The 57,671-nt window shown below is 65.8% G+C and carries 40 protein-coding genes (2 of these 40 running past the window's edge); 21 read left to right on the plus strand and 19 right to left on the minus strand.

Annotation, left to right across the window (positions count from 1 at the left end; genetic code table 11):
- Positions 1 to 1,876 carry the 3' portion of a CheR family methyltransferase gene (locus tag ASE59_RS12995; RefSeq protein ID WP_268795283.1) on the plus strand. 1,559 nt of this gene lie to the left of the window's left edge, so 1,876 of the gene's 3,435 nt are visible here — the last part of the coding sequence; the start codon falls outside the window, past its left edge; it ends in the stop codon at positions 1,874 to 1,876.
- Complete coding sequence (locus ASE59_RS13000; protein WP_056456837.1) at positions 1,869 to 2,261, plus strand: response regulator; 393 nt, start codon at positions 1,869 to 1,871, stop codon at positions 2,259 to 2,261. Before ASE59_RS12995 ends, ASE59_RS13000 begins: the two co-directional genes overlap by 8 nt.
- Positions 2,262 to 2,599: 338 nt before the next feature.
- On the opposite strand, the gene ASE59_RS13005 is transcribed toward ASE59_RS13000, so the two are convergent.
- The 3 genes from ASE59_RS13005 to ASE59_RS13015 all read right to left on the minus strand — a co-directional run bounded on the left by ASE59_RS13005 (position 2,600) and on the right by ASE59_RS13015 (position 6,036).
- A complete protein-coding gene (locus tag ASE59_RS13005; RefSeq protein WP_056456840.1) occupies positions 2,600 to 3,601 on the minus strand; it encodes a glycoside hydrolase family 5 protein in 1,002 nt (333 codons plus the stop codon).
- A gap of 31 nt (positions 3,602 to 3,632) precedes the next feature.
- The gene (locus ASE59_RS13010; RefSeq protein WP_056456843.1) at positions 3,633 to 5,129 is read right to left on the minus strand and encodes a lipopolysaccharide biosynthesis protein; all 1,497 of its coding nucleotides are present in this window, start codon (positions 5,127 to 5,129) and stop codon (positions 3,633 to 3,635) included.
- A gap of 67 nt (positions 5,130 to 5,196) precedes the next feature.
- The gene (locus ASE59_RS13015) at positions 5,197 to 6,036 is read right to left on the minus strand and encodes a glycosyltransferase family 2 protein (RefSeq protein ID WP_082458399.1); all 840 of its coding nucleotides are present in this window, start codon (positions 6,034 to 6,036) and stop codon (positions 5,197 to 5,199) included.
- A 344-nt stretch (positions 6,037 to 6,380) separates the two neighbouring features.
- On the opposite strand from ASE59_RS13015, the gene ASE59_RS13020 reads away from it, so the two are divergent.
- Positions 6,381 to 7,586: a glycosyltransferase gene (locus ASE59_RS13020; RefSeq protein WP_056456849.1), complete on the plus strand. Its 1,206-nt coding sequence runs from the start codon at positions 6,381 to 6,383 to the stop codon at positions 7,584 to 7,586.
- Between the two features lies 1 nt (position 7,587).
- On the opposite strand, the gene ASE59_RS13025 is transcribed toward ASE59_RS13020, so the two are convergent.
- From ASE59_RS13025 to ASE59_RS13035, 3 genes are all read right to left on the minus strand, one after another.
- Complete coding sequence (locus ASE59_RS13025; protein WP_056456852.1) at positions 7,588 to 9,045, minus strand: tryptophan halogenase family protein; 1,458 nt, start codon at positions 9,043 to 9,045, stop codon at positions 7,588 to 7,590.
- Complete coding sequence (locus tag ASE59_RS13030; RefSeq protein WP_056456855.1) at positions 9,042 to 10,538, minus strand: tryptophan halogenase family protein; 1,497 nt, start codon at positions 10,536 to 10,538, stop codon at positions 9,042 to 9,044. Before ASE59_RS13030 ends, ASE59_RS13025 begins: the two co-directional genes overlap by 4 nt.
- 231 nt (positions 10,539 to 10,769) lie before the next feature.
- Positions 10,770 to 13,661: a TonB-dependent receptor gene (locus ASE59_RS13035; RefSeq protein ID WP_162235317.1), complete on the minus strand. Its 2,892-nt coding sequence runs from the start codon at positions 13,659 to 13,661 to the stop codon at positions 10,770 to 10,772.
- A 271-nt stretch (positions 13,662 to 13,932) separates the two neighbouring features.
- On the opposite strand from ASE59_RS13035, the gene ASE59_RS13040 reads away from it, so the two are divergent.
- The 4 genes from ASE59_RS13040 to ASE59_RS13055 all read left to right on the plus strand — a co-directional run bounded on the left by ASE59_RS13040 (position 13,933) and on the right by ASE59_RS13055 (position 21,007).
- Positions 13,933 to 15,576, plus strand: coding sequence for an alpha-glucosidase (locus ASE59_RS13040; protein WP_162235318.1), 1,644 nt, complete (start codon positions 13,933 to 13,935; stop codon positions 15,574 to 15,576).
- A 52-nt stretch (positions 15,577 to 15,628) separates the two neighbouring features.
- Complete coding sequence (locus ASE59_RS13045) at positions 15,629 to 16,717, plus strand: SPL family radical SAM protein (RefSeq protein WP_056456864.1); 1,089 nt, start codon at positions 15,629 to 15,631, stop codon at positions 16,715 to 16,717.
- Positions 16,714 to 17,208, plus strand: coding sequence for a metallophosphoesterase family protein (locus tag ASE59_RS13050; protein WP_056456867.1), 495 nt, complete (start codon positions 16,714 to 16,716; stop codon positions 17,206 to 17,208). Before ASE59_RS13045 ends, ASE59_RS13050 begins: the two co-directional genes overlap by 4 nt.
- Before the next feature lie 838 nt (positions 17,209 to 18,046).
- The gene (locus ASE59_RS13055; protein WP_056456870.1) at positions 18,047 to 21,007 is read left to right on the plus strand and encodes a TonB-dependent receptor plug domain-containing protein; all 2,961 of its coding nucleotides are present in this window, start codon (positions 18,047 to 18,049) and stop codon (positions 21,005 to 21,007) included.
- Positions 21,008 to 21,046: 39 nt separating this feature from the next.
- Here ASE59_RS13055 and ASE59_RS13060 read toward each other — a convergent pair whose 3' ends face one another.
- Together ASE59_RS13060 and ASE59_RS13065 are read right to left on the minus strand one after the other, a co-directional pair.
- On the minus strand, positions 21,047 to 21,937 hold the full coding sequence (locus tag ASE59_RS13060; RefSeq protein ID WP_156360073.1) for a hypothetical protein: 891 nt from the start codon (positions 21,935 to 21,937) through the stop codon (positions 21,047 to 21,049).
- A 58-nt stretch (positions 21,938 to 21,995) separates the two neighbouring features.
- Positions 21,996 to 23,027 (minus strand): LacI family DNA-binding transcriptional regulator, encoded by a 1,032-nt coding sequence (locus ASE59_RS13065; protein ID WP_082458408.1) that lies wholly within the window; start codon positions 23,025 to 23,027, stop codon positions 21,996 to 21,998.
- 185 nt (positions 23,028 to 23,212) lie between these two features.
- Between ASE59_RS13065 and ASE59_RS13070 the strand changes: the two genes are divergently transcribed.
- The 5 genes from ASE59_RS13070 to ASE59_RS13090 all read left to right on the plus strand — a co-directional run bounded on the left by ASE59_RS13070 (position 23,213) and on the right by ASE59_RS13090 (position 29,327).
- Entirely contained in the window at positions 23,213 to 24,454 is a 1,242-nt protein-coding gene (locus tag ASE59_RS13070) for an MFS transporter (RefSeq protein ID WP_056456873.1), read from the plus strand.
- Complete coding sequence (locus ASE59_RS13075; protein WP_056456876.1) at positions 24,451 to 26,058, plus strand: glycoside hydrolase family 43 protein; 1,608 nt, start codon at positions 24,451 to 24,453, stop codon at positions 26,056 to 26,058. Before ASE59_RS13070 ends, ASE59_RS13075 begins: the two co-directional genes overlap by 4 nt.
- Positions 26,059 to 26,175: 117 nt before the next feature.
- Complete coding sequence (locus ASE59_RS13080; protein WP_056456879.1) at positions 26,176 to 26,787, plus strand: TetR/AcrR family transcriptional regulator; 612 nt, start codon at positions 26,176 to 26,178, stop codon at positions 26,785 to 26,787.
- A gap of 335 nt (positions 26,788 to 27,122) precedes the next feature.
- Positions 27,123 to 27,521 carry a hypothetical protein gene (locus ASE59_RS13085; RefSeq protein WP_056456880.1) on the plus strand — a complete coding sequence of 133 codons (399 nt, stop codon included), beginning with the start codon at positions 27,123 to 27,125 and terminating at the stop codon, positions 27,519 to 27,521.
- A gap of 120 nt (positions 27,522 to 27,641) precedes the next feature.
- The gene (locus tag ASE59_RS13090) at positions 27,642 to 29,327 is read left to right on the plus strand and encodes a GH39 family glycosyl hydrolase (protein WP_056456883.1); all 1,686 of its coding nucleotides are present in this window, start codon (positions 27,642 to 27,644) and stop codon (positions 29,325 to 29,327) included.
- A gap of 271 nt (positions 29,328 to 29,598) precedes the next feature.
- Here the strand turns inward: ASE59_RS13090 and ASE59_RS13095 are convergent, their stop codons facing one another.
- Both ASE59_RS13095 and ASE59_RS13100 read right to left on the minus strand, forming a co-directional pair.
- A complete protein-coding gene (locus ASE59_RS13095; RefSeq protein ID WP_056456885.1) occupies positions 29,599 to 33,243 on the minus strand; it encodes a glycosyl hydrolase in 3,645 nt (1,214 codons plus the stop codon).
- On the minus strand, positions 33,243 to 35,510 hold the full coding sequence (locus tag ASE59_RS13100; RefSeq protein ID WP_235515760.1) for a glycoside hydrolase family 3 N-terminal domain-containing protein: 2,268 nt from the start codon (positions 35,508 to 35,510) through the stop codon (positions 33,243 to 33,245). The genes ASE59_RS13095 and ASE59_RS13100 overlap by 1 nt, the downstream gene beginning before the upstream one ends.
- Positions 35,511 to 35,852: 342 nt before the next feature.
- On the opposite strand from ASE59_RS13100, the gene ASE59_RS13105 reads away from it, so the two are divergent.
- A complete protein-coding gene (locus ASE59_RS13105; RefSeq protein ID WP_056456888.1) occupies positions 35,853 to 38,090 on the plus strand; it encodes a TonB-dependent receptor in 2,238 nt (745 codons plus the stop codon).
- Between the two features lie 529 nt (positions 38,091 to 38,619).
- On the opposite strand, the gene ASE59_RS13110 is transcribed toward ASE59_RS13105, so the two are convergent.
- Both ASE59_RS13110 and ASE59_RS13115 read right to left on the minus strand, forming a co-directional pair.
- On the minus strand, positions 38,620 to 39,840 hold the full coding sequence (locus ASE59_RS13110; RefSeq protein ID WP_056456891.1) for an MFS transporter: 1,221 nt from the start codon (positions 39,838 to 39,840) through the stop codon (positions 38,620 to 38,622).
- Positions 39,841 to 39,919: 79 nt separating this feature from the next.
- Positions 39,920 to 40,588, minus strand: a complete 669-nt coding sequence (locus tag ASE59_RS13115) for a TetR/AcrR family transcriptional regulator (protein ID WP_056456894.1) — start codon at positions 40,586 to 40,588, stop codon at positions 39,920 to 39,922.
- A 128-nt stretch (positions 40,589 to 40,716) separates the two neighbouring features.
- On the opposite strand from ASE59_RS13115, the gene ASE59_RS13120 reads away from it, so the two are divergent.
- Genes ASE59_RS13120 through ASE59_RS13155 form a run of 8 tightly spaced genes read left to right on the plus strand, consistent with a single transcriptional unit; the run spans position 40,717 to position 50,249 of the window.
- The gene (locus ASE59_RS13120) at positions 40,717 to 41,820 is read left to right on the plus strand and encodes an LLM class flavin-dependent oxidoreductase (protein WP_056456897.1); all 1,104 of its coding nucleotides are present in this window, start codon (positions 40,717 to 40,719) and stop codon (positions 41,818 to 41,820) included.
- Between the two features lie 3 nt (positions 41,821 to 41,823).
- Entirely contained in the window at positions 41,824 to 42,390 is a 567-nt protein-coding gene (locus tag ASE59_RS13125) for an NADPH-dependent FMN reductase (RefSeq protein ID WP_056456899.1), read from the plus strand.
- Entirely contained in the window at positions 42,390 to 44,753 is a 2,364-nt protein-coding gene (locus ASE59_RS13130; protein ID WP_056456903.1) for a glycoside hydrolase family 3 protein, read from the plus strand. The genes ASE59_RS13125 and ASE59_RS13130 overlap by 1 nt, the downstream gene beginning before the upstream one ends.
- 10 nt (positions 44,754 to 44,763) lie before the next feature.
- Positions 44,764 to 45,666: a VOC family protein gene (locus ASE59_RS13135; protein WP_056456906.1), complete on the plus strand. Its 903-nt coding sequence runs from the start codon at positions 44,764 to 44,766 to the stop codon at positions 45,664 to 45,666.
- Between the two features lie 5 nt (positions 45,667 to 45,671).
- Entirely contained in the window at positions 45,672 to 46,829 is a 1,158-nt protein-coding gene (locus ASE59_RS13140; protein ID WP_056457018.1) for an alpha/beta hydrolase family protein, read from the plus strand.
- On the plus strand, positions 46,826 to 47,611 hold the full coding sequence (locus tag ASE59_RS13145) for a cyclase family protein (RefSeq protein WP_056456909.1): 786 nt from the start codon (positions 46,826 to 46,828) through the stop codon (positions 47,609 to 47,611). The genes ASE59_RS13140 and ASE59_RS13145 overlap by 4 nt, the downstream gene beginning before the upstream one ends.
- A complete protein-coding gene (locus ASE59_RS13150; RefSeq protein WP_056456912.1) occupies positions 47,608 to 48,555 on the plus strand; it encodes a fumarylacetoacetate hydrolase family protein in 948 nt (315 codons plus the stop codon). The genes ASE59_RS13145 and ASE59_RS13150 overlap by 4 nt, the downstream gene beginning before the upstream one ends.
- A gap of 59 nt (positions 48,556 to 48,614) precedes the next feature.
- Complete coding sequence (locus tag ASE59_RS13155) at positions 48,615 to 50,249, plus strand: family 43 glycosylhydrolase (RefSeq protein WP_082458412.1); 1,635 nt, start codon at positions 48,615 to 48,617, stop codon at positions 50,247 to 50,249.
- Positions 50,250 to 50,290: 41 nt separating this feature from the next.
- On the opposite strand, the gene ASE59_RS13160 is transcribed toward ASE59_RS13155, so the two are convergent.
- The 7 genes from ASE59_RS13160 to ASE59_RS13190 all read right to left on the minus strand — a co-directional run.
- Positions 50,291 to 52,648 carry a TonB-dependent receptor gene (locus ASE59_RS13160; RefSeq protein WP_056456915.1) on the minus strand — a complete coding sequence of 786 codons (2,358 nt, stop codon included), beginning with the start codon at positions 52,646 to 52,648 and terminating at the stop codon, positions 50,291 to 50,293.
- 62 nt (positions 52,649 to 52,710) lie between these two features.
- Entirely contained in the window at positions 52,711 to 53,715 is a 1,005-nt protein-coding gene (locus ASE59_RS13165; protein ID WP_156360074.1) for a FecR family protein, read from the minus strand.
- 88 nt (positions 53,716 to 53,803) lie between these two features.
- Complete coding sequence (locus ASE59_RS13170; RefSeq protein WP_056456920.1) at positions 53,804 to 54,322, minus strand: RNA polymerase sigma factor; 519 nt, start codon at positions 54,320 to 54,322, stop codon at positions 53,804 to 53,806.
- 142 nt (positions 54,323 to 54,464) lie between these two features.
- On the minus strand, positions 54,465 to 55,220 hold the full coding sequence (locus tag ASE59_RS13175; protein ID WP_056456923.1) for a polysaccharide deacetylase family protein: 756 nt from the start codon (positions 55,218 to 55,220) through the stop codon (positions 54,465 to 54,467).
- Complete coding sequence (locus ASE59_RS13180; RefSeq protein WP_056456926.1) at positions 55,217 to 56,371, minus strand: glycosyltransferase; 1,155 nt, start codon at positions 56,369 to 56,371, stop codon at positions 55,217 to 55,219. Before ASE59_RS13180 ends, ASE59_RS13175 begins: the two co-directional genes overlap by 4 nt.
- Positions 56,371 to 57,327 carry a hypothetical protein gene (locus tag ASE59_RS13185; protein ID WP_056456929.1) on the minus strand — a complete coding sequence of 319 codons (957 nt, stop codon included), beginning with the start codon at positions 57,325 to 57,327 and terminating at the stop codon, positions 56,371 to 56,373. The genes ASE59_RS13180 and ASE59_RS13185 overlap by 1 nt, the downstream gene beginning before the upstream one ends.
- Positions 57,324 to 57,671 carry the 3' end of a ChbG/HpnK family deacetylase gene (locus ASE59_RS13190; RefSeq protein ID WP_056456932.1) on the minus strand. The gene runs 471 nt beyond the window's last position, so 348 of the gene's 819 nt are visible here — the last part of the coding sequence; the start codon falls outside the window, past its right edge; it ends in the stop codon at positions 57,324 to 57,326. The genes ASE59_RS13185 and ASE59_RS13190 overlap by 4 nt, the downstream gene beginning before the upstream one ends.

A 57,671-nucleotide genomic window follows, 5' to 3' on the forward strand; every position in this document is an offset into this window, starting at 1 on the left:
ACGCTATGCCCCGCCCAGCCTGATCGTCGATCAGGACGGCGGGATCGTGTCGGCCTATGGCAAGCTCGGCCGTTATTTCGAATTTCCGGTGACGCGCACCGGCGGCAGCAGCGCGGTCAATCTGGCGCGGCCGGGCCTGCGCACCGTGATCGGCCCGTTGCTGCGCCAGGCGCGCGACGAACGGCGCCGGACGATCGCCCGCGACGTGATCGTGCAGACCGATTACGGCAACCAGCCGATCGAGGTGATCTGCGACCCGCTGGGCGACGGCACGTTGCTGTTCGTGTTCCGCGAGACCGGCGCGTTCCGTCCCGCCGACGACGACGATATGCGCGATCTGGAGGCCGGGCATGATCATATGGAGGCGCTGGAGGACGATCTGCGCCTGACCCGCCATCGCCTGCGCTCGGCGATCGAGGAACTGGAGACGGCGAACGAGGAGCTGAAAAGCTCCAACGAAGAAATGATGTCGATGAACGAGGAGCTTCAATCGACGAACGAGGAACTGTCGACCGTCAATGATGAGCTGAAGAGCAAGGTCGACCAGCTCACCGTCGCCAATTCCGACCTGCGCAATTTCTACGAATCGACCGAACTGGCGGTCGTCGTGCTCGATGCCGACATGAAGGTTCGCAGCTATACCGATGCGGCGACGACTATCTTCCCGCTCAAGCCCGCCGATCGCGGTCGTCCGCTGACCGACGTCGCCAACCGGTTGCAGGGAGCCGATCACCTCGACGATGCCCGTGCGGTCGTCGGCGGCGCGGCGCCGCGCCAGCGTAGGGTGCGCACGCTCGACGGTCAGCGTATCTTTTCGATGCGTGCCTTGCCCTATCGCAAGCAGAGCGGCGACGTCGACGGCGCGACGCTGGTGCTGACCGACATTACCGACGCGCTCGACCTCGAACGGCAACTGGCCGCCGAGCGCGAGCGGCTCGACATCGCCATCAAGGCGGCGGGCATCGGCGTTTGGGAATATGCGCCCGAAACCGGCGAACTGGTGCTCGATCCGGTCGAGCGCGAACTCTTCTCGCTCCAGAAGCAAGATGCCGACGATATCGCCGCGCTGCTCGACCGGATCGATGCGGCCGACCGCAGCAATGTCGAAACGGCGCTGCGCCGCGCGGTCGAAGGCAGCGGCGATTTCGAGGCGACGTTCCGCGTCCATCGTCCCGACGGACAGACGCGTTGGATCAAGGGATTCGGACGGATCGTGGCGGGCAGTGCGCCGAAACGGCTGGTCGGGGTGTCGATCGACGTGACCCCCGAATATGCCGTCGCCGAAACGCGCGAACTGATGCTGCGCGAAATGAACCACCGCGTGAAGAACCTGTTCGCGGTGATCGCCGGCATGATCACCATCGCGTCGCGCAGCCACAGCGACGTGCCGGGCTTTGCCGACGACATCCGCCGCCGCATCGCCGCACTGGGCGCGGCACATTCGCTGGCTTCCCCGGCCGGGCAGCCGCAGGCGATCGGGCTGGACGATATCGTCGAAACGACGCTTGCGCCGTATCGCGATCATGCACGGATCGAAATCGATGGTCCGGTCGTTGCACTCAACCGAAACTGCCTGTCGCCGCTGGCGCTCGTTCTCCACGAATGGGCAACCAATTCGGTGAAATATGGGGCGCTGGGCAGCAACGGGCAACGCGGCCTGTGCGTCCGGTGGCAGGCCGGGGACGGGGGAATAGAACTGACATGGACCGAGGAAGCGGACGGGATTCAGCAGCCGGTATCCGACAAGCGCGGCTTCGGTTCGGTGCTGGTCGAGACCAGCGTGCGGCAGTTGCGCGGCACGATGCAGAATATGGTGGAGGACGGGGTGTTCCGCCTGGCGATCTGGCTGCCGACTGCCGTGTTGCTGCGTGACTGATCCGGTCCTGCTCGTCGAGGACGAGCTGTTCATCGCGCTGGACGTACAAGCGACGATCGAAGCGGCGGGTTTCGCGGTCGAGGGGCCGTGCATGACGCTGGTCGAGGCGCAGGAGGCGGTCGACCGCTACGATGCCGCTTTTGCTGCGGCGGTGCTCGATGTGCGGTTGGCTGATGGTAATGTGTTCGAGGCGGCCGACCGGCTCCACGCCGCGGGCGTGCCGCTGATCTTTCACTCGGGCCATGCCGACGATGCCGATCTTCGGCGGCGCTATCCGCAGGCGATGGTATGTCCAAAGCCGAGCGCCCCCGACACACTGGCTTCGGCGATCCGCCGCGCGGCGATGCGCGACGCCGATCCATCGCGGCGCTCGGCCAACGGCTGACCGTCCCGAAACGGGAACGTAGCTGCCGGCAACGGAGTTCGGTGCCGGTCCGTCTTCATCGAACCAGACGTCATCCCGGCGCAGGTCGGAATCTTCTGGTGATTGCACGGGACGACGGCCGCACAAGGCCCCAGCCTTCGCTGGGGCGACGCTTCCGGCCGGCTGGATCAGACGCTAGCGCATGATGACATGAATTAGACCAGTTCGTCCTGAGTAGCCATTGAGCTTGTCGAAATGGCGTATCGAAGGACTGTTGGCGACAGGTTGCTTTGATACGGGTCTTCGACTTCGCTCAGCCCCTACTTAGCACGAACGGATCTACCTGTTGTTATCACGCGCTAGTTCGCCCAGAGCGAGCGGATCAGCCGGCCATTCTCGGTATCCCAGCTCTTGTCGCGCTCACCGACGCTCTCGCCGCGAAACAGATAGTTCCCGGACCAGCGCGGACCCCAACCCCAGGCCGCACCGCCCACCACCTCGGGCGTGTTGCGGAAGAATGCGACTATATCGTCGGCCATCGCCTTGCAGGTCGGTGGCACCGACTTGGCTCGGCCGAATGCGAACTCGCCGACATACAGCCGCATGCCGAGCTTTTGCGCCGCCTTCACCGAATTGCCGAGCGGACCGGTCGCCGGATAGGGGCGGCATTCGGGCGTCGCCCCCGATCCGCCCTTGTTGAAATAGCGATGCGGCGACAACCAGGTGCGTTTCAGCGGATCGAGATCGGCCAGCGTGAAGATGCCGGCGCGGTTCAGGCTGCACAGCGCGCTCTCGCACGCCTTTTTCGGATGCTCGCCGCGATCGGCACGACCGAAACCGGACCAGCCCCGCCATTCGAGAATCAACTGGTTATCGATCCCGGCCTTGCGCAGCGCGTGGATCAGGTCGCGCGCGTCCGGTCCCCAACTGACCCAGGTCCCGCCCTTCGGTTCGTTCTGAAGATCGAAGGCGACGAGCGGTTGCCTGCGATAGCGCCGACCCATTCGCAGCCAGAAGTCGCGAATGTCGGGATCGCCGATATTGCCATAGCTGTGTTCGTCGATGACCATCAGCATCCCGCGCGCCGTCCCGCGCCGGATCAGCGCATCGAGCGCGGCGAGTTTGTCGGGTGTCTGGAGCCGGGCGCGCTTGACGGGCAGGCGGATGCTCTTCGCCCCGGCATCTGCATAGAAATCGATGTCCCGCGGCTTGATCGGCAGTTCGTCCTTGAACTCCATGCCGCTGACATTCACGCCCCACCAGCGACCCTGTTCGAGGAACGCGTGACGGTCCCTGGCACGCGCGGCGGTGGCCGGGATAGCGGTTACCGCCAATGCGAGAAGGAGCGGGGCAAGCTTCATGGTCCGGTTCCTCGAAAGCCGGTGGTGGTTCCTACTTCACCGCGAACCGCCGCAGTCGGGTAAGCGTCACGACCTTCGCCAGTCCGATCGCATCGAACAGATCGATCAGCGCGATGCGCGTCGGGCGCACGATCAGGCCGAAGGTCAGCGCCAACAGGCCGCCGAGCGTTAGTCCGAAAATGGACGTCAGCGCATCGGACAACTGCAGATGCTGCGACAGCATCACGGCGGTCCCGGCACCGATTCCGGCAACGATACCGAGCATCAGCCCGGGAATGCCCGCGCGAAGCTGATCGCGCGCACCCACCGGTCCCTTCCGGCCCGACGCAAAGACGCGGGCAAACGCCATCAGGATCGATGCCATGCTGAACGCGGCGACCGCGCCCAGAATACCGAACTGCACCCCGATCAGGATCGCGACGACCCGCATGATCATGTCGACGAGGCCCAGCGTGCGCAGTTCGCCCGACCGGTTCTGCGACACGAACAGGTCGCCCGCCGCATAGGCGAAGGCCACTGCCGATAGGGAAGGGGCAAGTAGGGTGAGCGCCATGCCGGCGTCGTGCCACCGGTCGCCCAGCAACGTCCGCACCAACGGCACGGCGACGATGCACAACGCCGCCGATCCGGGCATAAGGAACGTCGACAGCCGCCGGACCAGGCCGAGATAGGCGACACGATATTCCTCGGGATGTGGCCGCATCCGGGCAAGGAACGGCAGGGTCGCCTGCGCGATCGGCTGGACGACGTTCAGCGACGGTATCTGGAACAGCGCCTGTGCCCGGTTGAACTGGCCCAGCGGGGCCGCCCCGAGCACCCGGCCGATGATGATCGGCGCGGCGTTGTTCGCGACGAACTGCGCCAGCGAGTAGATCGAGGTATTGGCGCCGAACGACAGCAACTCGCGCAGATTGTCGGGCTTGGCCGGGCGATCCGGTTTCCATCGATTGCTGCTGACGTACATGATCGAGGCGCAGATCAACTGTGCGACGTTGCCGAACACGATCGCCCAGACGTTCCGGTACAGATAGGCCAGCACCAGCGTGGTCAGAAACCCGGAGAACAGTGCCGCCGCCTCGATCGTGGCAAGGCGCTTGAATTCCAGGTTGCGCGACAACATCGCCTTGTACTGCGACGCGATCCCGCTGAACAGGAAGCCGACCAGCGAAACCAGGATGGTCCAGACGATGATCGGCTGGCGGTAGAAATCGGCGATCCACGGCGATGCGATCGCGATGACGGTGGTCAGCAGCACGGTCGTCGTCGAATTGAACCAGAAGACGAAACTCATTTCCGCCTGGCTGATGCTGCCCTTGCGCATCAGGGCGTTGGTCATGCCGAAATCGCGCAACGTCACCGCGAAGGCGAGCATGATCATCGACATGTTCGCCAGACCATAGTCGCGGGGCGACACCAGCCGGGCGATGGTGAACGTCGATGTCAGCGAAATCACCAGCGTGAACGCGCGACCCGCCAGCAAGGCTTTCGGACCGACCTGCGCCCGGCGCTTTGCTTCAGCGATGTCCACCTGTCTGTCTCACTTTCATCGTAATCTTGCGCAGTGTCCGCGCAGGCCGGACCCGCGCCCGGCGGCGTCAGCGGTTCAGGATGCGCTTGAAATAGCGTACCGGCCCGTGCGCACGGATCAATTGCGCGCTGAGCGTCAGCTTTTCGAACCGGTTGGTCGTATGGATACGACGGATGCCCAGCATCGTCGTTTCCAGATCACGCCAGACCTGTTTCGACATCCGCTTGCCATGGCGGTTCAGGAAAAACCCGATGCCGTTCGCGCGGCGCAGCGACGGTGTGGCGATCCGGTCCCCCGGATGAAAGCGCCATTCCGCCAACGGTTCGGGATCGACGGCATAGGCCACCCCGGCGTCGAGCAGGCGCACGAAAAAGTCCCAGTCGTTGAAGACCGTGACCGCAGGGTCGAACCCGCCGACCCGGAAATAGGCCGCGCGATCGATCACGAAGTTGCTGCCGGTCATCGATCCGTTCTGCAGCAGAGCGGTGGCCGGCGTCAGGTCGGTGAGCTGCGAGCGCGCCTTGACCGACTGTTCGTCCTCGTGATGCAGGAGGCCCGCGATGATCAGGCCGACCCGCTTGCGCTCGCCCAGTTCGACCAGCCGTTCGAGAAAGGGCGGATGCCAGAGATCGTCGTCGTCGAGGAAGCCGACCCATTTGCCCGTCGCCGCCTCTGCCCCCTTGTTCCGCGAATGGCAGACGCCGCCGGATTCGTTCCGGATATACCGCACTGCAAAAGGAAGCCGGGCGTCAGCCTCTTCCACGACGGCACGGGTCGCCGGGTCGTTCGCATCGTCGACGACGAGCAGTTCGACGGGTTGCAAGGTTTGCGCCGCAACGCTCGCGATCGATTCGCGCAAGAGATGGGAACGCAAGTGCGTAGGTATCACGACGGAGACGGCTTGCATCTTTTTCGCCTAGCCTACCGCGATGTTTGGCGAAAGGGGCCTTGCCGCGCGTAACCGCAATAGTGTCGCGACCGGCTCAACGATATCGGGACGCTCAAGCCTATCGCGACACACTGTTTGTCGGTACGACGGCGTCGTTCGAACCGGCTTGGCATCCGGCCGCACATCCGCCATGCGTTCGCATGTGCAGCATGGCGATCCGTCGAACGGGTTGCATGCTCGGGAACCATGTGGTCGGGAAAGGGAAGGCCGTTGGTGAAGATGGTTGCAACGGACGAAGGGCGTGCGCGCCGCCTATCGGTACATCTGCCGCGGTCATTCGTCAGGTAAGGAAATTCCGTTCGATGCGTATCGCCTTTTTCCTCGCTGCCTATCCGGTGCTGTCGGAAACCTTCGTGATTCGGCAGATTCGCGGGATGATCGATCTTGGCCATGACGTCACCGTCGTGACCGGTAAATATCATCCCGAAGTGGCGGACCCGTTGGCGGGCAAGGTCCGGTTGCGCGCGATCCGCACCGCCTGCGATCCGCATCGCTCGATCCCGTCGCGCGTCGCGCACGGCGCGGCGGCGCTCCTAGGCAGCCGGTTCCGCGGCACGCTGCTGCGCGCGATCAAGGCGGCGAAGGGCGGCTATAACGCACCGCTCGCCGATCTGGCCGGCACGATGGGCCGGCATCTGGGCAGCTATGACGCGATCATCGCCCATTTCGGTCCGCCGGGCGTTCGTGCCGAATTTTTGCGCTCGGCCGGGGTCATCGACGGCCCGATCGCGACGATCTTCCACGGGCTGGACATTACCGAGATCGCGCTCATCGAGCAGATGAAGCCATTCTACCAGCAATTGTTCGCGCGGACCGAACGGCTGCTGCCGATCAGTAATCTCTGGCGCGAGCGGCTGATGGGCTGGGGTGCCGAGGACCGCAAGATCACCGTGCTGCGCATGGGCGTCGATATCGACGAAGCGGCGGTGCCGGCGTTCGATGCGCCGATCCAGTCGCCGCTGCGGGTGCTGAGCGTCGCACGACTGGTCGAGAAAAAGGGCATCGCCTATGCGATCGACGGCGTTGCCAAGGCAAAGAGCGATATCCGCTATCAGGTGATCGGCACCGGGCCGCTCGAACAGGAATTGCATGCCGCGGCGCAGCCGTCGGACGATGCGATCGCGTTCCTGGGGCCGCAGCCGCACGGGCGGGTGTTCGCCGAGCTGGGCCAGTCCGACGTGTTCCTGCTCCCATCGGTCACCGCCGCCAATGGCGATATGGAGGGCATTCCGGTGTCGTTGATGGAGGCGATGGCGAACGGCGTCCTCGTCCTCGCTACCCGGCACAGCGGCATCCCCGAACTGATCGAGGATGGCGTGTGCGGGCTGCTGGTCGACGAGCGCTACGGTGACGGCATCGCCGCGGCGCTCGACCGGATCGCGGCGGGCGCGGTCGATGTGGTCAAGCTGCGTCAGGCTGCGTTCGAGAAGGTCGTCGGCGAATATAACAACCGCAAGCTCGACCGGCAGCTCGAAGCGGTCGTTGCCGAAATGAAGGCGGGGCGCTGAGTCAGGCGGGCGAAAAGTTCAGGGCGCATCCGTCGAGAAACGCGCCGACCCGCCGCGCTGCGTAGAAGTCCATGTCGTCGCGGGCCGCCTCGCTGACCGGCGGAAAGGCGCCATAGCCTGCGAGCAGGCAGTGCCATGACAGGTTGCCGAAATGGCTGCGCTGTCCCTGTCGCGCCAGTTCCTCCGCCACGTCGGCGCGCCGGAACCAGCGGTCGAGAATATGGAGCAGCGGATCGGACAGCGCCTCGTTCGCGGCGTTGGCGCGCCAATAGTCGGTGTCGGTGCGGGTGTTCAGCTTGTAATGCGCGACGATATAGTCGCGCACGCCGTCCATCCGCTCGGCGGCGACGGTGTTGAAGGCGGCACGGTGCCGGTCGGTGCAGCCGCCCTCACGATAATGGCGGATGAATTGTTCGACGGTCCCGAGCACCAGATGCAGCGCGGTCGCCTCCAGCGGTTCGATGAACCCCTGTGACAGCCCGACCGCGATGCAGTTCCGCTCCCAATGGCGCGCGACCTGTCCGACGCGGAAGGTGAGGTGGCGTGCCTCGACCGCGTCGCCGACGCCCAGCGTCTGGCGCAGTTCGGTTTCGGCGGCGTCGGGCGACTGGAAATCGCGGGCATAGACATAGCCGTTGCCGAAGCGATGCTGGAGCGGGATCGACCAGCGCCAGCCGTTGGACAGGGCGGTGGCGACCGTCTCGACCGGCGGGCGACCGGTCATTTCGGTCGGCAGTACGACGGCAGCATCGTTGAACAGATTGTCGCTGAAGCTGTGGAACGGCACACCCAGCGTCCGTTCGATCAGCAGGCCGTTGAAGCCGCTGCAATCGAAAAAGATATCGCCGGCGATGCTCTCGCCCCGGTCGGTGACCAATGCCGTGATGTCACCATTCTCGGCACGCTCGACGCCCGTCACCTTCGCCGGGCGGTGCACGACCCCGCGCGCGACCGCCAGTTCGCGCAGATACTGGCCGATCAGCCCGGCATCGAAATGATAGCCATATTCGATACGGAACGGGAAGTTCGGCGGCGCGACCGGCACCAGTCCCTTCGCCGACAGCACGCCGTTCAGCAGGAAATCGTCGGGCCTGACCGGTACGTCATGGCCGAGCCGCCGGTTGCGGCAATTGAGGACGAACGCTTCCTCGGTATGCACGTCGATCTGCGTCGTGAACGGGTGGCGATAGTCGCGCCACGGCGCGGCGGCGCTCCAGTCGACGAAACGTATGCCGGCCTTGTACGTCGCGCCACAGCGCGGCATCCATTCGGCCTCGTCTGCGCCGATAATCTCGAAGAAGCGTTTGAGCGATGGTGTCGACCCTTCGCCGACGCCGATCGTGCCGATCTCTAGCGATTCGACGACGGTGATGCTTGCCTCGGGCCAGGCGCGTTCGAGCAGATGCGCGGTGATCCAGCCTGCCGTGCCGCCACCCAATATGACGAAGCGCTGGTTCACGCCGCCGTCCCGCCGAACCCGCGCAGCCAGCGATCATGCATCGGCATGTTGGGCACCGGCTCGCGCTTCATCGCCGCCAGTTGCCGCAGCTGTTCGGCCAGTTCGGCATCGCTCGGGCCGTCGGCCAGCGGATGATAATCGCGCGGCTCGATCCCTTGTCCCATCAACACCTGCACCCAAGACGGCTCCATGAAGATGTCGAGCGGGTCCTGCGTCAGCGTGCCGGTGGCACGGAACAGCGCGATCTTGTCGGCAAGCCGGTCGGGCAGGGACATGGTGCGGACATGCCGCCAGAAGTCGGAATCGTCGCGGCTGGTCGCATGGTAGTGCAGGATGATGAAGTCGCGCACCGTTTCGAATTCGATCCGCGACTGGCGGTTATATTCGGCGATCTGCCGCGCGTCGAACCCGGCATGCGGAAACAGGTGCAGCAGCCGGACGATCGCCGACTGGATCAGATAGATGCTGGTCGATTCCAGCGGTTCGAGGAACCCGCTCGACAGGCCGATTGCGACGACATTGTGGTCCCATTGCCGTCGGGCGCGACCGGTGCGGAACGGGATGATGCGGGGATCGGCCAATACCTCGCCATCGAGATTGCCGAGCAGCAACTCCGCCGCCCGATCGTCGCTCAGATGCCGGCTGCTATAGACCAGTCCGTTGCCGACCCGGTGTTGCAACGGGATGCGCCATTGCCACCCGGCGCTGCGCGCGGTCGATCGGGTATAGGGCGGCGTGTCGTCGTGGCGCGCGGTCGGCACCGCCATGGCGCGGTCGCACGGCAGCCAGTGCCCCCAATCCTCATAGCCGACATTCAATTGCCGCTGGATCAGCAGGCCGCGTGCGCCCGAACAGTCAATGAACAGGTCGCCCGAAACCTCGCGCCCGCCGCGCAGGGTCAGCGACGTGACATGGCCACTCTCCCCATCGCGCGCGACCTGTTCGACCAGACCCTCGATCCGTTCGACGCCGCGCGCTTCGCCGTAGCGGCGCAGATACTGGCCATAGAGCGCGGAATCGAAATGATAGGCATAGGGCAGGTGCCACAGCGGATCGTCGACCTGGATTTTGGCGAACCTGCCCTCGCGCGCGCACAGATAGTTGAGGTCATAGTCCCAATAGTCTGCGGCGATGCCGGCGCGCTTCGCCCGGTTCCAATAATGGTGGAACGAGCAGAAGGCGGTGTTGCGACCCGCCGCGCCGAACGTGTGGTAATAGGATTGGCCGATCGCGCCCCAATCGTCGAAGCGGATGGCCAGTTTGATGCTGCCGCGGGTCTCGCGCAGGAACTCTGCTTCGTCGATGCCCAGCACGGCGTTGACGTGCTGGATCGGCGGGATGGTCGCTTCGCCGACGCCGATGATGCCGATTTCGTCGGATTCGATCAACGCGATCTTGACCTGCGGACCGATGACCTTCGCGATCAGCGCCGCCGCCATCCAGCCCGCCGTCCCGCCACCGACGATGACGACCCTGTTGATCGCAGCGGTCATGCGCCTCTCCCTTTCGTGCCGGCACGACCTATCCCCGCCGGCCGCTGCCGGCGAGGATATTTCGACTTGCGCTGACGTCTATCGGAATCTGACCGACCCGTTCGTCCTGAGTAGCCGCTGAGCCTGTCGAAGCGGCGTATCGAAGGACCGTTGGTGGCAGGTGCTTCGATACGGGTTTTCGACAAGCTGAACCCCTACTCAGCACGAACGGGCAGGGTTCACATCGGGCCTTTAAAAGATGGCGTAGGTCAGGTTCGCCATGAAGTTGCGGCCGAACTGTTCGTTGCGCAGGAACAGCCCCGTCTGCGAGTCGCGATAGGTGTCGCGTTCGTTGGTCAGGTTCATCGCCTGCAACGAGATGCGCAGCCCTTCGAGATAGCGGATGCCCGATCCGGCGAAGTCATAGCCGATCTGCGCATCGATCAGCGTCTGTCCGGCACGGTTGAGCGGAGCGATGGTGTTGCTGCCGCCGCGATCCTCCGACAGCCAGCTCGACCGGTTGTTGGCCGAGACGCGGGTCGAGAAGCCGTATTTCTCGAAATAGGCCGTGCCCTGGAACACCCGTGCCGACAGCCCGGGAATGTCGCTGCCATTGTCGAGCTTCCCGTCGGTCAGCGCCGCCGAGCCGGTGATGCCGAACCCGTCGAGCGCGCCGGTCAGCAATCGCAGCGGGACCGATGCCTGTAGCTCGACGCCCTTCACATCGCCCTTCAGTCCGCCGGTATAGGTCGTATCCACGCCGAGGAAGGTGGCGGGGGTGAAGACCGTCTGACCGTCGCTGCTGACCGCGCGGTGATAACCGGGGATGTAGAATTCGGTGTAGTCGCGGATCGTGCTGTTCTGCACGTTCCAGTTGGTCAGCTTCTTGTAGAAGGTCGATGCCGACACGAAGCCGTCGCTGGCGAAATAATATTCGTAGGACAGGTCAGCCTGATTGGCTTCGTACGGGCGCAGCCGCGCATTGCCGCCGGTCGACAGCCACGGTCCGCGTTCGGGATCGGTGCTGGTCACTTCGGCGACGTTGTTGCGGAATTTGACCGACGATCCGGGGTTCAGGAAGTCGATGCGCGGCCGGCTGACCACCTTCGACGCGGCGAAGCGGACGGTGTGGCCGTTACCCAGGTCGAAGTTGACGTTCATGCTCGGCAGGATGCGGGTATATTTTGCGCCGTCGGAGATCGGCGTCGCCTGCACGCGCAGGTTGGAGGCGATCAGCGAGGTGAAGCCGGTACCGCGCTGGTCGGTGATCAGGCCCTGCACACCGACGTTACCGAACACGCGGGCGAAGTCGGTCTGGACTTCGAAATCGGCCTTGATCGAGGGCTGCCAGACCTTCTCCCGGATCGAATAGGTGTCGCCCAGACGATCGGGTTCCAGCGAACCGGCATCCCAGCGACGATAGAAGCTGCTGTTGATGAGGCCGAGCGCGTCATAGGCGACGACATTGCCGAGACCGGCCCAGCTGAGGTCGGCGACGCCGCGACGGGCATCTTCGGGGATCGGGCCGTCGGACGGATAGGTCTCGGCGGTCAGGAAGAAGCCCTGATTGGTCTTCGACTTTTCATGATCCGAATAGCGCAACGCGACGTTGATCGACTTCAGGAAGCTGTCGTCGAAGCGATAGGTCGCCTCGATCCGGGCCGAGTTCAGATATTCGTCGAACAGCGCCGAGTTGACGAAGCCGTCCTGAGCCTGCGCGAAGCCGATCCCTGCCGCACGCGCGGCCGGGGTGTCGAGTTCGGTGATCGGCGCAAGGCTGCCACCCCATGACTGCGGTCCGGCCAGCTTCACCGCCGCATAGTTGTCGAACGATTGGCTGTTGTTCGCGAACATCAGGCCGCGGTCGGTATAGGTCCATTCGCGGATCGTGTTCGGCCCCTGCGTGCTCAGACCGGCGCGGCCGAGACCCGAATAGCTTTCGCCACGGGTATCGTTCTTGCTGCTGGTCGAGCGCGAAACGTCGAGCTTCAGGTCGAGATTGTCGGTCGCGGCATATTCGAAATTTCCGCCGAGCACGAACAATTCGCCCTGCTTGTCGAGCGGATCGCTGCGCAGGACCGAATTGAAGCCGGTGGTGCGGGCCGAAGTGACCAAATCGCCATCGGCGCTCAGCACGCCGCTGCCGTTGGGTGCGACCGCCAACTGCTCGATGAAGCCGCGCGAAATGCCGGTGTCGGCAAAGTCGATGTAGAGCGCGTCGAGCGTCGCGGTGAACTTATCGTCCGGGCGCCACTGCACGACGCCCGCCACCGTATTGCGCTTCAGGACGCGCGAGCGCGCCGCCGCTTCGTAACCCGACACGACCTGCTTGCCGGCGTTCGGGCCGGACGTGATCGCGCCGTCGTCATAGCCCCAGACGCTGGAGAATTCGTTCTGCACCGGCGACGAGGTGGTCGCGGCGGTCAGCGCAACACCGATCGTGTCGTTGGCGAACTTGTCGCTGTACGACAAAGCGAAGCGATAGCCACGGTTGCTGAAATCGGGGTTGCGCGACGGCTGGCCATTCTGTTCGAAGCTGCCGTTCGCGATCAGCGCGCGCTTGCGCTCCAGCGGGCGGACGGTGCGGATATCGACGGTACCGCCGACGCCCATCGCGGTCAGCGCGGCGTCGGGCGTCTTGTAGACGACGGCGGCGCTGACGATTTCGGCGGGGTAGAGGTCGTATTCGACGCCGCGATTGTCGCCGATGCCGATCAGTTCGCGACCGTTCAGCGTCGTGCCGACAAAGTCTTCGCGGAAACCACGGACCGAGATGCCGCTGATGCGGCCCGACCGGCGCTCGCCCGCCAGACCGGCGAGACGGCCGAGCGAGTCGGCGACGCTCGACTGCGGCAGCTTGCCGATATCCTCCGCCGAGATCGCTTCGACGACAGACGTATTGTTGCGCTTGAGCGACTGGGCGCGTTCGAGGCTAGCGCGCAGGCCGGTGACGACGATGTCCTCGGAAGGAGCTTCCTCGGTCGCGGGCGCGGTGTCGCTCTGGTCACCGACCGGGGGCTGCGTCACCGGGGCGGCTGGGTCGACGGGCGGGACGACGGTCGTACCAGCGGTCTGCGCGTATGCCGGCATGGCGATTAGCGCGAGGACGGCGGTCGAGCAGGCGAGCATGTGCCGTGAGTTCATCGAAATTCCCCTCCTGAAATCGTTCTTTTGCGGTCTTGTGCCGTCAGCGACTTCCCGCGTTACCGATCGGATATGCAATACCACAATCGTTTGCAAGCGCGAGTTTACGCATACGTATTCGTGATCTTCGGCGGCTGTTGCAAACCGGTAACAAGAAAAACGACGATTGCGGCAATCGATTGCATCTACTACGATTGTCGTAAAGAGGAGAGGAATTGCTATGCGTAATAGCATAAACATTGCTGCGTTGCTTGCGGCGACCGTTCTGCCGATGACAGAAGTGCCCGCCCAGCAACCACCGGCCGCACCCGCTGCAACAGCCCCGGTCGCCGAGCCATGGTGGAAGCACGCGACGATCTATGAAATCTACCCGCGCAGTTTCCAGGACAGCAATGGCGACGGCATCGGCGACCTGCGCGGCATTACCTCGCGGCTCGACTATCTCCAGTCGCTCGGCCTCGACGCGATCTGGATCACGCCGTTCTTCAAATCGCCCAACGCCGATTTCGGCTATGACGTGTCCGATTACACCGCGATCGACCCGCAATATGGCACCATGGCCGATTGGGACAATCTGGTCGCCGAGGCACGCAAGCGCGGCATCCGCGTGCTGGTCGATCTGGTCGTCAACCACAGCTCGGCCGAACATTCGTGGTTCAAGGAATCGCGCAGCTCGCGCACCAATGCGAAGGCCGACTGGTATGTCTGGCGCGACGGCACGCCGGACAAGCCGCCGACCAACTGGAAATCGATCTTCGGCGGACCCAGCTGGACATGGGACCCGACCCGCAAGCAATGGTATTACCATATCTTCCTGTCGCAGCAGCCCGATCTGAACTGGGCCAATCCGCAGCTGAAGCAGGCGATGTTCGATGTCGTGCGCTTCTGGCTGGACCATGGCGCATCGGGTTTCCGCCTCGACGCGACCCCCTATCTGTTCGAGGACAGCAACTGGCCGCAGGACCCGAATCCCGATGCCGATCCGGTCTGGCTGAAGCCGTATAATTCGCAACTGCCCGGCACCAATCAGGTGCTGCGCGAGATGCGCAAGGTCGTCGATTCCTATCCCGGCAATCCGATTCTGCTGGGCGAATCCTCGACCCGCTCGATCGAACAGCTCCGCGCGGTGTACGGCAAGGACAAGGACGAGATCCACCTGCCGATGAACTTCCTGGTCGGCAACATCACCAAGCTGGACGCGGCCGAACTGAAGCGCCGCTATGACGAGGCGGCAACGAAGCTCGACGGGCTGACCCCGGTCGAATTCTTCAGCAACCACGACCAGTCGCGCCAGTGGAGCGAGTTCGGCGACGGCGTGAACAACGATCGCATCGCCAAGCTGTCGGCGGCGCTGACCCTGCTCAACCCCGGTGTCGCCCTGCTCTATTATGGCGAGGAAATCGGCATGGGCGACGCCGACAAGGCGACGCTGGCGCAGGTGCCGATCGGTCCGAAGCGCCCGCGCACCGACGATCGCGACCGCGCGCGCACGCCGATGCAGTGGAATGCCGGTCCGCAAGCTGGCTTCACCACCGGTGCGCCGTGGCTGCCGGTCGCGCAGGGGTATCGCACCCAGAACGTCGCGGCAGAGGAGCGCGATCCGAATTCGCTGCTCAACTGGTATCGCACCCTGGCAAAACTGCGCCGGACCGATCCGACGTTCCGCACCGGCAGCTATGTTCCGCTCGACAGCGGCGACCCGGCGGTCTTCGCCTTCGCGCGGACCAATCCCGACGGCAGCGGCGCGCTGGTGCTGACCAATATCGGCGCGACGCCGCGCACCGCCGCTCCGACCGGCTGGACCGGCGGCACCCCGCAATTCGGCGAGCGCATCTGTGCGTCGGGCGCGGGGCAGGGCGGCATGGCGCTCGCCCCATGGGATAGCTGCATCGTCCGCTTCCGCATCGGTCGATAGGGGGAGCGGCGGGCGGACCGGACCGTCTGCGGATGTGGATCGTTGGAGGGCGATGCCGACCCTTCCCGATACCACATCGCAGGCGAGACCCGACTGGCGCCCGCGCCGGCTGCTGGTCACCCGTGCATCGATGGCGTTCGCCCATGGCCGCGCCATCGCCGAGCGCGCCGCCGCACAGGGGGTCGAGGTCGTGCTGCTGCCCGGCGACCGCCTCGCGCTCGACCTGCCCGACGATCCGCGCCGCGCCTATGCCTCGGCCAAGGCGACGCTGGCGGTGGTCGTCGCGCCGCCGTCGAAGCGCCGGCTGCAACCGATCGCGCCCAGCGCCGACTGGCGTGTCGATCTGGCCGAGGGATGCCCGGCCCATTGCGGCTATTGCTATCTCGCCGGCTCGTTGAAAGGGCCGCCCATTACCCGCGTCTACGCCAATCTCGATGAGATACTGGACGGGCTGCCCGCCTATCTGGGGGAGGGCAGCGTCACCTCGCGCAATCGCGACCGCATGGGCGAGGGCACGACGTTCGAGGCATCCTGCTACACCGATCCGCTCGCGCTCGAACCGATTACCGGTGCGCTGTCGGCGACGATCGCGTGGTTCGGCCGGTGGGACGCGCCGGTGCAGTTGCGCTTCACGACCAAGTTCGCCGGGGTCGAACCGCTGCTCATCCTCGATCATCAGCGGCGCACCCGAATGCGCGCGTCGATCAACCCGCGCGCCTTCGCCCGGTTCGAAGGGGGCACCGATCCCGTCGCCGCCCGGCTGGCGGCGTTGGCGGAAATGGCGACGGCGGGCTATCCGGTCGGGCTTACCATCGCGCCGATCATCGCAGCGGAGGGTTGGCGCGACGCCTATGGAGCGCTGCTCGCCGATGCCGCATCGGCGCTCGCGGCGGTGCCGGGAATCGACCTGACGATCGAACTCATCACCCACCGCTTCACGGCGGGGTCGAAGGCGGTGCTGGACAGCTGGTATCCCGGATCGTCGCTCGACATGGGGACGGCGAATCGGACCACCAAGCGTACCAAGTTCGGTACCGAGAAACAGGTCTATGACGCGGCGACGATGCGGTCGTTGCGCGACTTCTTCGCAGAACGGATCGCGGTCCTGCTGCCGCAGGCGCGGGTGCTCTACTGGACATGACGGTGTTCTTCACCGCCGACACGCATTTCGGTGACCATCGCACCATCAATATCCACAAACGGCCCTTCGCGACCGTGGCCGACATGGACGCGCTGCTGATCGAGCGCTGGAATGCGACGGTCGGGCCGGACGATATCGTCTGGCATCTGGGCGATGTCGCACGCCGCGCGGCCGACATACCCGCGCTGCTCGACCGGTTGCACGGTACCAAGCATCTGCTGCGCGGCAACAACGATCCCGACGCGACCCTGTCCGCAACCGGCTGGGCCAGCACCGGTGATTATGCCGAGATCGATCTTGACGGCCACCGCCTCGTGCTATGCCATTATCCGTTCCGAAGCTGGAACGGGCAGCACAAGCGCGCGATTAACCTGCACGGTCACAGCCACGGCCGGTTGAAACCGATGCCGCGCCAGTTCGATGTCGGCGTGGACGTCCACGCCTTCGCACCGGTCCGGCTCGATGCGTTACTCGGTCCAAATCGCACCTGAGCCGCAGCGACTACGGCCACTCCCGCTCCGGAGCGATAGCCCGCTTCTTCCTCCCCTCCCTGAAAGGGAGGGGCCGGGGGTGGGTAGGCCCGTTGGCGGACGTGACCGTCCCCCACAAACCCATCCCCAGCTCCTAAGCCGGATCGACATGCAGTTCCCCCGACGCGGAAAGACTGCTCCATCTGCAATCGTCCCTTCCGCGGAGGTGGTAGCCCATATGCGCCGGCGTCGCGAATCCAGCCGACACGTCAGCGGCTATGGCTTCCCGCCTGCGCGGGAATGACGGAAATTCGCGATCGTCGCCTAATGTCGATCGCCCTGGAATACCTCCGCAGAAAGCCCCGACCACCAACGCCAGCACGTACCCCCGCGCAGGCGGGGCCGAGAGCCACACGCGCAAGCCGTTGGTCTTCTCTACACCAGACCCCCAATCTGCACGCGCAACGAACCTTGCGACCACACCGACAAAACCACCTTGCGGCACCGCAATATAACCGCATTCCGCGCAAATATCGCCATATCTTAAACGCACTACCCCAAGCAAACCCGCTTGACTTACCGCAAATGGTAACGTTACCGTACGTCATATCGGAGAATAGCCGGTAGGTTCGTCTCGTCGGCGGACTGTCGAATGGCGCCGGCGGCAGGGGAGGGGATGCGGAACCCGAGAGGGACGTAAGGGCTGAACGGCCATCGTCGACGCGTGCGGCGGTCCCTTCGTCAACGACATCTTCGAAATGCTTGTTCGGGTGCGGTTCGATGACGAACCGGCCGCCGCCCGGTGCTGCGCGGAAAAAAAACAGGGTCGCCAACGGCCACGACAACAGGGAGTAGGATGATGAAGAAGCTGAACAACGGTCCTGTCGCTTCGCTGCGTATCGGCGTCGCGCCGATGGCGGTCGCGCTCGCCTGTCTGTTGCCGTCGGTCGCGCAGGCGCAACTGCCGCCGACCGAGGCTCAGGCGGGCACCGCCGCGCCCGACCCGTCGAACGCGCCCGATGAACAGGCAGACGATATCGTCGTCACCGGATCGCGCATCACGACCAGCGGCTTCACCGCGCCGACCCCGACCACCGTCGTCGACGAAACCGCCATCGCCGCCAATGCCCAGCCGAACATCTTCAATACGATCGCCCAGCTGCCCTCGTTGCAGGGATCGACCGGCACCAGCGTCAACACCTTCAGCACGTCGAGCGGTGCGCAGGGGCTCAGCTCCTTTTCGCTGCGCGGCGTCGGCGCGATCCGCACCCTGACCCTGCTCGACGGACAGCGCGTCGTCGGCGCGAACGTGACCGGCGTTCCCGATGTCAGCCAGTTCCCGCAACTGCTCATCAAGCGCGTCGACATCGTCAACGGCGGCGCATCGGCCTCCTATGGATCGGATGCGGTCGGCGGCGTCGTCAACTTCATCACCGATACCCGGTTCAAGGGGGTGAAGGGCAATCTTCAGGGCAGCATCACCGACTATGGCGACAATGAACAAGTGCTGGTCCAGCTGGCAGCGGGGACCAGCTTTCTCGAGGATCGCCTGCATCTGGTCGCCAGCACCGAATATGCCCGCGACGAGGGCGTCGGCGGTGGTGAATTCGGCATCGGCCTGGCCGGCGGGCGCGACTGGTTCAAGCAGACGACGCTGGTCAATCGCAACGTCACCAATGACGGGTCGCCGCAATATGTGCTGCGCGATTTCGCCCAGTCGACGACCTTCACCAAATATGGCCTGATCACCGCCGGTCCGCTCCAAGGGATCGCCTTCGACGAATCGGGCCGTCCGTTCCAGTTCCAATATGGGTCGAACGGTGTGCCGTCGCGCGATGCGTCCGGCACCGTGATCGGCTGTTTCTCGGGCTTCTGTCAGGGCGGCGACCTGTCGGGCAATGTCGATGCCGGGCGCTCGCTGCTCTCCGGGCTGGAACGGCTCAACAGCTATGGCCGGCTGGGGTTCGATTTCGCGCCGAACAACGAAATCTACCTGACCGCCAACATCGCGCGGGTGCGGACGAACAATCAGCCGGTCAACGGCCAGAACCGCCCGAACCTGACCATTCAGTGTGCCAATCCCTATGTTCCGGCATCGGTGCAGGCGGCATGCGCGACCGCGGGCATCACGAATTTCCGCTTCGGCACCAGCAATGCCGCGCTCGGCAATTCCCAGGTCCATACCGACCGGCGCCAGTACCGCTTCGTGCTGGGGACGAAGGGGCGGACCCCGGTGCTCGGCACCGACTGGAACTACGACATCTACGCCGAACACGGCACTAACCGGACGAAGATCGACGTCGACAACATCCTGCTGTCCAACCGCTTCAACCAGGCGATCAACGCGACCACGCTCAATGGCGCGATCGTCTGCGCCGATGCGACCGCGCGGGCCAGCGGGTGTCAGCCGCTCAACGTCTTCGGCGGCAATCCCCCCGAAGCGGCGCTGCGCTACATCATGCCGTCGAACGGCCCGCGCCAGCGTACCCGCCAGTCGCAGGACGTCGTCAGCCTGAACTTCTCGGGCTCGCCGTTGCAATCCTGGGCCGGGCCGGTATCGGTCGCGTTCGGCGGCGAATTCCGCCACGAATTCTACCGCGTCACCGCCGATCCCTATGGCGCCGGCATTGCCGCTTCGCCGTACGATGCGACCTATCCTTTCGACCCGGTGCTGCTGCCCGCCGGCAACAACTGGTATGCCGGCAATTACAAGAACGGCACCGGCGCCTACAGCGTCAAGGAAGCGTTCGCCGAAGTCGACGTGCCGCTGCTGAACGGCGATGCGACTGGTCGGGCCAGCATCAACGCCGCGGCGCGTATTACCGACTATAGCACGTCGGGCACCGTCTGGGCGTGGAAGGTCGGCGGCACCTGGGACCTGCCGATCGACGGCCTGCGCCTGCGCGGGGTGACGTCGCGCGACGTGCGTGCGCCCAACCTGTCGGAACTGTTCGCGGCACCGGTCACGACGACGCTGCCCAACTTCCTCGACCCGTTCCGCAACGTCAACGTGCTGGCGATCCAGAACACGATCGGCAACACCAGCCTGACCCCGGAAATCGCGCGCAACACGACCGCGGGCATCGCCTTTTCCGGGTCGAGCCTGCTGCCCGGCCTCAGCCTGTCGGTCGACTATTACAAGATCAAGATCACCGACGTCATCTCCAGCCTCGGCGCGGCCGACATCGTCGACCTGTGCTTCCGCGGGATCCTTCCGGAGACGTGCAGCGCGTTCAACCTGAACAACGCGTCCGGCCCGAACTTCATCAACGTACAGGCGTTCAACCTCGCCTCGATCGACACCGACGGCTTCGATATCGAAGCGAGCTATCGCTGGCAGCGCCCGCTCGGCCTGCCGGGGCAACTGACGCTGCGCGCGCTCGCCACCCATATCCGCAAGTTCGTGACCGATACCGGGCTGACCGGCACCATCCCCAACGACACTGCGGGGGTGAATATCGGCAACACCCCCGACTGGAAATGGCTGGCGGTGCAGAGCTACGAGACCGACAGCTTCTCGCTGCTGGTGCAGGAACGTTGGTTCAGCGACGGCGTGCTCGGCAACCAATATGTCCGCTGCGACGCCGGCAGTTGCCCGGTATCGACGCTGACCCGGCCGACCATCGACCAGAATTTCGTGCCCGGCGCCTTCTACATGGACATCGGCGGCACCTATAACCTGTCCAAGGGCGTGACGGCCTATGCCAAGGTCGACAATCTGTTCAACCGCGATCCGGCCAAGTCGCCCTTCTTCGTCAACCCCGCGCTCTACGACGTGCTCGGCCGCACCTATCGCGCGGGCGTACGCTTCTCCTTCTGAGGCAGAAATGATCCGGACGGCGGCGCCGCCGTCCGGATCCTACAACCGCTTGCTCTCGATCGTCAGCCGCTCGTCCTTGCAGAAGCCGCAGGCGGGGCCGGTGAAATAGCCGGCCGCCTTGCCATCGCCCTTCAGTTTCCAGTCGAGCCATTTGGTGACGACGCTCGCGGCGACGCCGCCATGCGGCTGCATATAGGTGCCGCCATGCCCGACCGGCACGTTGACCAGCGCGGCGGGGATATGGTCGATCCGGCGATAATCGTCGGTGCCGTTGCCATAAGCGATGTCGGTCGTGCCGCCCAGCACGTACAGCACCGATCCGTGCAGCGTCTTCAGCAGTTTCTTGTCCGACACCACCCCCGCGATCGGGTTGGCGCCGTCGGGAAAGAAGCCGCTGTTCATGACGACCGCGGTCGTGACCCGCGGGTCCTGCGCCGCCGACAGCGCCTGCAGTCCGCCGCAGCTGAAGCCGGAGGCCGCGATCCGGTCGGTCGCGATCCGCCCGGCAAAGGGGCTGGCGGCGCGGCGGTTCTCCCGCTGTGCCCAATCGATCGCATCGGTCAGCGCCCTCGTCTCGGTCGGCGCCGCCATCCGCCCCGCTGGTGCAGCAGGCTTCGCTGCCGAAGGGCGCGGGATCGTACCCGATGCGATCACCAGATAACCGTGCGACGCGATCTCCAGCAGATGGTTGCGCGAACTGGTGCCATCGGCGCTGCACGCCCCGTTGCCAAAGACATAGATGGGCAGCGCCCCGCGCCCGACCTTGCCCAGATCGGCCGGGCGATAGACGACATGATCGGGCAGGTCGGCGCGTTCCTCGAACAGCGCGGGGTAGGGGCCGCTGCCGCGTTCCTCGCCCGTATCGGCCGTCATCCCCGCCAGTGCCACGCCCGCCATCGCCGCCACAGCCGCCCGTCGAATCGTCCGCATCCTCGCTCCCCCCTCTTGTTTGGCCGCAGCGTGTCATGGCGGACGACGCCGCGCAACGTCAGCCGGGCGGGGGCGCCGTCGACTCGCGTTCGATCAGGTCGTGACCCAGCACCAGCAGCCGTTCCCCGGCCGGCAGCGCCGTACCGGTGCGCATCTCGCGGATCAGCAACTGCAACGCTTCCGCCGCAAGCTGTTGCACCGGTTGGCGAATGGTGGTCAGCGGCGGCCACAGCGTCACCGCCGCCGTGCTGTCGTCGAAACCGGTGACGGTCAGGTCGGCCGGGATGTCGAGATGCCGACGATGCGCGACCGACACCACCGCCGCCGCCATGTCGTCGTTGCTGGCGAAGACCGCCGTCGGGCGATCGGCCGCGCCCAGCAATGCTTCGCCCGCGATCAGGCCGGAGGCATAGCTGAAATCGCCCTGCACGATCGTCGCCGCGACGTCTCCTGCCTCGGCGACCGCCGACCGGAACCCATCGAGGCGGGCGATGCTCGCCTGTTGATCGGGATTGCCGACGACGAAGCCGATCCGCCGATGCCCCATCGCGATCAGATGCCGGGTCATGTCGCGCGCCGCACGGTGATTGTCGATCCCGACCGAGATCGCGTCCGAAGCGACCGCGCCGACCAGCGCCACCGGTACCGACGCATCGTGCAGCATCCGCCGCAGCCCCTCCGCCTCGCCCAGCGGCGGGGCGAGGATCACGCCGCCGATGCCGGAGGCGAGCAGTCGCCTGACCGCCTCGGCCGATGGCGCGCCGCCATCCTGTCCTTTCAGCAGGATCAACTGCGCCGCGCGGTTCGACGCTTCCTCGAACACACCGGCCAGGAAATCGCCCATGAACGCGGCGCTGGGGTTGGAATAGATCACACCAATGCGGATCTCCTTCAACGTCACCAGACTGCGCGCCATCAAATTGGGCGTGTAGTTCAGCTCGCGGATCGCATCGTTGATGACCGCGCGCGTCTTTTCGCGAACGCCAGTATCGCCGTTGATGACCCGCGACACCGACATCGGCGACACCCCGGCATATTTGGCGACATCGATGATCGTGACGCTGCGACGTCGGCGGGTGGGTTGGGTCAAGCGTCTCTCTGCGATGCGGTGCGCAGGGCGATCGCCGGTTCGCGACAGGGCGCACCGGTGGCGCGATCGTCCATCATCCCATCGTATCGGGGGCGGGAGGTGTCGGGCAAGCGCGGATATCGGGCTTGCATTCCCCGACCGGTAGCGCCTACCACTCTGATGGTAACGTTACCGGGAGGGGTAATTTGGCGCGATTCAAATCGGTGCGCTGGACCATCATCGCGCTGTTCGTCGGCGCGATGGTCATCAATTACCTGACCCGCAGCATCCTCGGCGTCGCCGCGCCCGCGATCATGACCGAACAGGGGATTTCGTCCCAACAATATTCGTGGATCACCGGCGCGTTCCAGTTCGGGATCATGTTCCAGCCCGTGGCCGGCTATCTGCTCGACCTGATCGGGCTGAAGGTCGGCTTCACCCTGTTCGTCGCGGTCTGGTCGCTCATCACCATGGGGCACGGCCTCGTGACCGGCTGGTTCGGTTTCGCCGCGCTGCGCGGCGCGCTGGGACTGGTCGAGGGGTCGGCACAGCCGGCGGGGATGAAGGTCGTCGCCGAATGGTTTCCCGCACGCGAACGTGGGGTCGCTGGCGGCATCTATCAGATCGGCGCATCGTTCGGCGCGGTGCTGGCACCGGTACTCGTCGCCTGGGCGGTGTTCAACTATAGTTGGCGGGCGGCCTTCTTCGTCGCCGGTGGCCTCGGCCTGCTCTGGGTTGTGGCGTGGCTGGCCTGGTATGCGCCGCCGCGCCGCCACCGCGCGCTGTCGGTCGAGGAACGCGACCTCATCCTTGGCGGGCAGGAGCCGGAACTGGCGCAGCAGCGCCGCCGCCCGCCGCTTGGGCAACTGTTGCGTCGACGCAATCTGTGGACGATCGCCGCTGCGCGCTTCCTCGCCGATCCGGTCTGGGGGATGCTGTCGCTGTGGATGCCGCTGTATCTGATACAGGTCCGCCAGTTCGACCTGACCCAGATCGCGATGTTCGCGTGGCTGCCCTTCCTCGCCGCCGATCTCGGCTGCCTCTTCGGGCCGGCGGTGGTGGCGTGGTTGCAGCGGCGCGGCGTCGACCTGATCGATGCCCGCCGCTGGGCGTTCACGATTGGCGCGTTGCTGATGACCGGCATGATGTTCGTCGGCACGGTCGGCAGCCCGCTCGCCGCCGTCGCGCTGCTGTGCCTCGGCGGTTTCGCGCACCAGACGCTGTCGGTGACCGTCATCACCATGACGTCCGACCTGTTCCCGCAGGATCAGGTGGCGACCGCCACCGGCGTGTCGGGTACCGCCGCGAACCTCGGCGTGCTGATCTTTACGCTGGTGCTCGGCTCGATGGTCGACAGCGTTGGGTATCAGCCCTTCTTCGTCCTGCTCGGGCTGCTCGATCTGGTCGGTGCCGCGCTGCTCTGGACCCTGATCCGAAAGTCCGTATGACCATCGCCAACCCCATATTGCGCGGGTTCAATCCCGATCCGTCGATCGTTCGCGTCGGCGCGGATTATTACATCGCCACCTCGACCTTCGAATGGTTTCCGGGGGTCCAGATCCATCATTCGCGCGATCTCGCCGACTGGCGGCTGGTATCGCGGCCGTTGCGCCGCCCGACCCAGCTCGACATGCGCGGCAATCCCGATGGCTGCGGCGTGTGGGCGCCCGACCTCAGCTTTGCCGATGGCCGGTTCCACCTGATCTTCACCGACGTCAAACGCTATGGCCGCACCACCATCGACGGGGCCAGGGGCGCGTCGCTGCGCGATTTCCATAATTACTGGGTGTGGAGCGACCGGATCGACGGCGACTGGTCCGATCCGGTGCACCTCAACAGCAGCGGCTTCGACCCCGCATTGTTCCACGACGATGACGGGCGCAGCTGGCTGCTCAACATGCTGTGGGACCACCGCCCCGATCGCAAACGCTTCGCGGGCATCGTCGTGCAGCAGATGGACCTTGCCACCGGTCGGTTGCTCGGCGACCGCCGCACCATCTTCGACGGGACGCCGCTTGGCTTCACCGAAGGGCCGCACCTCTACAAGCGCGACGGCTGGTATCACCTGCTGGTCGCCGAAGGTGGCACCGAACGCAACCACGCCGTGGTCATGGCCCGCTCGCGCGATCTGTTCGGCCCTTACGAAGTGCATCCCGACGGCCCGGTGTTGACCGCGCGCGGCCGCCCCGACCTGCCGCTGCAACGTACCGGTCATGGCGATCTGGTCGATACGCCTGCGGGGGAGACGTGGCTCGCCTATCTGTGCGGCCGACCGCTGCCGGACAGCGACCGCTGCGTGCTCGGCCGCGAGACCGCGATCCAGCCGATGACATGGGGCGACGACGGCTGGCTGCGCCCGGCGCTGCCACGGGCCGAGGTGCCGGGGCCTGCGACCGCGATCCCCGCGACCGATAGCGTCGACACCTTCGACGGCCCCGACCTGCCCGAACCTTTTCAGTGGCTGCGCACGCCCCATCCCGATCGGCTGTTCAGCCTGACCGCGCGGCCCGGTCATCTCCGTCTGTTCGGGCGGGAGACGATCGGCAGCCATTTCGAACAGGCGCTGGTCGCGCGGCGGCAACAGGCATGGTGCTATACCGCAACCACCGAGATCGATTTCACGCCCAACGACTTTCAACAGGCCGCCGGGCTGATCTGCTATTACAACGCGACCAAATATCATTTCCTGCACCTGACCGCCGACGACGCTGGACAGCGTCAGTTGCAGGTCCTCTCGGTCGAACCGATCGGAGAAGGGCGCAGCATCGCTTCCACGCCGATCGCCGTGCCCGCCGGCCCGCTCGAACTGCGGGTCGATGTCGATCACGAACGGTTGCGCTGCGCCTTTCGCGCGGTGGGGGCAAGTGATTGGCAATGGCTGGAAGACGTGTTCGACGCCAGTCTCCTGTCGGACGAAGCGACGATCACCGGCCTGCCCAATTTCACCGGCACCTTCGTCGGCATGGCGTGTCAGGATATGTCGGGGCGGGGCATCTCCGCTGACTTCCGCACCTTCCTCTATCGGGAGCGAGAACCGCAACGGACCGCATGACCCGGTCCCGGTTGGGCGCACGGTGTCAACTTCGGCGCGGCGGATCGGATACGATCGACGTCTTGGAACCCGTCGCACCCTTGTACAACCGTTCGATTAGAATATGTACCGGACGTTATGGAAAAGACGTCGACTGTTACCACCAAGGGTAGGCCCAGGGAATTTTGCGTCGACAACGCGCTGGCGGCGGCGCTCGGCGTGTTCTGGTCGAAGGGGTATGAGGGCGCTTCGATGAGCGACCTGACCGAGGCGATGGGTATCACCAAGCCCAGCCTCTATGCGGCGTTCGGGAACAAGGAAGCGTTGTTCCACAAGGCGCTCGACCTCTACGAGAACGAAAAGCTCGAATATACCCGCGACGCCCTGAAACAGCCGACCGCGCGCGCCGTCGCCGAACATTTCATGCGCGGCGCGATCAATGCGCAGATGAGCAGCTGCGATCCCAAGGGGTGTCTGGGCGTCATCAGCGCAACCGCGTGCGGCGCGGAGGCGGCATCGATCAAGGCCGATGTGATCCAGCGGCGGGCTTCGTCGCAGGCCGCGCTGGTCGAACGCTTCGAACAGGCGAAGCGCGACGGCGACCTGCCCGATCATGTCGATATCTCGGGCCTTACCAGCTATTTGTACGCCATTCTTCAGGGGATGGCGGTGCAGGCCGGATCGGGTGCGACCCGCGCCGAACTGGAGCGGGTGGTCGAGACAAGCCTGATGATGTGGCCGGGGCGGTAGAATATTTCTACCGATCGGTACAAAAGGCGTTGACGAACCGAATCGCTGTTAATATACCGGTCAGTATAGAAGAGAGCATCGCAACGGTGCTCCGGCTCTCGCAAGGACGCCGCTATGCTCGAACCTGACTGTAGCACGGTCGCCGCCCCGTAATTCGGCGGTACGTGTAACCTTCGTAACCTTTCCTGCAGAACGCGCTCTGCCCGGGCCTTGATGGTTCGGGGGTCGGCGGCCTGCGTCCCCGCAGCAGTGCCTCGGCTCCGAAAAGGGGGGCTTTGGCGGTCGCCCCTGCGCGTCCGCTGCTGCGTGCCTCTGCCTGTTTGGGAGGATTTTTTATGGCTTATGTCGATTTCTCCGGCGACACACTGTTCGCCACCCCCGCCGCCGCAGCTCCCGTCGTCGAGGCGAGTGATCCGGTCGCCACCGGTCTCAGCGCACTCGAATGGTCGGTCGTGGCACTCGCCCAGCGCGACCGGATGGCGTCGCTGCGTGAACCCTCGCCGCTGTCGATCGCGCTCGGCCGGGTGTTCGGCACCCGCCGCCGCGACCCCAATCTCGCCGATCCGAAACTGGAGGCGCTGCGGCGCATGGCGGTGCTCAGCTGGCATCGCGGCTTCGCGGTCCCGGTCCATGAACTGGCCGCCTTCTTCGCCGCCGGCTTCAACACCGACCAATATGAAACGATGCTCGCCAGCATCAGCGCGGCGCAGGCCTCGCGAAAGGCCCGCGCATGAACGTGCGCGCATTTACCGCTTGCGGACCTCGCTGATATTGCATGAGTAAAGGGAAGGTTTGCCGTGAGGCCGCGATGAGCGGCCCATGGATCAAGCAAGAACAGCCTGCAGGAGAGGCGCATGATCCGTTTTCCCGAACTGGCGGCGCTGGCCGCCCTGTCGCTGTCCGGGGCCGCCGCAAGTGCGCAGACGGCGCCCGCCGCCGTCGCGCCAGCGGCAGTTCGCGAAGTGTCGGTCACCGTCGACGCGCGCAAGTCGCTGGGGCCGTTGCCGCCCGCTTGGCGTTTCTTCGGCGCCGACGAACCCAATTACGCGACGATGAAGGACGGGCGGAAGCTGCTGGTCGAACTGGGCGAACTGAAGCGCGGCGAGGTGTTCTTTCGCGCGCATAATCTCCTCAGCACCGGCGACGGCACGGCGGCGTTCAAATGGGGCAGCACCAACGCCTATACCGAGGGGCCGGACGGAAAACCGGTCTTTGACTGGACGATCGTCGACAATATCATCGATACCTACCTCGCCCGCGGCGTGCGCCCCTATCTGCAAATCGGCTTCATGCCCGAAGCACTGTCGACCGGGCCGAAGGGGACGCCGTACCAGCACAGCTGGCGGCCGGGGTTCGATTACCGGCTGATCGCAACCGGATGGACCTATCCGCCGAGCAGCTACGAAAAATGGGCCGAACTCGTCTATCAATGGACCAAACATAACGTCGAACGCTATGGCGCTGACGAAGTGAACCGCTGGTATTTCGAAGTCTGGAACGAACCGGATTCGAAATTCTACTGGCAGGCATCGCCGGACGAATTCAACAAGCTGCACGATTTCGCGATCGATGCGGTACGACGCGCATTGCCGACCGCGAAGGTCGGCGGACCCGATGTCGCCGTCGCCGGCGACTTCATGGAAGGTTTCATGCGCCATGTCGCCTCGGGCCGGAATTACGTGACCGGGCAGACGGGGACGCCGACCGATTTCCTGTCCTTCCATGCCAAGGGCGCGCCGAGCTTCGTCGATGGTCATGTCCGCATGCGGCTGTCGACGCATCTGCGCAATGTCGACCGGGGCTTCACCCGGGTCGCCGGATTTCCCGCGCTGGCGGCCAAACCGATCGTGATCGGCGAAAGCGATCCGGAAGGCTGTGCCGCCTGTCCGGGACCGCAAAACGCGTATCGCAACGGTACGATGTATTCCAGCTACACCGCCGCCAGCTTCGCGCGCATCTGGGATCTGGCCGCCCGACGGAAGGTGAACCTCGACGGTATCCTGTCGTGGTCGTTCGAATTCGAGGATCAGCCGTGGTTCGCGGGCTATCGCCAGCTATCGACCAATGGCGTCGACCTGCCGGTGCTCAACGTGTTCCGGATGTTCGCGAAGATGGGGCCGGAACGCATCGCCGCGACCAGCAGCGCGCAGGTGCCGCTCGATGCGATCGTCAAAGACGGGGTGCGGGGCGACGCCGATATCGGCACGGTGGCAACCCGCACGCCCGACGGGCGGGTCGCGGTGCTGCTGTGGCATTATCACGACGACGACGTCGCCGGGCCGGTTGCGCAAGTGAAGCTCGACATTGCCGGAGCGAAGACAGGATGGGCGAAGCTGTGGCGGGTGGATGGCGAGCACGCCAACGCCTTCACGGCATGGCAACGTATGGGATCGCCGCAGTCGCCCAACGAGAAGCAATATGCCGAATTGGAGACGGCGTCGGCAATGCGCGAGGAAACGGTGAGTGCCGCTGGCGACCGTTCCTTCACCATCGCGCTGCCACGGCAGGGTGTCGCGCTGCTGACCCTCGACGGGCGTTGACTCGATATGCTGACCGCCGGGCGGCGATCGGAATCTCGATGCTCGACACGGATGAAATCTGGCCGTGATCGCGCTTGTGGCGAGCAAAGCACGTGATGCGAATGAAGCCGTCAGGGGTTCAGGCGGCTTGGCGGGCCATCGATTTGGAAGAAATCGTCGCAGTTTCCAGCCGTGTTCCTTGGTCCGTCAGGCGGAACGTCGCAATCATCACGCCCAGATCTTGCGCCTGTTCGGCAAGGCCGCGCGCTACAGCGCTGGCACCGATCTTGGCCTAGACGTCGGTAGCGGCATCGGCCGAACGCCGCGCCAGTGCGCGGACCTCCGACGCAACGACTGCAAAGCCCTTGCCGGCTTCGCCGGCACGCGCGGCCTCGACACCGGCGTTGAGCGCCAGCAAATTGGTCTGGGAGGCGATCCCGTCGATAATGGAGATGATTTCGGATATTTCGGTCGACGAACGTTCGATGGCGCCCATCACGTCGACTGCATGGCGGACGACCTGCTGCGAATGGTCGATCTCGGTCTGTGCCGTGCCCACGACCTGCGTCGTTTGCTCGGCGGCGCCGGCGGTCTTGGTCACGCCGCGCGTTATTTCGTCCATCGCGGCGGCTGTTTCTTCCAGGCGCCTCATTGAGCGTCGAAAATCATCTTTCGGCGAACGAGGCGTAGGATGTGAAAGTTGCGACGGCGGTACGCGTTCACGCGTCAGGCGCACGGGCCCGACGAGGCCAGAATGCGGCAAAAGTGCATGGGGTTGGTATGTTTTGGTTTGGGGGGTGGTGCGGTGGGCGTTTGGTTGTTGGTCTCCGATAAGGCGGTTAACCCAGCGATTTGCCACGTGAATTTGGATGTCGTTCCGTCCGGTGCGCAATAGCGGGGTGACGTCGATGCGGTAGGGAGGGGTCCATGCGATCCCTGCGGGGCGACCGTTCACGCGCACGTCGGCCACGGTTTCCACATCGCCCAGATCAAGCATTACCCGGCCCTTGCCCAACCAGTCGCTACGCACATCAATGCGGCGTCGATAGATGCCGGTTCCCGAGAAATAGCGTCGGTCCGGTTCGGAAAAGCTGGTCCACGACCGCAGCCGGTCGAGTTGTACCGCCGGTTGGTCACCGAGCGTCAATGTCCACCCGGTATCAAAGGAGGCGAGCGAATAGACGTCTGCCCGCACCGGTGCCGCAGCGGTCGCCTGCGTTGCATGGCGGAAGACGATGAAGGTCGAGCCGGTTTCGTCCAGTTCGACCGGTACGACCGTCCGGCCGTCGGCGATGCGGAACGCGGCCGGCGATATCCCCCCGGTGATCGCGTCCCACCGCTCCGGCTGGTGGCCCGTGATCCGCAGGCTGACATCGAACGACAGCGGTCGGCCGGTGCGGTTGCTGACAAACCAGATGTCTGCGCCGGGCATGGTGCGATGGCGAACGGCCACCTGGTCGCGACGCGGCCCGCTCCAGTCGGGCGTCATCTTCTGTACGGCGAGCGCCCCGGCCAGATCGGTGCGCACCGTCGGCCGCGACCAGAGCCGATCGACCGTGCGTTGCCATGCGTCAGGATCGTCCGACAGGCTGGGCGAGGCGGTCGGCCGCGTGCCGACGATCATCGCCCCCGCCGCCGCCAGCGCGTCCAGCCGTTCGAGGGTCGCCAGGGTCAGCTGCTGGCTGGTGCCGCCCAATACCAGTATCCGGTAGCCGACGCCGCCAAGCGAACGAAGCGTGCCGTCGGCTTGCGTGGAAAGGGCCTTGGCAAGGCCGTCCGGCCCGACGAAATCGAAGGCATAGCCGTCGGGCAGGTCGGAAAAGGGGCGGTCGCCATACAGGGCGGTGACCGGTGTATCCTCGCCGATGAAATAGGCGATGTCGGCGGCGTGGCGGCCCTGCTGCATCAGATAGGAGGAGCGGGCGATATAGTCGGTCAGCCCGCCCGCCATTTCCGCCCAGGTTTCGAGGCGGGAAAAATTCTGTCCCAGCCACGGTGACAGTGCGATGCCGGGTGCGGTGTCGAGCGGCTGATGCGGCGAGGTGTGAATGATGAGCCGGTTCACGCCCAGCGCCAGTTCGAGATCGATCGTCGATTTGAGGTCGCGCGGCGCGAGGGCGAAGGGATGACCGAACGACGTCAGCGATTCGGCGGCGACGATAGGTTTCCCATAGATGCTGGCGACCGATGCCGCCCCCTGAAGATCGGCGATCAATGTCGTGCGCGGCGGGGTGCCGGCGGCTGCCCACCACATCGCGCCCATCGGAACGTCGGCCTGCGCCCGCATTGCCAGATCGTCGCCCAGTTGCGGCCGATGATCCTCCAGCGCCTCTGCATAATAGGTCATGCCGCGCGCATGGGCGCTGCGGGCGAGGGTCGCATAATGCGCCTGGGTTAGCAGGTCGCTGACGGTCTGGCGAAAGTCGTGCAGGAATTTGTCGCTGCGCGCGGCATCGCCGATTACCGTCCCGGTCAGCGTCGGCAACCATGGCAGCGGATCATAGCCGCGCAGCCGGCGGAACGCCGCGACCATGCCGGGTGTCCAGTTCTGGTTCCCCGCCTCGATACTGTCGCTGAGCAGGCCGTCGATCCGTCCGCTGCCGGCGGCATCGGCGTACATGCCCAGATACCGGTCGGCATAGCGCCCGACCGCCGCCGCATCGAGCTTGTCGACCTCCAGCCCGGTTGCCTCGGCCGGTGCGGGCGCGTTGCGTTTGCCGGTCAGGGCATAGCCCAGTCGCAGGATACGCCAGTGACCGGGCGGGGGTTTCCAGTCGAGCGTCCCGTCCGGGCGCAGGCGCGAGGTAAGGTCGCGGATCGCTTCGGGTTGAACGCTCCCCGTCATGGGCGGCGTTGCGAGCGTGGCATAGTCGAGTGCGGTCGCGAACCCGGCTTTTTCGGGCCAGCGATGCACGGTCGGCGTGGTTGCGAAGCGCGCCTCGGTCACGCGCGCGGCGGTAACGGCGGGGGCGGCGGGGGGCGGCACCACGCCCGGCGCGACGGGTGGAAACCCACCGGGCTGGGCGATGAAACGGATACGGGCAGCGCGGGCGACGACCGAGGGGAATGCGGCGACGAGGATGTTGGCGGGATTATGCGCCAGCGTCGCGACGGTACGGAAGGTCCGCCCATCTTCGCTCACCTCGACCTCGACACGTGGCGCAGGTGGCGCGCCGAACCCGTGCGGCGCGTCCAGACCGATCGTGACCGACGTCAACGGCGTCGGCCCGGCGAACCCGAAATCAAGCCGTGCCTCGCCGCTTGTATCGAAGGGAAGGTCGATCGCACGAGCGAACCTGCCGTCGCTCAACTCGGCAGCGGACAGCGGAGTGGCCGGGGCGGCGGTGATCTGCGTCACCGTCGCTGCGTCCTGCGGAGCGGGAAAGGCCAGGACGGCGACGTCCCGATAGTATCGCGCGGTAGTCCCGTCCGCCGCAATGTCCTGAAACGGCCCGGCGACATCCGGCGGCGGCGGCAGCCGGATCGGCCCGTTGCCGACGGAATCGACCTGCGACCACACCAGCTTCTTCATCGCATCGGCCGGCTGGACGAACGGCGCGCCCGACGCGCTCCATCCCGGCGAGGACGCGATCGCGAAATCGAGGCCCAGTCGGTTGGCGGTGGCGACACTCGATCGCAACGCCTGTCGCCAAGGTGGCGACATCCACGGCATTGGCTGCGCGACGATCCGTGGGGTGCCGATCGATCCTTCGAACAACTGCACACCGCCGATACCGATGCGGTGCATCCATTCCAGGTCGCGGCGCGCCCCCTCTTGCGTGATGTTGCCGCCCAGCCAGTGCCACCAGCTATAGGGTTTGGCGCTGACGGGCGGATTGGCGAACCCCGCCGCGAGCGGATCGACCGGCGGTCTGGCACGGGTTGCGCATCCCGCCAGCATTACCGCCGCGAATGTCAGCAAGATGCGAATCTTCATCAGGCTTTTCCCAGCATGAAACGAACCGGCCGCCCTGCTGCCGATGAAGGGGCGATCCACAGATCGAAGGCGCCTGCTTCCGCCTGCCACGTCAGATCGCTGCCGACGAAGGTCAGATCCTTTCGCGCGATCGTGAAGCGGATGCGCTGTGCTTCGCCCGGTGCAAGCGTTACCTTCCGAAATCCCTTCAACTCGCGCACCGGGCGGGTGACGCTGGCGGCCATATCGCGGATATAGAGCTGCACGACTTCCTCAACGGGGCGGGTGCCGGTGTTGCGAACTTCGACCGTTGCCTCGATCGAACCGTCCCAAGGCAGGGCTGCGCTGCTTAACGTCGGTTCGCCGTACGTCACCGACGCATAACCGAGGCCGAACCCGAACGGATAGAGCGCCTCGTTCGACACCTCGACATAGCGCGCCTTGAAGAACGCAGCTTCGCCCGGTGCCTGGGGGCGCCCGGTGGATTTGTGGTTGTAATAGAAAGGCTGCTGACCCGAATCCTGCGGAAAGCTGACGGGCAGGCGACCGGATGGCGCGGCCTTTCCGGTCAGCACGTCGGCGAGCGCCAGCCCGCCAGCCGAACCCAGAAACCACCCGACGACGATCGCGGAAGCATCGCGGACCGCACCGTGCAGCGCCAGCGCGCGACCGGTGCCGAGCACCACCACGACCGGCCTGCCGGTCGCCGCGACGGCATCGGCCAGTGCCTGCTGCGCGTGCGGTACGGTGATCTCGACCCGCGAACGGGCTTCGCCCGACATGTCCTGGCCTTCGCCGATGGCGAGGATGACGATGTCGGCCTCGCGCGCGGCGGCGACCGCAGCGTCGATGCCACCGGGCAGGGCGGTGTGGATGTCCGAACCCTTGACCACCCGCAGCCGGTCGGCGGGCAATGCGGCCCGCAACCCCTGTGCCAGCGTCACCGCTTCCCCCGTTTTCGCCCAAGGCGCCCAGGTTCCGTCCATGTTCGCCGGATCGTCGCCGAGTGGCCCGATCAGCGCGACACGCGCGTCCTTGCGGAGCGGCAGGACGTTCCCTTCATTCTTCAGCAGCACGACGGAGCGCGTCGCCGCGCTGCGGGCGAGCGCGAGTGCCGCCGGGGTTCGCACCTCGCGGGCCTCGCGCTTTGGGTCGAGCGAGCGAAAGGGATCGTCGAACAGGCCCAGCCGCTCCTTCACCAACAACACGCGCCGCACCGCTTCGTCGACATGGGCCATCGGCACCTTGCCGGACGCGACCAGCGCGGGGAGGTGCCGTTTGTAGAGGCCGCCGCCCATGTTCATGTCGACGCCGGCGTTCAGCGCCAGCGCCGCCGCCTCCGCCTCATCGGCGGCGACGCCATGTGCCACCAGTTCCTCCGCCGATCCGGCGTCGGAGACGACGAAACCCGGAAATTTCCATTCGTCGCGAAGGATGCCGGTCAAAAGCTTCGCGTTGCCCGATGCCGGAACGCCATCTATGTCGTTGAACGCCGCCATCGTCGTGATCGCCCCGGCATTGAACGCGGCCTTGAATGGCGGCAAATGCGTCTGACGCAGTTCGCGTTCGGACAGGTCCGTGGCGTTATATTCCATGCCCCCCAGCACCCCGCCATAGCCGGCGAAATGCTTCGGGCAGGACGCGACGCTACGGGGCGATGTCAGGTCGTCGCCCTGGAATCCGCGCACATAGGCTTCGGCGAAGCGCGCGGTCAGATACGGGTCCTCACCCGATCCTTCGGCTACACGGCCCCACCGCTGGTCGCGCGCCACGTCGATCATCGGCGCGTAGGTCCAATGAACGCCGACCGCGCTCATCTCCTGCGCGGCGGCGCGCGCGGTTTGTTCTGCCAGCGCGGGTTCGAAACTGGCGGCGAGTGCGATCGGCAGCGGAAAGATGGTACGCAGGCCGTGGACGACGTCGGCCCCGAACATCAACGGAATCCCCAGCCGCGATTCGAGCGCAGCCTTTTGCAGATCGCGGCCCAGCGCGACCCCGGTTCCGGCCAGCAAAGCGCCGACGCGCCCGGCGCGGATTTCGGCATATTGGAAGCGGGCGCGGTCGCGCGCCTCGGCCTGCGCGTTGATGTCGGGATTGATCGGCCGGGGGGTCGGGCGCACCTCGTCCGGATAGAGGGTGAGCTGCCCGATCTTTTCCTCAAGCGTCATCTTCGCGATCAGCGCGTCGATCTTCGGGCTGAGGCCGTTGGGCGCGGCCAGCGCGGATCGGGGCAGCAGCGACGTCGTCCCCAGCACCGCGATGCCGGCCAGCAACCTGCGCCGTGACACGTCGCGGCGTATGCTCGGATACCTGCCGTTAGCCTGCACCATCACCCATCCGCTCCCACGCTGTCGTTCCGCGCCATCGATGCGCTCGCATCAAGATGGCCTGTTTTGACGGTAATAAGAACACCTGTTCCATTAAGTGTCAATCGCCGCAGCGCGTGCGCATCAATCGATACGCTGACGTTAAGGGCGTGACCAAGCGACGGTGTTTCACCCAACGTATTCGCGTGAATCGCCGCCGCTTGACAACCAGTCGACTCTGGCTTTATCAAAACCAGAACGTATATTCCATAAAGCGGCCCGCCCAGAGGATCGCCGGGATTGTCATTTTCAGGAGAGGATCGAATGCGTTTCCCTTTGCTTGCCGCCCTGCTTGGTTCGACGTGTATCGTGCCGGCCCATGCCCAGGACGTCGCCGCCGATCCGCAGCCTGCCGCAGCGGTACAGCCCGCCGATGCCAGTTCCGATGAAATCGTCGTTACCGCACAGCGCCGGTCGGAGCGGGTTCAGGACGTGCCGATCGCGATTTCGGTCGTGAGCGGTGACCAGCTGCAACGCCAGCAGGTGACGCAGCTTACCGATCTTTCGCGCACGACCGCCGCGCTGCAATTCGGTGCGGTCAGCGGCGGTGGCGGCAGCGGCGCCTTCGTACGCGGCATCGGTACCGCCGCGCTCAGCCGTTCGGCCGAAAGCGCGGTCGGGATCGTCGTCGACGGCGTGGTGCAGGGCAATACCAACATTAGCAACCTGTTCGACATCGCCCGCGTCGAAGTGCTGCGCGGTCCGCAGGGAACACTGTTCGGCCAGAGCGTGTCGGCGGGCGTCATCAACATCAGCACGTTGGCACCCGATCCCAGCGCGGTGTCGGGACGGATCATCTTCGAGGCTTCGGGCGACGGCTTTGCCGGGTCGGAACTGGGGCGGCAGATCGTCCGCGGCGGTGTGAACGTGCCGGTGTCGTCAACCTCGGCCGTCCGCTTCAGCGCCTTCGGCGGACGGACGACCGGTACCAACCGCAACCTGTTCACCGGCAGGACCGACGAACTGACCGAGGCGGGCTGGCGCGCGCGGTATCTGGGCACCTTTGCCGACCGGGTGACGGTCAACCTGATCGCCGACTATAGCTACAACTCGACGCAGGATCCGCCGTTCTTCAACTATGTTCAGGCGGCAACACCGGCCACCATTGCCCTTGCGGGCAGCTGCGGGATCACCATTCAACGCGGCAACCTCGATTCCTGCGGTCGCCCCGGTCGGGCAAGCGGGCGCGCCTATGGCCTGTCGGGTCAGGTCGATGTCGAGCTGGGCGATCTGACACTGACGTCCATCACCGCACGTCGTATCCAGAACCTATATACCTCGACCGACATCGACCGCTTCTACAACTCGGCGGTAAATATCAGCTCCGGCGCAGCGACCGATTACGGTCAGTTCACGCAGGAAATCCGGCTGTCGTCGGATCCCTCGCGGCCGTTGTCGGTCGTGCTCGGCGGCTTTTACTACGACGCCGATACCGATGTCGAACAGGGGCCACCGCAGGGCGGGCAGGTGGCCTTGCCCAACGGCTTCATCATCGGCACGCTGGAGCGTTCGACCACCCAGTCGCGTAACTATTCCGGTTTCGGCGAGGCCCGCTATCGCAACGGCCCGGTGACGGTGTTCGGTGGCGTGCGCCTGCAGCGCAGCGAGCTGAACCATGTCGGACTGCGGCAGAGCGTCGCCGTGCGTGGCCCGATCCCGAACGGGACGGCACTTACCACCGACTATGGCTATGACGATACCGATCTGTCGTGGCGCGTCGGGGGGCAGTTGGCACCCACCCGCCAGTTCATGGTCTATGGCACCGTGGCGCGTGGGTACAAGAACGCACAGCTCGCGCCGATCGCGGTGGTCAACAACGTGCCGCTGTTGCGCAACGTCGTCCTGCCCGAAAAGCCGATGGCGTATGAGGTCGGCATCAAGTCCTCGCTGTTCGACGGCCGGCTGTCGTTCAACATTGACGGCTTCTATCAGAAGGTACGCAACCTCCAGACGCAGACCACGGTCACGCTCAGCGACAATCCGGTGCCGGCGCTGCTGCCGACCAACGTGTCGGAAGTCGTCAGCAAGGGGATCGAGGCCGATGCCTTCGGCCGGATCGGACGGCACCTGACGTTGAATGCCAGCGCGATCTACAACGTCGCCAAATATCCGATCGACTATCGCGACCGCGACAATGTCTCGCTGATCGGTCAGCAGCTTGCCTTCGCGCCGCGCTTCACCGCGACGCTGTCCGGCGAATACACGACGCCAGTCAGCAACAATGTCGAAGGGTTCCTGTCGCTCGACGGCAGGTACAAGAGCGCCACGCGCCTGACCGACGAAGTGCGTGACCCGACCTATTCGGTCGACGAAGCGCGGTTCATCTTCGGCGGCCGGGTTGGTGCCCGCGTCAACGACCAGTGGAGCGTCGCTTTGTTCGCCAACAATATCGGGGCATCGCGGCTGCCCGCGGCCGCGACCCGGCTGCTCGGCAACTTCGCCTACGCCTACAACATCCAGTCGGTCCGTCAGGTCGGGTTGCAGACCAGCCTGCAATTCTGATCGATCCGGTCCGGTCGACGAAATGGGCGGGGGTGCGCAGGCACCTCCGCCCTTTCTGCGTCTGTCGCTCCGGCAGAATGGGTGCCGCTCGGGACACGCGTGCGTGAGGAGGGCGGCAAACCGCCGAAACGTGATCGAAGGTCCCGCGAGAGTCGCGACCTTCGCCATATGCCGCTGGTGCCCGGTCAGTCTGGCACGCTTCGGCAGTCGTCGTCGACGGAGTCAAATCCAGCCATGCCGTTCGCGAAGGTTCGTCGCGGTGGGTGCTGGGGTACAGGTCGACGGAATACCGGATGGTTTCGAACGGAACGCCCTGTCGTCCGCGCGGCCGAGAGGCGGCGGGCCATGTCCGGCCGGACTTGAGACGCAGCCGCAACCGGACGACGCTTCGTACCGACCATCGACGGCACGCCATCCGTCCTCTCCCGATCAGCAGCCGCCCTGTGTTGCCCCGGGTTGCAGGTACAAAAAAGCGCGCCTCCATCCGGGGATGAAGGCGCGCCGCACATACGCGACCGGGCCGATCAGCTCATCCGTCGCTGTCGATCGGTCGTGGCAACATCTTCCCACCGATCAGCAGCGCCACCGCGCCCGTCAGTGCGACGCATCCCATCGCAACGAAGGTCGGCAGGATGCCGCCGGTGACGTGGCGGACCAGCCCGACGACGACCGGACTGACGAACTGCCCGGCAAAGAAGGCACAGGTCCACATTCCGAAGCCACGCCCGCGATGTTCGGGCGGCAACAGCCGTGACACCCAGAAGATCAGGCCGGCGACGGTGATGCCCGCGCCGATCTGCTGAATGAAGCCGAACACGGCCATCATCTCGACGTTGCGGGCCAATCCCATGCCGACCATCCCGACGCCCATGAACGCCAGAAAGCTGACGATCAGGCGGTCGCCCCCGACGCGGCGCGACAGGAGATTGAACAGCAACGCCCCGATCGGTGTGCCGAGGCTGCAAATGCCGATGAGGAAGCCGAGCCGCGCCGACGATGCTTCTCCCGTCGCCTCGAACGCCAGCCCCGACTGGACGATGAAGACATAGTAGAGGACCGATGCGAACAGCGTCGCGGCGCAGAAGGACAGTACCGTCCGCGTCGGAAACGGGGTGGCCGGCGCAGGGGCCTCGCCGGCCAGCGATGCGGTAGCCGACCGCGGCTCATACAGGACGAACACCATCACCGCGAAAATCAGCAGCGCGGCGGCATAGATCAGGAACGCACCGTTCCAGTAGAGTGCGGTGAGCGCACCGGCCAGCGCGATCGATCCGGTGCCCAGGATCGGGCCGCTGACGCCCTGTACCGTGATCCAGGTCCGGCGTTCGCGAACCGTGAAGTAATCGGCGAACAGCGCGTTGACGATGATGAGGATCAACCCCTCCGCCGCACCGACCATCAGGCGTGTCGCGAACATCATCGGCAGGTGATCGAAAAAGAACGGTGCGATGCCGGCGAACCCGTAGCAGAAGGTCGCGATCAGGATCAGCCGCCGACGGCCGTACCGGTCGACCAGCATGCCCGCGAACGGCGCGAGCAGCGCGACCATCAGCCCGGGCGCGGTGACCATCAACGGCACCAGCGTCGTCGCAAACGGTATGTCGGCGAAATGCCGCATCAGGCTGGGCACCGCAGGTGCCAGCGACAGGATGCTCAGCACCGGCAGGAAACCCGCGATGGCCAGTGTCAGCCCCTGCGCCGCCCCCGCGCGTCGAACCCCGATGTTTCCGTCGCCCTGTCGCGTCGACATGTCCGCTCTCCAATCCGAACGACGACCTTAGCTGGTCGCCTTATTTCGGAATGGACGTTCTACTATGCGGGCTGCACTGTCAACTGTCGTCGGCGTCTTCGCCGGTGAAGCGAAGATAGGCCAGGGTCATATCGGCCAGATCCGCCTTCAGCTGCGTCCAGTCGCCTTCCCCCGCCGCCTCGCTCGACGAGCCGAAACCGAGATAACGGGCGAGCGATGCGTAGAGCATGCGGAACGCGACATCGACCGCACGGTCCGGGTCGGGACGGCGGATCGATTTGCGATAGTCGAGCAACGCATCGCGCACCGCAGTGGCGGTCCGGCCATAGCTGCCCTTGCCCAGCGACGCGACGACCGGGTCGTTGCTGGCCCGCAGCATGAACGGACGCATTTCCGCCGAAAACTGACGCAGCGACTCAGCAATCCGGTCGACGAAGAGGGCGATGAACCGGGCGAAGGGCAAGCGTTGTTCGCGCACCCGCGCGATCGCCAGCAGCATATCGGCATCGACCCGTTGCAGCACGCGCACCTGCACCGCGTGGACCATGTCGTCCTTGCTGTCGAACCGGCAATAGATCGACCCGATCGAAACCTTGCCCAGCCTGGCGACCTCGTTGAGCGTGAAATCGTCCGATCCGCGCTCTGCCATCAACTTCTCGGCGGTCGTCAGCATCCGCTCGAAACTGGCCTTGCTGCGCCCCTGCTGCGGGGTCCGTACCTTCGCCTGAACGGCGTCCTGCGTTTCCATGCCACACCTTTACCAAAAAACGAACGCAATATGCGACTGGACATTTCAGAACTGTCACTCTAATAAGCGTCAAGTGATTCAACAGCGCGGCAAACCAAGCCGCCGCCGATATCTCATGAGGAGGGGATATGCGCTTTTCGGTGTTTCTGAACGCTCGCTCGATGGCGCCCGAAGAGGATCGCGCGCTGATCCGTAACCTGACCACGCACGCCACCGATGCCGCTGCCGCCGGGTTCGACGCGATCTTCCTCCCCGACCACCATTTCAACGGCTATATGCCGGTCGCGTCGGACAGCTACATGTTCGCGGCGTATCTGGCGGCGAAGCTGCCCGACATGCATTTCGGTTTTTCGGTCACGTCGGTTCCGCTCCACCATCCGGTGCGCTTCGTCGAGCGGATCAACATCCTCGACCAGCTGACCGACGGCAAGCTGCTGGTCGGCGTCGGATCGGGTACCACGCCCGAGGAAATGATCGGTTTCGGCGTCGATTACCGTGATGCGGGGGCCGTGGCGGAGCGCAATCTGGCGCTGGCCGAGGAACTCTGGGCCAAGCGGATGGAGGATCCGGCGGTCGAGATCGACAATGGCCCGCACAAGGGCCGCGTGCTGCAACGGATCGCGCCGGCCGCCTATACGCCGGGTCACGCCCGGCTGATGCCGGTGGCGATGAAGGAAACCAGTGCGCGTCGCGCGGCGGTCAATGGCTGGCCGGCGTTCATTCCCGCCTTCACCCCGCCCAAGATCGGCGGGACGGAACCGTTCACGCACGTGAAGAAGTATTTCGACATCTACAAGTCGATGCTGCTCGACGCTGGTCATGACGATACCCGCGTGCGCGACGCGCTGTCATGGACGACGCATACCTATCAGGTCGTGCACGTCGCGGAGAGTGGCGAACAGGCGCGCGAGGAATTGCTGGCAATCCTGCGCCCCTATCAGGAGGCGATCGAACGCGAAGCGGCGTTCAACGCCCGTGCGGAGTCCGATAGCGCCAACAAGAAGTCTGACCGGACCCCCGACGCCCTCAGCGAGGACTGGATCGCGACCTGGTGCCTGTACGGATCGCCCAAGACGGTGATCGAGCATCTCGAACCGTACCGCGACCTCGGCATCGGTAACATCCTGTGCGGCACCACCACCGGTCCGTTGACTGAGGAACGGTTGCGGCTGGGCGAGCAGACGCTGCGGCTGCTTGGCGAGCAGGTCATGCCGCATTTCAAGGGGCGCTGAGTCATGACGCGGCATGTTGTCGGGATCGGCGGCACCTTCCGCCCCGGATCGTCGAGCGAAATGCTGGTGCGCGGCGTCCTCGCCGAATGCGAAGCGATGGGCGCGCGGACCAGGATGTTCGACGGACCGGCGCTGGCCGACCTGCCGCACTTCAATTCCGAACGGCCCGAGCGCACATCTGAACAGCGTGCTTTCGTCGAAGCGGTGCGTAGTGCCGACGCGCTGGTGATCGGATCACCGGGCTATCATGGCGGCGTATCGGGCGTCGTGAAGAACGCGATCGATCTGCTGGAGGATACCCGCGCCGATGATCGCGTCTATTTTGACGGGATGCCGGTCGGGCTGATCGTGTCAGCGGCCGGGTGGCAGGCCGGCGGCGTCACGCTGGCAGCGCTGCGCGGCATCGTCCACGCCATGCGCGGCTGGCCGACGCCGGTCGGTATCGCGCTCAATTCGATCGAACAAAAGCCGTTTGGACCGGACGGCGCGATCGTCGATCGCGGGGTCGCCGCGCAGATCGCGTTGCAGGCGCGGCAGATCATGGGTTTCCGCATGGACGTGATCGGGTGATGCTTACCGCCGATCAGCAGGCACGGATGACCGCCGGGGCGTCGATGTGGGCAACGGTCGCCGTGCCGGAGGAGGGCATTCCGGCGCTGCGGATGGGCGACGGGCCGATGGGTATCGCCAGCGGCCGCGTCGACGAACGCGATGTCGCGCGGCTGACCCCGTGCGCGGTGTCGCTGGGCGCGTCGTTCGACCCCGATCTGGTCGCGCGCGTCGGTGCGCTGGTCGGTGGCGAAGCGGTGCGCAAGGGCGTCGACCTCGTGCTGGCACCCAATGTCAATCTTGCCCGCAGCCCGCTGGCCGGGCGGGCGTTCGAATATTTCTCGGAAGATCCGCTGCTGGCCGGGCTGGCCGGCGCGGCATGGGTTCGGGGCGTGCAGTCGACCGGCACCGGCGCGGTACCCAAGCATCTGGTCTGCAACGACAGCGAGACCGATCGTGACCGGGTCGACGTTCGCGTCGACGAACGCACGCTCCGCGAAGTCTATCTTCTGCCGTTCGAACTGTGTGCGCAGGCCGGGGCGGCGGCGATGCTGACCGCCTATAACCGCGTCAACGGCGACTGGTGCGCAGAGGCGGGGCGGATCACCACGATCGTGAAAGCCGAATGGGGCTTTGCCGGGCCGCTGATGAGCGACTGGTTCGGCACGCATTCGACCGAGGGCAGCCTGAACGGTGGCCTCGACCTCGAAATGCCGGGGCCGGGCCGGTTCCTGGGCGACAAGGCACTGGCGGCGATCGAGGACGGGCGCGTACCTGCGACGCGTGTGGTCGATGCCGCGGCGCGCGTTTCCGAAGCGGCGAAGCGTTGGGGTGGGGACAAGTCCGTACCGGCGACCGAAGATGCCGATGAACTGCTGGTCGAGGCGGCGGCGGCGGGCATGGTGCTGTTGCGCAATCGTGACGCGCTGTTGCCGATCGATCCGGCGCGCCTTCGTCGCATCGCGATCATCGGTCCCAATGCGACGGCCCCCTGTTATCAGGGCGGGACGTTCGCCAAAATCTCGCTGTCCCCCGACGCACCCACTCCGCTGGCGGCGTTGCGCGACCGCTTCGGCGACCGCGTCGAACTGTCGCACGAAGTCGGCGCCGATGCGCAGCCGCGTCTGCCGGCGATGCCCGCCACGCCGCTGCGCGATCTGGGCGATGGCGCCGTGCGCGGCATGACGATCGACTATTTCGGCGATACCGATACCGGCGCCGCACCGATCGCCAGCGAGACCCGCGACACCAACTCGCTGGTCTGGTTCGTCGGCGTCCACGACGCCGGCGTGTTCGATCAACCTGCGGCGATCCGTGCTGGCGGGTGGTTCACGCCCGTGCAGGATGGCCGCCACGTCTTCCATGTCGGCGCAACCGGCGCGGTACGGTTGGCGATCGACGGCGATATCGTCCTCGACCGGGCGCAGCGTCTTGCGCCGGGCGACGTGATGGGATCGCTCAAGCGCGGCGATTCCGAAACCGTCGCGGTCGATCTGGTTGCCGGCCAGCCCGTGCGGGTCGAGGTTACTTTCACCTATGACGGCGCACGTGCCCACGGGCTGTGGTACGGTGTGCGTGGCCCTGACAGCGCGGAGGCGATGCTGACGCGCGCCGTCGAGGCGGCCAGTGCGGCCGATGCGGTCGTACTCATGCTCGGCGAAACGGCCGACTCGAGCGTCGAGAGCAAGGACCGCGACGATACCCGGCTGGCCGCCGACCAACTGCGTCTGGCGCAGGCGGTCATCGCCGCCAATCCGAACACCATCGTGGTCGTGAATGTCGGCCATGCGTTCGATGCGACGTTCGCCAAGGATACAGCCGCATCGCTGGTCGTGTGGTATCCGGGCGAGGGGTTTGGAACGGCGTTGGCACAGGTGCTGGGCGGCGATCGCGAACCCGGCGGCCGCCTGCCGGTCACGCTGGCGGCGGACGAAGCCGACTATCCCGCCTTCAACCTGACGCCCGGTCAGGACGGCGGCTTGCCCTATGACGATGGCGTGCTGCTCGGCTATCGCGGGTTGATGGCGCGCGGCGTCACGCCGCTGCACGCGTTCGGATCGGGCATCGGCTATGCGAACTTCACGCTGCTCGACGCTTGTGTCGAGGGTGAAGCAGTGATCGCCACGGTCCGCAACGATTCCGCGCGAGGCGGCTCGGAGGTGATCCAGCTGTATCGCCACCAACCCGAACCGGCGCTGCTCGGCTTCGGCCGGATCACGCTGGAAGCCGGTGCGACCGGCGAGGTCCGCATCGCGATCGAACCGCGGATGCTGCGCGTCTGGCGCGATGGCTGGCAGCCGATCGACGGGCCTGTCGTGATCGCCGTCGGGCGCGCGAGCGACGACCTGCCCCTGACCGTACAGTATACCCCGAAGCGGGATTGAGGAGAGAGCCATGGCACGAGTTAGCGAAATCCGTTTCGTAGGATATGCCGTTCCCGATCTGGCGGCCGAACGCCGCTTCTACGCCGATGTCTGGGGTCTGACCGAAGTCCCGTCGGATGACGGCATGGTATATTTCGCCGCCGAAGGCACCGACGAGAAATATGTCGTCCGCCTGCGCGAGGACGCGACGCAGCGGATCGACGTCATCGGCTGGGCGGCCGAGACCCGCGCCGATGTCGATGCGCTGTTCGAACAGGTGAAGGCGAACGACGGCAAGATCATCAGCGAACCGCATGATCTGGACACGCTGGGCGGCGGTTATGGCTTCCGCTTCTTCGACCCCAACGGCTTCACGCTCCAGATTTCGGCGGAGGTAGAGCGTGGCACCAGGCGCGAACTAGCCAAGGGCGAGGCGATCCCGGTCAAGATCAGCCACGTCGTCATGCACTCGCCCGACCATAAGGCGCTGGTCGCATGGTATGAAAAGGCGCTGGGCTTCCGCGTATCGGACTGGCTGGGTGACTTCATGTGCTTCATGCGCTGCAACAGCTGGCACCACCGGCTGGCGTTCCTGCCGGGACCGCCCTGCTTCAACCATGTCGCCTATGACGTGCTGACGATGGACGACATGATGCGCGGCGTCGGCCGGCTGAAGCGCAACGATGTCGAAATCAAATGGGGGCCGGGCCGCCACACCGCGGGCAACAACACCTTCAGCTACTTCACGACGCCCAACAACAATGTCGTCGAATATACCTCGGAACTGGAGGAGGTCGATGACGACCATCACCAGCATCAGGTCCACGTGCCCAAGCCCGATACGATGGATCAATGGGGCAGCGGCTTCGGTGGCCCGCAGACCATGCCGAAACCGTCGCCCGATGCCGGGCTGTGGCAGGCGGCGGTGGTGTAACGGCGATGGCGCTCTACGAACCCTTCCCCAACTATATCTGGAACCTGTCGGTCGCGATCGCGATGGAGTCGGGCGCACAGCTTGGCGAGATCATCGACATGTGCCAGCCGCTGAAGGACGCGGCGGCCAATGGTGCCGACGCCGGCACGCCGCAATTCATGGCGGCGTGGGCGGCGATGGGGACCAAGCTGATCGAGCTGGCCGCCGAGGATGAGGGCAAGGGGCGTGCCTTCTCCGCATCGAACAAGCTGGAGCGGGCGTCGCTCTACCTGTTCACGGCCGAGCGGATGCAGGGGCACGGCGCGCCGGGTCGCAAGGAAACCTATGCCAAGGCACGCGAGGCGTTCGACCGCTCGACGATGCTGGGCCAGCTGAACCGCGAACGGGTCGAAATCCCGCTCGAAACCGGCACCATGCCCGCCCTCTACACCCGCGCACCGGGCGAAGGACGCAAACCCGTTGTCGTGTTCTGCAACGGCCTCGACAGCTGCAAGGAACTGCTGTTCTGGACCCGGCTGCCGCACGAACTGGCCAGGCGTGGCATCTCGACGCTGTGCGTCGACCAGCCTGGATCGGGCGAGGCGCTGCGGTTGCAGGACCTGCCCGTCGATCCGCATAGCGAGCATTGGGCGAGCAGGGCGGTCGACTGGCTGGAAGCGCAGGACGATGTCGACCCGCAGCGGATCGGGATGACCGGCATTTCGCTGGGCGGCCATTTCGCCCCGCGCGCCGTCGCCTATGAACCGCGCTTCGCCAGCGGCGCCGTGTGGGGTGCGAACCACAATTGGCGCGAGGTGCAGGACAAGCGCATGGCGCGCGAGGGCGAGAACCCGGTCCCGCATTACTGGAAGCATGTCCATTGGGCGTTTGGTGCCAGCGACCAGGACGATTTCCTCGCCCGGTCGGAAGCGATGAACCTCAACGGCCACATGGACCGCATCAAGGTGCCGTTCCTTGTCACCCACGGTGCCAATGATCGACAGATCAGCGTCGGTTATGCCGACGACCTCTACGATCAGCTCGTCAACAGTCCGCGGCGCGAAAAGGTGATCTTCACGCCCCGCGAAGGCGGCGTCGAGCATGTCGGCGCCGACAACATGGCCTATGGCCGCGACCTGCTCGCCGACTGGTTCGCCGAGACGTTGGGAGGTGCCACCGCATGACTCGCCGCATCCTCGACCTGTCGATCGCGCTCGACCCGGAGGTGATCACCGACCCGCCGTTCATGCGCCCGACCATTACGCGGCAGACCCATGAAGAGACGGTAGCGGAGGCGGCGATGTTCTTTCCTGGCATCACCGCCGACAAGATGGCCGGCGGCGCAGGCTTTGCCGCATCGGAGACGCTGACGCTCAGCACCCACAACGGCACGCATCTCGATGCGCCGTGGCACTACCACCCGACGCAGGACGGCGGCAAACCGGCGCTGACCATCGACGAGGTGCCGCTCGACTGGTGCCTGCAACCCGGCGTCAAACTGGACTTTCGCCATCTGCCCGACGGCCATGTCGTGACCGCGGCCGAGGTCGAGGCGGAACTGGCGCGGATCGGGCACACGCTGCGCCCGCTCGATATCGTACTGGTCAACACTGCCGCAGGAGCCGCGCTCGGACGGCCAGACTTTCTCGGGAAAGGCTGCGGCATGGGCTATGAGGCGACCATGTACCTGACCTCGCGCGGGGTCCGGGTCACCGGCACCGATGCATGGAGCTGGGACGCGCCGTTCAGCCATACCGCCGCGCGTGTCGCGGAAACCGGCGACTATTCGCTGGTGTGGGAAGGGCACAAGGCCGGTCGCGACATCGGCTATTGCCACATGGAGAAGCTGACCAATCTCGAGCAGCTGCCCGCGACCGGCTTCACCGTGTCATGCCTGCCGGTCAAGGTGAAGCGTGGCTCGGCGGGCTGGTGCCGCGCGGTCGCGATTCTGGAGGACGGCAAGTGAGGCTCGCCACCCGCGCCGATGGCTGCCGAGACGGCACGCTGGTCGTCGTGTCGGACGATGCTGCGCGTTGCCTCCCCGTCGGCATGACCTTGCAGGCGGCGCTCGACGACTGGAGTCGGACCCACCCGGTGCTGCGGGCGCTGGCGGCGCGGGTCGAGGCGGGGCAGGGCGAACCGCTCGATACCGCGACGCTGCTCGCCCCGCTGCCGCGCGCATGGCAATGGCTCGACGGTTCGGCCTTCCCGACGCATGGGCAGCTGATGCAGCAGGCGTTCAAGCTGCCGCCGATCGAAACCGACAAACCGCTGATGTATCAGGGCATGTCGCATCGCTTCCTGTCGGGACGCGAGGATGTGCCGTTTCCCAGCGAAGCGGACGGCATCGATTTCGAAGGCGAGTTCGCGGTCGTCACCGGCGACGTACCGATGGGATGCAGCGCGGACGATGCGCTCGGCCATATCCGCCTGGTCCTGCTGCTCAACGACTGGTCGCTGCGCACCATCGCGCCGATCGAGATGAAGACCGGCTTCGGCTGGGTCCAGGCCAAACCCGCCTGCTCGGTCGCGCCATTTGCGGTGACGCCGGACGTACTGGGTGACGCATGGGCCGATGGCCGCGTTTGTTTGCCCCTGACCGTAGAGATCAACGGCGACCACTTCGGCAGTCCGACAGGCGATGCCATGGCCTATGGCTTCCACGACCTGATCGCCCATGCCGCACGCACCCGTGATCTGCCGGCGGGCACCATCATCGGATCGGGCACGGTGTCCAACGCCGATCATGCCCAGGTCGGCTCGACCTGCCTGTCCGAACGCCGCGCCATCGACGCCATCGCGGGTCGGACGATGACCCCGTTCCTCCGCTTCGGCGACCGGGTGACCATGCACGCCGGCGACCATTTCGGCGCCATCGATCAGCGCGTGGTGCCGGCTGAGCACGTTTGAACGATCCAACGCACACCGCGCGAACGACGCGGCGGCGACATTAGAATGAGGAAAAGGCCATGTCGACACGCCGCGAAGCAATGGGAGCGATGATGGCTGCGGGCATTGGCCTGCCGCTCTCAGGCGTCGACGCGCAGATCGGCGTACAGGGCACCGATCGAGAGCGGGCACGGAACGCGCCACGCTGGTCGCCGGGCATCGAAGGCCAGCGGAAGGCCGATCTTGGCAACGGCACCTATCTCAACCCGATCATGGCCGGTGCGTATTCCGATCCGTCGATCCTGCGCGACGGTACCGACTATTACATGACCTTCTCCAGCTTCGAGGCCGATCCTGGCCTGCTTATCTGGCACTCGACCGATCTGGTGAACTGGCGTCCAGTGACCTCGGTCCTGCCGTCGCCGCTCGGGTCGGTGTTCGCGGTCGATCTGGTGAAGCATGATGGGCGCTTCTTCATCTATATCCCGATGGTGCCGACCGCTTGGTCGAACCTTAAGGAAAACAGGATCTTCGTCATCCATTCCGATCGCATCGACGGGGGGTGGAGCCGGCCGATCGACCTCGGCATCCGCGGGCGGATCGATCCCGGCCATGCGGTGGGCGAAGATGGCCGGCGCTATCTCTTCCTGTCGGGCGGCTACCGCGTGCGCCTGTCGGCTGACGGGTTGTCGGCCGACGGCGCGGTCGAAAAGGTTTATGACGGCTGGAAATATCCAGATGACTGGATCACCGAAGCCTATGCGCTCGAAGGGCCGAAGATAACCCGGCGGGGGGACTATTTCTATCTGGTTAGCGCGGTCGGCGGAACGGGTGGGCCGCCGACCGGGCATATGGTCATCGTCGCCCGGTCGCGTTCGATCAATGGGCCGTGGGTCGACTGCCCGCATAACCCGATCGTCCGCACCACCGACGCCGGGCAGGCATGGTGGTCACGCGGCCATGCAACCATGGTCGAGGGACCAGCAGGCGACTGGTGGATGGTCTATCATGGTTACGAGAACGGCTTTCGCACCCTCGGCCGCCAGACGCTTCTGCAACCCGTTACCTGGGACAAGGACGGTTGGCCGGTGCCGCAAGGCGGCGATCTGGGCAGGCCGATCGCCAAGCCACGCGGCGGTAGCGCCGGACCGCATGGCATCGCCCGCTCCGATGATTTCAGGCGGTTGGCGCTCGGAACGCGCTGGACCTTCCACGCACCGAAGTCCGGTGAGGCCGGCCGGGTCAGCGTGCGTGACGGCAACCTCATTCTTCGCGGGTTGGGCAAGGGGCCGGAAGATTCTGCACCGCTGACCAATCTCGCTGGCGATCGCAGCTACCGGGTTTCGGTCCAGGTCAATCTCGATGACGCTGCGACCGGTGGCCTTCTGCTCTTTCTGTCCAGTCGCCTGTTCTTGGGCATTGCGATCGACGGCGAGCGGCTCGTCACCTACGCAGGCGGGCGGATGCATTATTGGCGCGAGCCGGCGCCCGCATCGCGCGCCATGTATCTTCGGATCGAGAACCGCGAACACATCATCACTTTCTACTACAGCATCGACGGCATCGAATGGCAGCGCCACGGCCTGCGTCTCGAAAGCTCCGGCTACAATGCGAACACGCTTCTGCCGGGTGAGGGAGAGAGCCTGCGACCCGCGATCTTCAGCAGCGGTACCGGCTCGGTTCGGTTCCGCGACTATCGCTACGAAGCATTGTGACCAGACAAGTCGGACAGTAAGTAGAAACCTGATCTATTCCTCTACAACGCATACTTTAATTTGAGCTGTAGCGTGCGGGGCTGTAGTGGGGTGCGTTGCCTGCCCCCACGGACTGTAAGGGGGTTCCCAAGCGAGAAGCGATTTCCTTCGGTGTCGAGGAAATTGCTGACGTCCATCGTCAGCGTCAGGCCGCCACGCGTCCATGCCACACCCGCATCCGCCTGCGCATAGTCGCCTTGCGCCATATGCAGCGGCCCGACACCAAGCCAGGACCGCCCTACATAACGGACAGTGCCCCGCAGCAGCACAGTGGCGTTGTCAGGCAGGGACCAGTGTCGTTCGGCGGTCAGGCGGCCGGCGATGGCCGGTGTGTCGGGCAATGGCTGTCGTCCCTCGCCCGCAAAGGCGGGGGCCGGGCTGGTCAATGTGCTGCGGGTCGCGATCAACGCGCCGCCGATCCGCAGCGACGGGCCGGGACGCCAGCCCATCGCGCCTTCCAGTGCAAGGACGATGCCGTCGCCGATATTCGCGGTGTAGGGGCCGATCGTGTCATAGAAATCCGCCTGGATATTGCGCCAGTCGGCGACCGATGCCGCCAGCCGGGCATCGAAGCTGCCGCCCGCGTCGCCGAACAACGCGCCCGTTTCGATCATCTGCAACCGGTCGGGCCGGAAGATGCGGAACCCGTCCTCCGACGATCCGGACTCCGCATCATCCAGCGCATAGCCACCGACGCGCGAACCCTGCTGGTAGCGCAGATAGGTGCTCCACCGCGTGGACGGTCGCCAATGCAGTGCCAGGCTGGGCATCAGGTTGATGTCGCCGCCGGCGGGGACCGCAACCGCCGTCGCGCGGTCGGCCCCGCTGGGCAGGATAGTCAGGCCGGACAGATCGAGATAGGTCGCACGGACGCCCGCCGTCGCCGTCACGCCGGGCAACAGCCGCACCGTCCCTTCGCCAAACAACGCGACGTCGGCGGCCCGGTTGCCGATGCCGCGCAGCACCTGCGTTTCGGACATGCGGGTCGACTGCTGGATCAGGCGGTCGTCGCTCAGGGTTCCATATGCGCCCAGCACGAAGCCGGTGCCGCCGGCGTGTCGACGCGTGAACCGGATCTCCCCGGTCAGGACATGGGCGGTGCTGATGGTTTCGATGCTGCTCGGCGCTGTTCCCGACCCGGTCGCGTCATAGACGGCCGACAGGTCGTTGTTGAGCAGCGACACCGTCGCCGTAAGGGACTGTCCTTCGCGCCAGTCCCGCGTGACGGTCAGGAAGGTCATGGCGAAATTGTTCAGCGAAGGCTGCGCGACGGCCGACCTTCGGGTCAGTCGGGGCGCCCCCGCATCGACATATTGTCCATCGCGATTGTCGATCCGCTGATAGACATGGCCCAGATCGATGGTCCAGTGTCGGTCGGGACGGATGCGCAACGCGCCGCGTGCGCCCTTCAGGTCGGAGCGGTTGATATCGCGCAGATCACGCTGCGTATCATCGATATAGCCGGGCGTTCGAGAACCATATCCGACCAGGCGGATCGCTCCCCAATCGCTTACCGGCACGTTCGCCACGCCCATGACGCTGCCGCCCTGTCTCCCATGGGCGATGGTCGATACGCCCGTTCCCAGTTCGCCCGCCCATGTGCCCAGCGCCGGCGGATTGGGGATGACGCGCATGACGCCACCCAAGGCGCCGCTGCCATGCAGGGTTCCCTGCGGCCCTTCGAGCAGTTCGACCTTGGCAATGTCGAGCAGTACCAGGTTCGGGTCGGGCGCGCTGTAGTTCAGTTGTACGTCGCCCAGATACTGTCCGACCGTCGCCTGGCTTCCCCCGGCAAAGCTGCTGTCGGCGATCCCGCGAATGAACAGCTTTTCGCGGCCCGGCCCGAGGCTGGTGGTCGCGAGCATCGGCAGTTGCGCCACCAGCGCGCGGGTGTCCTGCTGTCCGCCTGCCGCCAGCGCGATGTCGGCTTCCCGCACGACATGGGCGGACCCGGGATAGTCAGTCAGCGGAATATCCCGCTTGCTGGCGGTGACGACGATCTCCGGCGGCAGGTCCGTGACCGGTGAGCGCGGCGCTGGTTCGGCGCGGGGCGGCGGCGCGGGCCGCAGGCGGGGCGGGGGGGAGCGCCGTTCGATGCGGTACAGGTCCGCCATCACCGCCACGGCCCGCATGTCGGTCCCTGCCAGCAGCCGCGCGAAGGCGCGTGCCGTCGTCATGCGTCCACGGATGGGCCGGGTCAGCCGACGTCGGGCCAGCGAGGTGTCGGCCGTCGCCACGCCGATCCCGGCCTGTATGCCGAGCAGGACAAGCGCGCCCGATACCGGTCCCGGCGGGATGTCGAAGACGTGCACGCGCCCGGACTCCGGCCGCTGTCCCTCGGCCGGAGTCGGCAGTACCATCGCACACGCCGCGCCTATCCCCCAGAAACCCGCTTTCACGGCGTAGCCATCGGCATGATCGATCAGTCGGCCGGAACCAGTATCATGCCAGTATCGGTCGTCCGGACGCGAACCGGCAGGACCGCCTCCACCTGTCGACGCAAGGTAGCGGGATCGGTGATCGACAACACGCCACTGACGCGCAGGTGACGCACCGCCGGATCCACGGCAACCGGCGTTCGCAGATAGCGCGACAGATCGCGTGCAATCGACTGGATCGGTTGGTCGGCGAAGACCAGTTGCCCCTTCTCCCACGCCATTGCCGCGCCGGGATCGACGCGGGTGATCGTGTCGGCAGACTGTCCCGGCGCACGGGTCAGCGCGGTTCCGGCAGGCAGCCTGGCGTCGGGACCATTGCCGTTACCGTCCGACACCGACACCAGCCCACGTCGCACGACGACGGCGAACGCGCCCTCCTGATTGAGCACATCGAACTCGGTTCCCAGCACCCGGACGTCGCGCCCGCCGGCACGGACGGTGAAGGGGCGGTCGGGTTCGCGGTGCACGTCGAAGATGACCTCACCCGTGGTCAGTTCGGCCGTCCGGCCGTCGCGCACCAGCGTCACCGTCACCTCGCTATCGCGGTTGAGCGTCAGTCGCGAACCGTCGGAAAGCGCCACCACCTGTGCATGGTCGCCGCCGTTGCGATAGGTCTGCCCCGCCGGGGCGAACAGCCCGCCGATCTGCGGTCCGGCGACCAGTGCGACGACGGCGGCAGCGGCGGCGACGGCGGACATCGGAAGCCACCACGACCTGCGGCGTTCGCGTGCGGCATGTCGATCGACGAAGGAGACGACCTCTGCGCCTTCCTGCACCGCCAAGGTGCCGCCCCTATCCGCCGGCAGGTCCGCCAGCCCGTCCGCCGCGACCCACAGCGCCTCCACCCGCGCATAGGCGGCGGAATGTGCCGGGTCGGCCTCCAGCCATGCGAGATGGTCGAGCCAGAGTTGTTCGTCCTCGCAATCCTGCAGGCGGACGAACCATTCGGCGGCCGCCCCGTCCGCGCCATTCGATTCCATCCGTGCCATCAGTCCATTGCCCTGCGGTTCGTAGAACACCTGTTGTCATGGACGAAGTCCAAGGGCGATGTCCGCAATGTTTTTGCGTGACGGCGGGTCAACGGCCGATCCTGGCCGACAAATGCCGCAACGCGCGCATCATGTGCTTTTCGATCAGGCTGCGCGATACGCCCATCCGCTCCGCCACCTGCGCATGGGGCAGGCCGTCGAGCTTGTGAAGCCGAAAGCTGGTCTGCACCGCGTCCGGCAGTTCGGACAGGGCGACCGCGATCCTACGCACCTGATCGCGGGCGATCAGTACGTCGTCCTGTGGCACGGCGTCGCTCACGTCCTCGCCATTGCCGGCAACGACGTGATGGGTGTCGCGCCACGCATGGTCCCGCGCGCCGCGGGCGCGGTCCTGCCGCATCCGGTCGAGCATGATGTTGTTGCCCAGTCGGTAGAGATAGCCGGCCGGTTGCCGGACATCCGCATCGACGGGCAGCGATGCGCAACGCAGATAGATTTCCTGAACGAGGTCCTGCGCCTCCGCTTCGCCGACCCGCACCGTGAAATAGCGTTGCAGCGCCTCCCGACGTGCCATGAACGCATCGAGAAGACGGGAAGACTGGGACATCGGGTGGGCGGAGCCTTTCGTGCGCGATCCGTCGATGTGGCGGCGGGTATCGACGGCGCAGCGGCCAGACAATGCGCGATCATCGAGCCTCCATACTGCCTGCACGCGACCTCCACATTGCGCCGGCGAACCTCGCGGTGCCTCACGCGACAGGCAGGGCATCGGGCAGCAGCGACGCGTAGGCAGCAGGACGCCGATCCGCCGCCAGCAGGCGCAGGGTGCGGTCGATGCTGCGCAATAGCGCCTGCGAGCGCAGGTCGCCGGGATGGACCCCGACCCGAACGACGGGGGCGGAGCGCAGATAACGCCGCAGGACCGACGCCGCCGCCAGCGAACTCAGCCGGCGCGACGCCGACCGGCTCGCCCAGGTGATGACCGCACCGCCGGCAAGTCGCCGGTCGCCATCGGTCGGCGACCAGACATGGCGATGATCCTCGGCCAGATCGAACCCCAGATCACGGAGCGCCACACGCGCGCCGGGCGAGTAGAGCCATGCGGGGGCGACGAAGCCGCGAACGGGCTGGCCGATAATGTCTTCCAGCAGCGCCTTGCCCCGGCGCAGCCGGTCCTGCGCATCCGCCCTCGACAGGCCGAGAAACTCGCCTTCGCCAGCGGTCATGTGGCGCGCCTTGACCCTTGCAAGGCCGCGATGCGTCGCCGTGTCGCGGTGGAACCAGCCGTGAAGGAATATCTCGCCCCCCGTCTCGCTCCAGCGGCGCAGGCGTGTGGCGAAGGGGGTGCCGGCACGGATCGGCGCACTGCCCCAGTGATCGGGGATGGCGAGCAACGCCATGGTCGCGCTGCCGGTAGCGGCGACGATCCGTTCGGACAGCTGGTCCACCTCCCCTTCGAAGCGGGGCGATACGTCATGGATCGACGACAACAGGCGCTTCGTCATGCGGCAAGCTCCCAGGGCGCGGCATAGCTTGAAAACAACGCGGCGAAATGCTGGTCCATCGTGCGGTGGCGGGGCGCGGCGGCACCCGCCAGCGATTTCACGCCGCGCCGGTCGGCGGTCGTCTCGATCGCGGTGCGCAGCGCGACCGGATCGCCGGCGGCGTAGCGGACCGCCACGACCCCGGCGGAATCCGCCGCCGCACCGCGCGTGGGCGCGATCACCGGCAGGCCGGACGCAGCCCCTTCCGCCGCGACGAAGCAGAAGGTTTCCGCTTCGCAGCCATGCACCAGCGCATCGGCGCTTGCCATCAGCTCGGCAAGCTGGGCGCGGTCGTGGGTCGGGGACAGTAACTGGATATGCGGATTGCCGCCGATCTGCCGTCGCAGGGCCGCGCTGTCGCGCCCTTCACCCACGAGCAGCAACCCCGCCTGACAACGTTCGGGCAATGCGTTCATGGCGGCGATCACCAGCGGCCAGTTCTTTTCCGGCGAGTGACGCCCGACGCCCAGCAGCAGCATCCCGTCCGCCGGCCGGCCGCAGGCAGCCAGCAATTTTTCGCGCAGGTCCGGGTTGCGGCGTGCGGGCGAGAAAATTCCGGCCTCGATCCCGAAGCGCACGGTGCGCGCGTTGCCAAGGCCGCCCGCCACCAGCCGGTCGGTCAGCCAGTCATTGGCGCAGACGATGCTGCGATAGGCGGGCGCGATCCGCTGCAGCCGTTGCCAATACCAGCCGAACCAGCGGTCGATCCGGTCGATGGTGGCGACCCGGCCGAACCAGCGATAGGCATAGGCGGCAAGCGGGTCGGCGTGCATGATCCAGTGGCGCGGCGCATCCCCCGGCCACGCCGCGACGATGTCGGCGGTGCGCCACGGGGAGGATGCCTCCACGGCGTCGGGAAGCCATTGGTCGAGCAGGCGGTGGATCGGCGCGGCGTCCACGAACATGCCGTAGCGCCGGTCGAGCGGGAAGGCGGGGGCGGCGACCCATTGGATTCCACCGCCCGGTCGCCGTTCGAACCGGTCCTCCGGCCCCGGCGCCAGCACGATGACCTCATGTCCATGGCGCGCGGCATAGGCGAGCTTCAGGTCGACATAGGCGCGGACCCCGCCACCCTCGGGCGCGTAGAAGCCGTTCACGTCCACGATCCGCATCAGTTCACTTCCTTGCCGGCACGCGCGGGCGTCGCCGACCGTTGCGACTGGACGAGATCGACCAGCAACAGCACGGCGAACACCAGCAGGTGGAGCGCCAGCGTGAGCGTCGCGACCAGCGAGATCAGCGCCGCGACATCGGTGTCGTGCCCGACCAGCAGGATGGCGATCGATGCGAACAGCACGTCCTTGTTGGGAACCAGCGGCAGTCGCGAGGTCAGCATCCGCAGCGATTGCAGCATGATCCAGAACATCACCGGCACCGCCGGCAGCGCGCTGGCCCACAGCAACGACGACAAAACCAGCGTCGTCACGATGCGGCCGACATGAACGATGGTGACGAAGCGCAGATCGGCGGCGGGGAGGTTGAAGATCCGCGCCGCGAACAGCCGCGCCACCAGCGGCAGGATGAGCAGTGCCAGCGTGGAGACGAGGATCGGCCAGACGAGCGACGGCGGCACCAGTTCACGCAACCACGGCAGCGCGAACAGCAACAGCACGAGCGTGACGCCGTTGGCGGTGAGCGCGGACAGGATGGCCACGTCCTTGATCGTACCGAACGGGGCCTGCCCCGGTTTCAGCCTTGCCCGCGCCCAGGCATAGAGGAACGCCTCACCGCCATAGCTGACGACCAGGTCGTTGATGACGCCCTTTCGAACCAGCGGCATCAGGATGGCCAGCGGTGCGCTCCACAGGCGGCGGTAGATCAGCCATTCCGAAACCGGGAGTACCAGATACAGCAGCACCAGCAGCAGCGCGAACAGCGGCGTCGCCGGCAGCATCGCCCAGAGCCGGTCGACACCGACATGCGACAATTGCCATCCGACCAGCGCCATCACGACCAGCGATGCGACGATCGATGCGGCGCGAACCGCGCGATCGTCGACCTTCAGCGGCCGCAGGGCCGCAAAGCGGGAGCGGGGGGTGGCGGCATCGGCGATGGTGGTGCCGTTCATTGAAAGCACCCCAGTTCCAGGCCATGGCGTCGCGCGAGTTGCGCGATCGGCTGCGACGCGAGGAAACGATATTCGCTGACCCGCGCCGCCGCGATCGGATCGCCGGCGTCGCGCGTCGTCGCCGGGTGACAGATGACCAGATGGTTGGGGCCAAGCCCCCGGCCAAGGAACCGTTCGAAGCGGGGAGCGAACAGCCGATTGCTGCGCAGATCGTAGAGGCCGGCGAAGCCGTCGTTGGTTCGCAGCCCGAACGCGCGCGCTTCCCGCCGCAAGCCCCGCGACAGCCATGCCGATCGCAGCGCACGGCCCCGGTCGCCGCCGCGCGCCAGCAGGTTGACGAAGCG

This window comes from Sphingomonas sp. Leaf10, assembly GCF_001421245.1.
In the GTDB taxonomy this organism is placed as follows: Bacteria; Pseudomonadota; Alphaproteobacteria; order Sphingomonadales; family Sphingomonadaceae; genus Sphingomonas.

Excerpts from the sequence above, each read along its gene's own strand:
- ASE59_RS13005 (WP_056456840.1), bottom strand. The coding sequence starts at position 3,601 with ATGAAGCTTGCCCCGCTCCTTCTCGCATTGGCGGTAACCGCTATCCCG.
- ASE59_RS13015 (WP_082458399.1), bottom strand. The coding sequence starts at position 6,036 with ATGCAAGCCGTCTCCGTCGTGATACCTACGCACTTGCGTTCCCATCTC.
- ASE59_RS13020 (WP_056456849.1), top strand. The coding sequence starts at position 6,381 with ATGCGTATCGCCTTTTTCCTCGCTGCCTATCCGGTGCTGTCGGAAACC.
- ASE59_RS13030 (WP_056456855.1), bottom strand. The coding sequence starts at position 10,538 with ATGACCGCTGCGATCAACAGGGTCGTCATCGTCGGTGGCGGGACGGCG.
- ASE59_RS13035 (WP_162235317.1), bottom strand. The coding sequence starts at position 13,661 with ATGAACTCACGGCACATGCTCGCCTGCTCGACCGCCGTCCTCGCGCTA.
- ASE59_RS13040 (WP_162235318.1), top strand. The coding sequence starts at position 13,933 with ATGACAGAAGTGCCCGCCCAGCAACCACCGGCCGCACCCGCTGCAACA.
- ASE59_RS13045 (WP_056456864.1), top strand. The coding sequence starts at position 15,629 with ATGCCGACCCTTCCCGATACCACATCGCAGGCGAGACCCGACTGGCGC.
- ASE59_RS13050 (WP_056456867.1), top strand. The coding sequence starts at position 16,714 with ATGACGGTGTTCTTCACCGCCGACACGCATTTCGGTGACCATCGCACC.
- ASE59_RS13055 (WP_056456870.1), top strand. The coding sequence starts at position 18,047 with ATGAAGAAGCTGAACAACGGTCCTGTCGCTTCGCTGCGTATCGGCGTC.
- ASE59_RS13060 (WP_156360073.1), bottom strand. The coding sequence starts at position 21,937 with ATGCGGACGATTCGACGGGCGGCTGTGGCGGCGATGGCGGGCGTGGCA.
- ASE59_RS13075 (WP_056456876.1), top strand. The coding sequence starts at position 24,451 with ATGACCATCGCCAACCCCATATTGCGCGGGTTCAATCCCGATCCGTCG.
- ASE59_RS13080 (WP_056456879.1), top strand. The coding sequence starts at position 26,176 with ATGGAAAAGACGTCGACTGTTACCACCAAGGGTAGGCCCAGGGAATTT.
- ASE59_RS13085 (WP_056456880.1), top strand. The coding sequence starts at position 27,123 with ATGGCTTATGTCGATTTCTCCGGCGACACACTGTTCGCCACCCCCGCC.
- ASE59_RS13090 (WP_056456883.1), top strand. The coding sequence starts at position 27,642 with ATGATCCGTTTTCCCGAACTGGCGGCGCTGGCCGCCCTGTCGCTGTCC.
- ASE59_RS13095 (WP_056456885.1), bottom strand. The coding sequence starts at position 33,243 with ATGAAGATTCGCATCTTGCTGACATTCGCGGCGGTAATGCTGGCGGGA.
- ASE59_RS13105 (WP_056456888.1), top strand. The coding sequence starts at position 35,853 with ATGCGTTTCCCTTTGCTTGCCGCCCTGCTTGGTTCGACGTGTATCGTG.
- ASE59_RS13110 (WP_056456891.1), bottom strand. The coding sequence starts at position 39,840 with ATGTCGACGCGACAGGGCGACGGAAACATCGGGGTTCGACGCGCGGGG.
- ASE59_RS13115 (WP_056456894.1), bottom strand. The coding sequence starts at position 40,588 with ATGGAAACGCAGGACGCCGTTCAGGCGAAGGTACGGACCCCGCAGCAG.
- ASE59_RS13120 (WP_056456897.1), top strand. The coding sequence starts at position 40,717 with ATGCGCTTTTCGGTGTTTCTGAACGCTCGCTCGATGGCGCCCGAAGAG.
- ASE59_RS13125 (WP_056456899.1), top strand. The coding sequence starts at position 41,824 with ATGACGCGGCATGTTGTCGGGATCGGCGGCACCTTCCGCCCCGGATCG.
- ASE59_RS13130 (WP_056456903.1), top strand. The coding sequence starts at position 42,390 with ATGCTTACCGCCGATCAGCAGGCACGGATGACCGCCGGGGCGTCGATG.
- ASE59_RS13135 (WP_056456906.1), top strand. The coding sequence starts at position 44,764 with ATGGCACGAGTTAGCGAAATCCGTTTCGTAGGATATGCCGTTCCCGAT.
- ASE59_RS13140 (WP_056457018.1), top strand. The coding sequence starts at position 45,672 with ATGGCGCTCTACGAACCCTTCCCCAACTATATCTGGAACCTGTCGGTC.
- ASE59_RS13145 (WP_056456909.1), top strand. The coding sequence starts at position 46,826 with ATGACTCGCCGCATCCTCGACCTGTCGATCGCGCTCGACCCGGAGGTG.
- ASE59_RS13155 (WP_082458412.1), top strand. The coding sequence starts at position 48,615 with ATGTCGACACGCCGCGAAGCAATGGGAGCGATGATGGCTGCGGGCATT.
- ASE59_RS13160 (WP_056456915.1), bottom strand. The coding sequence starts at position 52,648 with ATGGTACTGCCGACTCCGGCCGAGGGACAGCGGCCGGAGTCCGGGCGC.
- ASE59_RS13165 (WP_156360074.1), bottom strand. The coding sequence starts at position 53,715 with ATGGCACGGATGGAATCGAATGGCGCGGACGGGGCGGCCGCCGAATGG.
- ASE59_RS13170 (WP_056456920.1), bottom strand. The coding sequence starts at position 54,322 with ATGTCCCAGTCTTCCCGTCTTCTCGATGCGTTCATGGCACGTCGGGAG.
- ASE59_RS13175 (WP_056456923.1), bottom strand. The coding sequence starts at position 55,220 with ATGACGAAGCGCCTGTTGTCGTCGATCCATGACGTATCGCCCCGCTTC.
- ASE59_RS13180 (WP_056456926.1), bottom strand. The coding sequence starts at position 56,371 with ATGCGGATCGTGGACGTGAACGGCTTCTACGCGCCCGAGGGTGGCGGG.
- ASE59_RS13185 (WP_056456929.1), bottom strand. The coding sequence starts at position 57,327 with ATGAACGGCACCACCATCGCCGATGCCGCCACCCCCCGCTCCCGCTTT.